This window comes from Abyssisolibacter sp. ZYX002, from assembly GCF_056892235.1.
This window is the reverse complement of sequence record NZ_JARMXH010000001.1, coordinates 1-57,671: the sequence shown is the minus strand read 5'-3', so window position 1 is coordinate 57,671 and position 57,671 is coordinate 1. Positions and strand designations below refer to the sequence as shown.

48 protein-coding genes, 1 pseudogene, 1 riboswitch and 1 other annotated feature (1 of these 51 running past the window's edge) are annotated in these 57,671 nt (G+C 31.3%); of the genes and pseudogenes, 9 read left to right on the top strand and 40 right to left on the bottom strand.

Annotation, left to right across the window (positions count from 1 at the left end):
- The 22 genes from P3X86_RS00245 to P3X86_RS00140 all read right to left on the bottom strand — a co-directional run.
- A protein-coding gene (locus tag P3X86_RS00245; RefSeq protein ID WP_483290612.1) for a phosphopentomutase crosses the window boundary here: on the bottom strand, positions 1-192 show its beginning. Its footprint begins 1,005 nt before the window's first position; the window shows 192 of its 1,197 coding nt (coding positions 1-192); it begins with the start codon at positions 190-192; the stop codon falls past the left edge of the window.
- Between the two features lie 5 nt (positions 193-197).
- Positions 198-1,382, bottom strand: a complete 1,185-nt coding sequence (locus P3X86_RS00240) for a YhfX family PLP-dependent enzyme (RefSeq protein ID WP_483290611.1) — start codon at positions 1,380-1,382, stop codon at positions 198-200.
- Positions 1,382-2,488 carry an aminotransferase class I/II-fold pyridoxal phosphate-dependent enzyme gene (locus tag P3X86_RS00235; protein ID WP_483290610.1) on the bottom strand — a complete coding sequence of 369 codons (1,107 nt, stop codon included), beginning with the start codon at positions 2,486-2,488 and terminating at the stop codon, positions 1,382-1,384. Before P3X86_RS00235 ends, P3X86_RS00240 begins: the two co-directional genes overlap by 1 nt.
- 31 nt (positions 2,489-2,519) lie before the next feature.
- Positions 2,520-3,419: a phosphotriesterase family protein gene (locus tag P3X86_RS00230; RefSeq protein WP_483290609.1), complete on the bottom strand. Its 900-nt coding sequence runs from the start codon at positions 3,417-3,419 to the stop codon at positions 2,520-2,522.
- A 22-nt stretch (positions 3,420-3,441) separates the two neighbouring features.
- Positions 3,442-4,548 carry an amidase family protein gene (locus P3X86_RS00225; protein WP_483290608.1) on the bottom strand — a complete coding sequence of 369 codons (1,107 nt, stop codon included), beginning with the start codon at positions 4,546-4,548 and terminating at the stop codon, positions 3,442-3,444.
- A 108-nt stretch (positions 4,549-4,656) separates the two neighbouring features.
- Positions 4,657-5,937: a YhfT family protein gene (locus P3X86_RS00220; RefSeq protein ID WP_483290607.1), complete on the bottom strand. Its 1,281-nt coding sequence runs from the start codon at positions 5,935-5,937 to the stop codon at positions 4,657-4,659.
- A gap of 110 nt (positions 5,938-6,047) precedes the next feature.
- Complete coding sequence (locus P3X86_RS00215; protein ID WP_483290606.1) at positions 6,048-6,407, bottom strand: DUF2620 domain-containing protein; 360 nt, start codon at positions 6,405-6,407, stop codon at positions 6,048-6,050.
- 35 nt (positions 6,408-6,442) lie between these two features.
- Entirely contained in the window at positions 6,443-6,814 is a 372-nt protein-coding gene (locus tag P3X86_RS00210; protein WP_483290605.1) for a PRD domain-containing protein, read from the bottom strand.
- Between the two features lie 86 nt (positions 6,815-6,900).
- Positions 6,901-7,839, bottom strand: coding sequence for a GntR family transcriptional regulator YhfZ (gene yhfZ / locus P3X86_RS00205; RefSeq protein ID WP_483290604.1), 939 nt, complete (start codon positions 7,837-7,839; stop codon positions 6,901-6,903).
- A gap of 192 nt (positions 7,840-8,031) precedes the next feature.
- Complete coding sequence (locus P3X86_RS00200; RefSeq protein ID WP_483290603.1) at positions 8,032-9,129, bottom strand: M24 family metallopeptidase; 1,098 nt, start codon at positions 9,127-9,129, stop codon at positions 8,032-8,034.
- Positions 9,130-9,228: 99 nt separating this feature from the next.
- Entirely contained in the window at positions 9,229-10,251 is a 1,023-nt protein-coding gene (locus tag P3X86_RS00195) for a proline racemase family protein (protein ID WP_483290602.1), read from the bottom strand.
- 13 nt (positions 10,252-10,264) lie between these two features.
- A complete protein-coding gene (locus P3X86_RS00190) occupies positions 10,265-11,224 on the bottom strand; it encodes an ornithine cyclodeaminase family protein (protein WP_483290601.1) in 960 nt (319 codons plus the stop codon).
- Positions 11,225-11,314: 90 nt separating this feature from the next.
- On the bottom strand, positions 11,315-13,495 hold the full coding sequence (locus P3X86_RS00185; RefSeq protein WP_483290600.1) for an aldehyde ferredoxin oxidoreductase family protein: 2,181 nt from the start codon (positions 13,493-13,495) through the stop codon (positions 11,315-11,317).
- A gap of 16 nt (positions 13,496-13,511) precedes the next feature.
- A complete protein-coding gene (locus P3X86_RS00180; RefSeq protein ID WP_483290599.1) occupies positions 13,512-13,913 on the bottom strand; it encodes a 4Fe-4S binding protein in 402 nt (133 codons plus the stop codon).
- Positions 13,914-13,933: 20 nt separating this feature from the next.
- Positions 13,934-15,082, bottom strand: coding sequence for an NAD(P)/FAD-dependent oxidoreductase (locus P3X86_RS00175; protein ID WP_483290598.1), 1,149 nt, complete (start codon positions 15,080-15,082; stop codon positions 13,934-13,936).
- Positions 15,075-15,353 (bottom strand): (2Fe-2S)-binding protein, encoded by a 279-nt coding sequence (locus P3X86_RS00170; RefSeq protein ID WP_483290597.1) that lies wholly within the window; start codon positions 15,351-15,353, stop codon positions 15,075-15,077. The genes P3X86_RS00175 and P3X86_RS00170 overlap by 8 nt, the downstream gene beginning before the upstream one ends.
- A 2-nt stretch (positions 15,354-15,355) precedes the next feature.
- A complete protein-coding gene (locus tag P3X86_RS00165; RefSeq protein ID WP_483290596.1) occupies positions 15,356-15,844 on the bottom strand; it encodes a 4Fe-4S dicluster domain-containing protein in 489 nt (162 codons plus the stop codon).
- Complete coding sequence (locus tag P3X86_RS00160; protein ID WP_483290595.1) at positions 15,838-16,932, bottom strand: NAD(P)/FAD-dependent oxidoreductase; 1,095 nt, start codon at positions 16,930-16,932, stop codon at positions 15,838-15,840. Before P3X86_RS00160 ends, P3X86_RS00165 begins: the two co-directional genes overlap by 7 nt.
- Entirely contained in the window at positions 16,929-17,234 is a 306-nt protein-coding gene (locus tag P3X86_RS00155) for a (2Fe-2S)-binding protein (protein WP_483290594.1), read from the bottom strand. The genes P3X86_RS00160 and P3X86_RS00155 overlap by 4 nt, the downstream gene beginning before the upstream one ends.
- A gap of 309 nt (positions 17,235-17,543) precedes the next feature.
- On the bottom strand, positions 17,544-19,253 hold the full coding sequence (locus P3X86_RS00150; RefSeq protein ID WP_483290593.1) for a sigma 54-interacting transcriptional regulator: 1,710 nt from the start codon (positions 19,251-19,253) through the stop codon (positions 17,544-17,546).
- Positions 19,254-19,665: 412 nt separating this feature from the next.
- On the bottom strand, positions 19,666-21,150 hold the full coding sequence (gene putP, locus P3X86_RS00145) for a sodium/proline symporter PutP (protein ID WP_483290592.1): 1,485 nt from the start codon (positions 21,148-21,150) through the stop codon (positions 19,666-19,668).
- Between the two features lie 245 nt (positions 21,151-21,395).
- Complete coding sequence (locus P3X86_RS00140) at positions 21,396-23,165, bottom strand: sigma 54-interacting transcriptional regulator (protein WP_483290591.1); 1,770 nt, start codon at positions 23,163-23,165, stop codon at positions 21,396-21,398.
- Positions 23,166-23,440: 275 nt separating this feature from the next.
- Here P3X86_RS00140 and P3X86_RS00135 point away from each other — a divergent pair, with 275 nt between their 5' ends.
- From P3X86_RS00135 to P3X86_RS00125, 3 genes are all read left to right on the top strand, one after another.
- Complete coding sequence (locus P3X86_RS00135; protein ID WP_483290590.1) at positions 23,441-24,916, top strand: alkaline phosphatase; 1,476 nt, start codon at positions 23,441-23,443, stop codon at positions 24,914-24,916.
- Between the two features lie 34 nt (positions 24,917-24,950).
- Complete coding sequence (locus P3X86_RS00130; RefSeq protein WP_483290589.1) at positions 24,951-26,084, top strand: YibE/F family protein; 1,134 nt, start codon at positions 24,951-24,953, stop codon at positions 26,082-26,084.
- A gap of 137 nt (positions 26,085-26,221) precedes the next feature.
- Entirely contained in the window at positions 26,222-26,713 is a 492-nt protein-coding gene (locus tag P3X86_RS00125; RefSeq protein WP_483290588.1) for a peptide deformylase, read from the top strand.
- Positions 26,714-26,948: 235 nt separating this feature from the next.
- Here the strand turns inward: P3X86_RS00125 and P3X86_RS00120 are convergent, their stop codons facing one another.
- The 7 genes from P3X86_RS00120 to P3X86_RS00090 all read right to left on the bottom strand — a co-directional run bounded on the left by P3X86_RS00120 (position 26,949) and on the right by P3X86_RS00090 (position 34,092).
- Complete coding sequence (locus P3X86_RS00120; protein WP_483290587.1) at positions 26,949-27,731, bottom strand: ABC transporter ATP-binding protein; 783 nt, start codon at positions 27,729-27,731, stop codon at positions 26,949-26,951.
- A gap of 13 nt (positions 27,732-27,744) precedes the next feature.
- Positions 27,745-28,794, bottom strand: coding sequence for a FecCD family ABC transporter permease (locus tag P3X86_RS00115; RefSeq protein ID WP_483290586.1), 1,050 nt, complete (start codon positions 28,792-28,794; stop codon positions 27,745-27,747).
- A gap of 17 nt (positions 28,795-28,811) precedes the next feature.
- Positions 28,812-30,047, bottom strand: a complete 1,236-nt coding sequence (locus tag P3X86_RS00110; RefSeq protein WP_483290585.1) for a helical backbone metal receptor — start codon at positions 30,045-30,047, stop codon at positions 28,812-28,814.
- 100 nt (positions 30,048-30,147) lie between these two features.
- Positions 30,148-30,353, bottom strand: a riboswitch (cobalamin riboswitch).
- Positions 30,354-30,527: 174 nt separating this feature from the next.
- On the bottom strand, positions 30,528-31,391 hold the full coding sequence (locus tag P3X86_RS00105; RefSeq protein WP_483290584.1) for a hypothetical protein: 864 nt from the start codon (positions 31,389-31,391) through the stop codon (positions 30,528-30,530).
- Positions 31,392-31,548: 157 nt separating this feature from the next.
- The gene (locus P3X86_RS00100) at positions 31,549-32,658 is read right to left on the bottom strand and encodes an aminopeptidase (protein ID WP_483290583.1); all 1,110 of its coding nucleotides are present in this window, start codon (positions 32,656-32,658) and stop codon (positions 31,549-31,551) included.
- 98 nt (positions 32,659-32,756) lie between these two features.
- Complete coding sequence (locus P3X86_RS00095; protein WP_483290582.1) at positions 32,757-33,371, bottom strand: NUDIX hydrolase; 615 nt, start codon at positions 33,369-33,371, stop codon at positions 32,757-32,759.
- 13 nt (positions 33,372-33,384) lie between these two features.
- Positions 33,385-34,092 carry a 16S rRNA (uracil(1498)-N(3))-methyltransferase gene (locus P3X86_RS00090; protein WP_483290581.1) on the bottom strand — a complete coding sequence of 236 codons (708 nt, stop codon included), beginning with the start codon at positions 34,090-34,092 and terminating at the stop codon, positions 33,385-33,387.
- Between the two features lie 275 nt (positions 34,093-34,367).
- Here P3X86_RS00090 and P3X86_RS00085 point away from each other — a divergent pair, with 275 nt between their 5' ends.
- Positions 34,368-34,979: a hypothetical protein gene (locus P3X86_RS00085; protein WP_483290580.1), complete on the top strand. Its 612-nt coding sequence runs from the start codon at positions 34,368-34,370 to the stop codon at positions 34,977-34,979.
- A 114-nt stretch (positions 34,980-35,093) separates the two neighbouring features.
- Here the strand turns inward: P3X86_RS00085 and thrS are convergent, their stop codons facing one another.
- Both thrS and P3X86_RS00075 read right to left on the bottom strand, forming a co-directional pair.
- On the bottom strand, positions 35,094-36,998 hold the full coding sequence (thrS, locus tag P3X86_RS00080) for a threonine--tRNA ligase (RefSeq protein WP_483290579.1): 1,905 nt from the start codon (positions 36,996-36,998) through the stop codon (positions 35,094-35,096).
- Positions 36,999-37,058: 60 nt separating this feature from the next.
- Positions 37,059-37,285: a binding site (T-box leader), on the bottom strand.
- Between the two features lie 97 nt (positions 37,286-37,382).
- Positions 37,383-38,813 (bottom strand): DEAD/DEAH box helicase, encoded by a 1,431-nt coding sequence (locus P3X86_RS00075; protein WP_483290578.1) that lies wholly within the window; start codon positions 38,811-38,813, stop codon positions 37,383-37,385.
- A gap of 173 nt (positions 38,814-38,986) precedes the next feature.
- Here P3X86_RS00075 and P3X86_RS00070 point away from each other — a divergent pair, with 173 nt between their 5' ends.
- The 3 genes from P3X86_RS00070 (at position 38,987) to P3X86_RS00060 (ending at position 40,583) form a co-directional block, all read left to right on the top strand.
- On the top strand, positions 38,987-39,526 hold the full coding sequence (locus P3X86_RS00070; protein ID WP_483290577.1) for a ribonuclease H-like YkuK family protein: 540 nt from the start codon (positions 38,987-38,989) through the stop codon (positions 39,524-39,526).
- Between the two features lie 290 nt (positions 39,527-39,816).
- Entirely contained in the window at positions 39,817-39,960 is a 144-nt protein-coding gene (locus P3X86_RS00065) for a matrixin family metalloprotease (RefSeq protein ID WP_483290576.1), read from the top strand.
- A gap of 17 nt (positions 39,961-39,977) precedes the next feature.
- A complete protein-coding gene (locus P3X86_RS00060) occupies positions 39,978-40,583 on the top strand; it encodes a hypothetical protein (protein WP_483290575.1) in 606 nt (201 codons plus the stop codon).
- 373 nt (positions 40,584-40,956) lie between these two features.
- Here P3X86_RS00060 and P3X86_RS00055 read toward each other — a convergent pair whose 3' ends face one another.
- The 9 genes and pseudogenes from P3X86_RS00055 to addB all read right to left on the bottom strand — a co-directional run bounded on the left by P3X86_RS00055 (position 40,957) and on the right by addB (position 55,199).
- Positions 40,957-41,097 carry a RepB family plasmid replication initiator protein gene (locus tag P3X86_RS00055; RefSeq protein WP_483291716.1) on the bottom strand — a complete coding sequence of 47 codons (141 nt, stop codon included), beginning with the start codon at positions 41,095-41,097 and terminating at the stop codon, positions 40,957-40,959.
- Positions 41,087-41,359: pseudogene (locus P3X86_RS00050) on the bottom strand (replication initiation protein); the annotation flags it as partial. The pseudogene P3X86_RS00050 and the gene P3X86_RS00055, both read right to left, overlap by 11 nt.
- Positions 41,360-41,493: 134 nt before the next feature.
- Complete coding sequence (locus P3X86_RS00045; protein ID WP_483290574.1) at positions 41,494-42,396, bottom strand: DMT family transporter; 903 nt, start codon at positions 42,394-42,396, stop codon at positions 41,494-41,496.
- Positions 42,397-42,678: 282 nt separating this feature from the next.
- On the bottom strand, positions 42,679-42,831 hold the full coding sequence (locus P3X86_RS00040; protein ID WP_483291715.1) for a PTS sugar transporter subunit IIA: 153 nt from the start codon (positions 42,829-42,831) through the stop codon (positions 42,679-42,681).
- Between the two features lie 129 nt (positions 42,832-42,960).
- Complete coding sequence (locus P3X86_RS00035) at positions 42,961-43,392, bottom strand: phage holin family protein (protein ID WP_483290573.1); 432 nt, start codon at positions 43,390-43,392, stop codon at positions 42,961-42,963.
- Positions 43,393-43,483: 91 nt separating this feature from the next.
- Positions 43,484-47,017: an AAA family ATPase gene (locus P3X86_RS00030; protein ID WP_483290572.1), complete on the bottom strand. Its 3,534-nt coding sequence runs from the start codon at positions 47,015-47,017 to the stop codon at positions 43,484-43,486.
- Positions 47,007-48,221, bottom strand: coding sequence for a metallophosphoesterase family protein (locus P3X86_RS00025; RefSeq protein WP_483290571.1), 1,215 nt, complete (start codon positions 48,219-48,221; stop codon positions 47,007-47,009). Before P3X86_RS00025 ends, P3X86_RS00030 begins: the two co-directional genes overlap by 11 nt.
- A gap of 11 nt (positions 48,222-48,232) precedes the next feature.
- Positions 48,233-51,811, bottom strand: coding sequence for a helicase-exonuclease AddAB subunit AddA (gene addA / locus P3X86_RS00020; RefSeq protein WP_483290570.1), 3,579 nt, complete (start codon positions 51,809-51,811; stop codon positions 48,233-48,235).
- Positions 51,804-55,199: a helicase-exonuclease AddAB subunit AddB gene (gene addB / locus P3X86_RS00015; protein ID WP_483290569.1), complete on the bottom strand. Its 3,396-nt coding sequence runs from the start codon at positions 55,197-55,199 to the stop codon at positions 51,804-51,806. The genes addA and addB overlap by 8 nt, the downstream gene beginning before the upstream one ends.
- Before the next feature lie 209 nt (positions 55,200-55,408).
- Here addB and P3X86_RS00010 point away from each other — a divergent pair, with 209 nt between their 5' ends.
- Together P3X86_RS00010 and P3X86_RS00005 are read left to right on the top strand one after the other, a co-directional pair.
- On the top strand, positions 55,409-56,074 hold the full coding sequence (locus P3X86_RS00010; RefSeq protein WP_483290568.1) for a hypothetical protein: 666 nt from the start codon (positions 55,409-55,411) through the stop codon (positions 56,072-56,074).
- Between the two features lie 138 nt (positions 56,075-56,212).
- Positions 56,213-57,613, top strand: a complete 1,401-nt coding sequence (locus tag P3X86_RS00005; protein WP_483290567.1) for an aminopeptidase — start codon at positions 56,213-56,215, stop codon at positions 57,611-57,613.
- Positions 57,614-57,671: the final 58 nt, after the last annotated feature.

The window sequence follows — 57,671 nt, the reverse complement described above, 5'->3', positions numbered from 1 at the left end:
GTTTAATCTATTATGATTTATAATATTTTTTAATCCTAATTTTTCGAGATTGGGTAATTCAATGTATTCTGCTTTATCTAATATATGTTTTAGTGTATTAGCTCCATTATCTTGTGGTCTTACTTTTGTCACATCATCCATTTGCCCTACCCCTAAGCTATCAATCACTAATAAAACTACTTTTTTTGCCATATCTATCACGACCTATCTAATTTTTTCCCTAAGCTATCAAACGCTCCGATTATTTTAGGTTTGTTTTTTTGAATTCCTTCCACTAATACTACTTCACTTCTAGTAACAAAAATTTGTGTTCTGTATGAATAGATTGCCGCGTCTCCTACTCTAACTTTTTTATCTCCTATTTGCAAAGTTCCATAATAATCAATAGATTCTGGAAGCAATTCAACTGTTTTCAGGTCATTTTCTTTCAGCTGGTCGAAATCTCTTCCTACTAATGCTTTTTTCATTTTCGACCTTCTATAATAACCTCCTCCAAAAACATATGCCTTATCATCAAACATATGAGATATCTCAGTAACATAAATCATAGCAGGTATTTCTGGTAATTCCTCATTGTATGCATGTAATGGCGTAGTTCCTGTCAAAGCATGCCCAGGTTCAGCATGTGTAGCCCCTAATTTTTTTAATAAATGCATAGACGTTGATGTATTTGCACTAGGAGTGTTAATCTGTTTTAACTTTATATTTAATTCCCGTTCTAAAATTTCTTTACACCTTAAAGCTGTCATAGCATTAGGTGTTTCCTTTATATCATTTGCCTTTTCATCATACAAAAAACATGGAAATGCTACTACTCCAGCAATATTAACACCTTTTAAGTTCATTATTTCTTTTGCTTTTTCTATTAACTCTGTTTCTTTAAATCCACCTACTTGTCCATCGTAAATATTATCGCTTTTCCCTACAACTCTTAACATAATATCTTGAACTCTATTTAACTTAGTAGCTATCTCAGATATTTGTTTAGCCTTTTCTACTGAAAAAACAGTAACAATTTCTGGCTCATAGGACAATATATCTTTGATTAGAAATTTAGGGATTTGAACTAAATGTCCTACATTCCCAAGTTTTATACCCTCTTTTGCAAGGGTTAATGCTTCCCATGGATCTACTGCTACTGCTTTTTCTATTCCGCACTCACGTATTATTTTAGCTAGCATGGGATTTCTACCTATCTGTTTTGTCATCATGTACAAATTTATATTGTTTTCTTTAGCACTCTTAACTAGACACCTTGCATTATGCCTAACTGCATCAACATCTATTAAATAAGTATTAGGCATTATTTCACCATTTTGATGCATATTTACTCCTGCTTTAATCAAGGAAGGGTTTTTCTTTAACATCAAATCTACAAACATTACTTCCTCTCCTTTTCAATAGCTTTCTTTACAGACTCTTTAAGTATTCTTAGAACTGTATCTGACCCAGCTCTCATAGGGTTAATCCTAATCATATAATCTTCTAGTTTTGCATTTGCTTTCAAAAACGTTCCTGACACTCTATAAAACATAGCTGTAATCTCATATCTTGATTCTGCTCCTACTGGATATGGTGCAGCCCCTAAAGTGCTACTACATTTTAAAACTTCTTTTGCTATTGGTCTATCAAACTCTACTAATATTACTCTAGATTGTGCATTTGCTATAAATGCTGACTTGATATGTGGTATTTCTTTATTATTAATTTTTTTTATTATTTTGTTGCCTTCTTCTGCTTGTATTGCTAATGCTACAGGTGCATATACTAATGACCTGAGTGCATCCATTGCCTCAAAACCTTGTACTTGACTTCCTCCTGAATAATTAATGTTCCTCACTAAATCAATTACTTTTTTAGTTCCTACTATACACCCTACCCCTTCAGGCCCAAGTAGTTTAAACAGCGAAAAAGCACTTGCTTCAGCACCAAGTTCAACACCTATCTTATCTGATTTCATGACAACATAATTATCATCAACTAATATTTCAATATCCTTGTTTACTTTCTTAACTGTTGCTATTACTTCACTTAAATCATATTTGTCTTCTATTTTTTGTCTTGAGTGTTGAATCAAAGCAAATCTAATATTTGATAAATCTGTTTTTTCTATAGCTTCTAAGTCATTGAAATCAACAAATACACATTCAAGTCCCATTGAATCAATAATCACCTTAGTTGTAGGATATATAGGAGCATCATGGAGTAATATTTTCTGATTTGCCTTTAAAGATGTATTCATTACATTCCTGATTGCTCCTGTTCCAGACCCTCTCACTAGTATTGATGCTTCTGCGTTAAAAAATTGGGCTATTGTTTTTTCAACTTTTTCTGTATACGTTGGATGACCTATTCCTTTTACCACACCTAAATCACCATTATTTAATATTTCATATCCGTTGAAATTTTGATGGATAATATCTACTAACTTAAACTGCTTATTTTTTGCTTCTTCTAAATTAATTGTGTCTATTGGATATGTCTTCATTTTTTCCTCCTATAAAATCGTTCTATTCCACTTATATAAATAATCTTTTTGGATTATTTTTTAGCATACAATCTATTTGAGTTTGGCTTATTCCTGCTTTTAACATTTGGGGAATAAATGTATCGACAAGATAGCTGTATCCTATCCCACCATTAGCTTTAAGATGAGATTTTCTTGTTAGATCCTGTGACAATACTATCTGATTTAAATGCCCTCTTTTTATAAGTTGAATTATAGCCTTTATTCTATATTCATCTGGCTGGTATTTTATTTTACCTATTGTATCAAACCCTAAGAAACAACCTGTATCAGCTACTTTTGAAAGATACTCTATGCTAGGATTGAGATCCATATGTCCTATTACAACTTTTTGTAAATTTACTCCTGTATTTTTAAGTAGCTTTAATTGTTCTAGTGCTAATGTACCTAATGTAGTATGAGTATATATTGGTATTCCTGTCTCAACATGTGCTAATGCACATGATTTCATTATTTTCATCTCTATTTCTGACATTTGACCTTTACCAGTACCTACTTCTCCTATCATGCCAGCTTTTATGTTAGTGTTATCTATCCCCTTAACAATCTCTTTTACTAATATTTTGCTGATATCTTCTTCCTTCATACTATACACATAAGTTGGTAAAAAAGGTTCTTTGTAAAATCCAGTACTCACTACCACGTTTATTCCTGATTCATTACATATATATCTTATAGCTTCTATGTCTCTTCCCATTCCCATATTAGTTACTTCAACAATAGTATCTATCCCTTTTGATACTAGTTCTTTCATTTCACTTATTACTAGCTCTGACTGGTCAAACTTGGCATCTTCATCTTTTTTTTGAGCTGACAAATCTATTTTCAAATGCTCATGAATATATACGGCTTTAATTCCTTCAATATCTATATTTCCTCTAACTGTTTCCATATAAATTCTCCTTTATCATAATCTATATAAATCCTTTTACTTCTTGACTATTACTATTTATAAAATACCTTTCGTATAAATCATTTGATTTATATATTTCTTTGAGTTTTGATGCTAAAAATAGTGCTTTTTTTGCTCCACTAATACCATTTTTAGCTGTTATAACTACACCCATAGCCAGTTCTCCATAAGGTAGTGTAATAGTTGTTGCTTCTACCATATTTGCTACTTTTATAATGTACTTTCCTCCTAATCTCTGCTCCCTTTTGCCTATCAACCCATTTGTCCCTATTACTGAATCCCCTAGACCATATAAATCAATAGGCCCTTCTACTGTCAAAATAATGTCTATATCTTTGCTAAAAATTTCATTACACATTCTTATAGCTTCGTTTCTATCATCAAAATCAATAAAAGGCAGTTCTTCTACTTCTACATAATCTTTTAAATTCTCAGCTACCGTCTTAGCTAGCATATTCATATCTTGTTTGTTTGGTAACTGTATATCTCCTTTTCTAGGTATTGCTATTTTGATCTTTTCATTAAAGCAATATTTAAAATCATAATCTACTATAGAAATTAATGCTCTTTTGCATAGATCAAAATTATGTGATATTATTCCTAGTGCTGGTGTAAAGCTAATATTATCTGTTGATTGTTTCTCTATACAACCTTTTAACCCCACACCTTTTGCCATTATAGAATAAAGCCCTGTACTTATCGCGGGTGCTAAAACTGACCCTCCACCATCTGTACCAATTGCCAAATCATTGATTCCTCTTAAAATATTAATACATCCACAACTAGATGAACCTGTCATCACTCTACCTGTAAGTGGGTTTATATTATCTATATCTATAGCCCTTCCTCTATCTGACATTTTGTCAATCGTATGAAATAAGAAACCATTATTTCCTTTTAATTTACTAACTATTTCATTATTTATTTGATTTGTATCTTTTACTCCAAATAAAATAGGCTCGATAGAAGGGTCTTTACTTAGAGCAAAAACAGCTTCATCTAATATCTCTCTTCTTGAATATGTGACAGTTTTTCCTATCATATCATTTGCTTTAATTATTGATTTGCTTACTTTTTTCATCTTATATAGTAATTGCTGATAATCCATAGCTATTCTCCTTTGACGAGGATTGTATTAATAAATTAGGGATGTCTTATCATTTTAGACATCCCTAACCTGCATATCATATATTATCTCAGGAATCCTAAAATACTATTAAGCTGGAATATTGAACATTCCGATTAATGAAAGTATATTTACAAGTACTCCTACCAATATAGCTGACATAGGCCCTACTGCCATTCTAACAACAGGTTTTCCAGCTATTTCATTTAATATATATAGTCCTACCACAGCAAAAAATCCAATTCCCGGTGCTATAGCATTTGCAGCATTCATACCGCCAACTAACAATGCTATTTCTAAAAGTTTAGACATCGCTGTTCTTATGTTATCTCCTGACTTTCTAATTCCAGGGAATTTGTCTAAAAATACTGCTATTCTATCTATTAATAGAACTTCTATTCCAATTGTTGCAGCTCCTAATACAGCAGATAAGATTGGGTTGTGCACAAATAATCCCACAGCAAATACAAACGTCATACCTATTGGACCATACACACCTGTTGCAATAGCTGTCGAAGCTATCAGCGGTATAAATCCAATACCCCTTGCCAATGCTGCAAATGCTGCATCAAGTACTTTACCTTCTTTTAATAGGTTAAGTGAAATAGGATCTCCAGCCATGATTTTGTAAGTAGTTGCTGCTGCAACTAGCCCACCCATTACCATCAGTATTGGTGCATTTTTCTTTATTCTCTTTACTCTTTCTGCAAACAAAGATACTAAATCCACTGATTCTTCTTCAGATTTTTCTCTCATAGCAAATATTATTAATATCGTCATACCAACTATTAATGCTAATCCTTCTGGATTTATTTTAATACTTGCAGAACCAATCTTTATTGGACCAATAACTACAGCCAATTGCCTAGCTAATAATGACAATACTAAGTTAAGTACACCTTTCTTGGCTCCATATTGATATCCTGTAGCTAAAGCTGGAAAAGCTGCAAATGCAACAACTACTGGCTCTCCTACTTTTCCTAAGCTTGGCATAAAGTTTACAGGCAATTTTGCGAATGCATCAACTATAACATCCAATCCTGTCATTATACCTATACCATATAATGCTCCTACCACACCTGCTATAGCTATACCCTTTTTTCCATCTGGTGAAGAACAACCTATAATATCAGTCCCTAATAAAATACAATGTATCAAAAGAATACTAGCTGTAAGTGAAAATGGTATACCAAAACCTATAACTAATCCAAAGCTCATTGCAAATGATGTAGCGGCAACTTCTTTCCTAGACATTCTACCTTCTATTTTTTCTGGTATAATAGGTCTAAGTCCATCATTGAATACTGCTATTCCAGTATTAGCCATAACTGCTGCTAATGCACCAATTAGTGCTATAAGTACTATCTCCATATTATGCCTCCGTTCTCTTAGTCAAATTTGTTATAATAAACTAATAAAAAACAATCCAAGCGTTTACATATCGTTTGTATTTAATAACCCCTCCTCTCACTATTAGCTTGTTATTTTTTTAGTATTTCTTCCATCAACATTGGTACTGCTAATTCGTAGTGATCTCCTGTAAAACCGAAAGCTATCTTTCCTTGTTCTATTGCTTTTACTACATTTTCTTTTTTAGGAGCTTTACCTGGCATAGAAACTGTCTCGCATTTAGCTCTTGTCAAGAGTGCCATAGCCATACTTAAAGCACCACCTCCACCTGTGTGACAAGCTCCAAAGTAATAATCGGCTTTTCCCATTTTCACATCACTAGCCGCCTGTAAATCTGTCTTTATATCAACTTGTACACTGTCACCTCCAATTTCTTTTATCAAATCAGCTATCTTTTGTTTTTCCACTTGCCCACCAACAACTATTTTCACGTCAATTCCTCCTTAATCTAATTTAAAATTATTGACTATAGCTTACTGTCATTCATAATGATAGTACATGCATGTAATGCAATATAGTCTTTTTCACTTTCTGGTAATATTAACTTTAGTTTATCCTCAAGTAACTCAAATAACTCTTTGAGTTGCTCAAAATGTTCATTATTTCTTACTTCATCAGAAACCATTTTATCTACTTCATTTATTGGCTCACCCTTTTGCACTCTTGCTAAAGCCATAGCTAAATGAGTGATTAACATAGAAGAATTTGCTTCTACTAACTCTATCTTAAATATTTCTTTAAATTTTTGTGAAAAATCTTTAATAGCTTCTGTAATATCTTCAGTCGTTTCTCCTGCTATTTGTAAAATATTAAGTCTTTCTATCAATGCGCTATCCAAGTGTATCCCTCCAATTTAAGCTTAATTCATAAGATTAAGAATGCTCAATATACTGTTTTTTGTATATTGATTTTAAAAATTAACTCCTAATATATAGGAATTGTTTTTTTATTCATTACGTCTCTTTGTATTTCTTCAATTTTATCCATGTTAATAAATTTATTTAATATGTTACCAAACTGCATATTATCTTTATTTACAACTACTGTAGCTATAGTATCTTCTGAGTCCACTTTTTTTGTTTTTGGATTTCTTAGTGAACTAGTTTTATATTTTAAATTCTTCTCTAATATCTCATCTATATTCCATATAGCAGCATCTATTTCATTGTTTTCAAGTCTTTGTATTATTTGATTGTATGGAGTCTCTATATATTCAACATCTAACCCCTCACACTCATATGTAGTAAGTATTATTAAATCTGGAGAAGTTGGGTCTATAGCTACTCTCATACCATGTGTAATTTGATTGTATGCATCATCTTTGTATATTATAACATGATTACCTACGTAACTCTCTAAACCAAATTCATGGATTATTTCTATACTATCTGTGCTTCTCTTTTCCAAGTTAGCTGCTAATTTAGATACTATTGCAAAATTATACTTTCCTAAATTCAGTGCTTCTATTCTTTTATTAGCACCTCTCATAAAAGCTAAACTAAATGGGATATTGCACTTTTCAAACTCTTTGTAAAAGCCTGTAGCTAGTCCTTCATATCTTGTTGAATAAGGAAGTGGCATTACTCCCATAATTATCCCAAATCCAGATATATTCCAAAGCTTGTGGTTGTCCATTTTTGTAATAGAAGTCCCTAAATGTCCTCTTGATTCAAGCTTTACTGCACCAGAGTCCTGCAAATATTTAAAAGCAGCTTGTACAGTACCTCTCCCAAAACCAAAATCTTTTGCAAACTGACCTATGGTTTTTATTCTATCGCCTACATTATGAGTTAATAGCTCTCTAGCCAACATTACTGTTGTCTTTCCATTCTTAGACATTAGTTCTTTTTTTATATTCTCCATATCATCCAACCTTTAATGTACAAAATACCGTATATTGTAATCATATTATATATCACCTTACTTTTTATTGCAAGTATAATTTTAGTTTAGTTAATAAATCCCACTATTTGTACCTCTGAAAAAATAAAAAATCAACTAAAGCGCACTGTTTAGTTGATTTTTTATTGTATAGTACAATAGCTATTTTTGACACTATTTAATAACAACTGGTTTCTTCTCTGATTTATTCAATACCTCTACCCCATCTTCTGTAACTACTACTATATCCTCTATTCTCACTCCAAATTCGTTAGGTATATATATACCAGGCTCTACACTAAATGCCATACCTTTTTCTAGTATCTGCTCATTACCTGATTTTATATAAGGAGCTTCGTGTACGCTGTATCCTATTCCGTGTCCTGTTCTTGTGATGAAATACTCCCCATATCCTGCCTCTTTTATAACTTCTCTTGCTGATTTATCTACTGTCTGTGCCTGTACTCCTGGTTTTGCCTGTTCTTCCCCTGCTAGATTTGCTCTCATTACTGCATTATAAACTATTTCTTCTTTTTCTGAGATTCCTCCAACAAATACTGTCCTTGTCATATCTGAACATAAGCCTTCACACTTACAGCCAAAATCTAATATTATGATGTCTTTTTCCTGTATTACTCTACTATAATCATTATAATGTGGCTTTGAGCTGTTTGCACCAGATGCTATTATAGGGCTAAATGACAGTCCATCAGCTCCTTTTTCTATAAAAAGCTCTTTCATCTTTTCACATATATCTTTTTCTGTAATACCCGGTTTTATAAACTTAACTATGTCAGCAAATACATCGTCTGCTAATCTAGCAGCTTTTCTAAGTTTGTTTACTTCTTCATTATTTTTAACTAATCTAAGCTCTTCTAGAATTTGATTTCCATTTATAAATTCTATTTCTAACTTCTCTTTAATATCTATTATACTTACTGCTGTAGCGCTTTTATTGACCCCTATAGTTTTCCCTATCAAATCATGCTCATCAAATGCCATATTTACAGCACTCATGAATCCTTCACCATCGTCCCATTGATATATTTTCCCCTGATTTCCTATTACTTTTTCTATTTCTTCAAAATTTAGTTTAGGAACTATGTAAAAACATCTACTGTCATTTAATATAAATAATGATTGAAATCTTTCATCCATGTGAGGTGAGAAACCAAGTAAAAACTCCATGTCTTCTGATGGTGCAATAAGCATAGCATCTATATTTTTGTTGTTCATTATACTAACTAACTTGTCTAAATATTTTTTATTCATTTTAACTTGCACTCCTTTGTTCATACATATGACTTGTTGTTAAATTTATCTTTGTAGTCTAATGTTTCCTATAAAGAGTTTTAAAATATATTATTTAAGCTAGCCTCCTATTATTCTAAAACCCTCTGGTAACGGATCTCCTGGATCTAATACTAACTGATTAAAACCTGTAATATATGCATTTCCTGATACTATAGGTACGACTCCGTTATATTCTCCTACTTTTGCAACATCTTCTATTACTCCTTTAAATGTAGTATCTATTATACTGTTATTAACTAGTGTCATTCCTTTTCTCATTATCCCTTTTTTATACAGAAGTGCCACTCTTCCTGCTGTTCCTGTTCCAGTAGGCGATCTATCTATTTGTCCATCTGCAAATATACATACATTGTTAGACTTTATTTTATCATCTTTTACATTCATTAGTCCAGTAATAATAGTCCCATATATTCCTTTTATACCTCTTTCTAGTGGATGTACAACTTCTAGTTCCTCCATGACTTTGTATTTTATTTCCATGCCTACCTCTACTAATTTGTTAATATTTTTTGGCTCAACAGTAAGTCCGAGTTTACGAGCATCTACATATACATAAAATGCTCCTCCATATGCTATATCTACAGATATAACACCTATACCTTTTACATCAACTTTCACGTTTTCTGCAAATACAAACGATGGTACATTTTTAAAACTAATATTTGTAATGTTATCCCCTTGTACATCAGCATACGCAGTTATTCGTCCTGCTGGTGAATCTATCTTAACTTTATTGATACCGTCTTTAGCTGTGATCAACCCTGTTTGTAATGCAACTTTAGTAACAGCAATTATTCCATGTCCACACATTGTACTTAATCCCTCATTGTGAGTAAATAGCACCCCAAAATCACCGTCTGGTGTAACTGGTGGAGTAATAATGCATCCGTACATTCCACTATGACCTCGTGGCTCTAACATCAATAATTTTCTTATATCATCATATCTTTTAAGCATATTTAGTCTTTTTTTCAATATGGTATCTCCAGGTATTGTAGGCATACCTGCTGTTATTATTCTAAGTGGTTCCCCTGCGGTGTGAGCATCTATTGCTGTTATCATTCTAGCAAATCTCATCATACGGCAAACTCCTTTATAGTTTTATTTTTGTTCCAACCCCTTTTTCTAGAGCCTTTTTATAAATAGCATTAGCTGTATAAATATCAAATAATGCCATTCCTACCGATTTGAAAAGCATAGTCTTTTTGGTTATTTGTTTTTTGTCCTTAATTATTGTGCTAATAGATTTTATTTGACTCTCTTTTAACCATCCTTTGCTTAATGGTGTTATCAAGTCACCTGTTTCTTCTTTTGCAAATGCTGTATCTACATAAACTTCTTCTACAACTTCAAATAATTTCTCTGGAAACTCTCTCATATCAGGTTTATATGATCCAATGCCTATGAAATACTTATTTTCTAATAAACTTTTATCATCTGGTAATACTGGTTTATTTGTCGTTGTACAAGTGTAAACAGCTTCACTATTTTCTAAAAGCTCTGAACTACTTTTTGAAATATTAATTACTATGTTATCTATACTCTCTTGTAGCTTCGTTTTTAATATCTGTGCACTTTGTAATGACAAATCAAAAATATTAATGGTTTCGATGTTTCTTACTTTACATGCATACAAAGCTTGATAATATCCTTGGACTCCAGCACCTATTACACCTATACTTTTTATATGTTTTGGTGTTATATATTTTAATCCTACACCTCCGACTGCTCCTGTTCTATAAGCTGTTAAACTAGCTCCGTTAATCATACATACTGGTGTACCTGTCACTGAATCATTGAGCATCATTACACCTTGAATAACTGGCTCATTTAGGTTTTTATTATCTGGAAATACTGTTATCATCTTAGTTCCAAATACTTTTTCTGTAATACATGGCATGTATAATAGTGTATTACTCTTATTATTGATATGGATTCTATCAGGCATTATGAAACTATTATTTTCATATGCTATATACGCCTCTTCTATTGCTTCCATCAATTCTTCCAACCTTACTATTTCTCTAATATTTTCTTCATTTATATATATCATGTCATCAACTCCTCTATAATAGATTCAAAAAGCTGTAACAAAACTCCTTCTTGACATATTGTTTTGTTACAGCTTTTATTAATTATAGTGCTATATAGTAGTTGATGTTTCTGCTGTTATGTGTTTTTCTACTACCTCTATCAACTCTGGTAAATCCATTTCTATATCTCTTAGTTTTTCTATTGTTGGTACTCCATCATTTGTCCATCCTCTTCTTTTATATACTGCATCTATCAATTTTTGATATTGATCTTCTCTATATTCTCTCATTACCTTTATCTTTTCTTTGACTGTTTTACCTACTGGATCATAGTGGACTAATTCTTTTAATTGCTTATCAAATCTATCTACTCTAGACTCGTATTCTTCTACAGTTACTGGTCCCATAGCTCTATATGGTATTGCGTCGTTAGCTCTCTTTCCATAACCTCTTCTTATATTAAATATCCTTTGGAAGTTATACACTCTTTCTGACTGTCTAATTAATTCATCCAAATCTATATCTTGACCTGTAACACCATTGAATATCTCTATATAGTTTTGAACATGCTCTATAACCTTGGCAGGCTCTTTTGATTTAGCATTACTTGCTGGCGTGATATCATTCCATGGGAGTTTACACAGACCATTTAATCCAAACCACGTTCTAAACATAGGGAAATAATGTAGTGCTTCTGCTTTATCTTCAAATGTTGGTATTTGGTTGTGTACCATATCCATAAATATTAACCAAGCTTCATCATGTTGAGGTCCTTTGTTTGTTAATCCATAGCCACCTTGCTGAGCTAATGATTCTTTGCATAGGTATTCAGAGAATTCAAGTCCCTTTTGTTCCATAGCTATGTCATTGATAAAATCAGGGTCAGCTCCATATTCTTCTATGAAAATCTTCTTCATTCTTCTAACACCTTGCCCTGCTATAAGTCCGAATCCTTCACCTCTAGACATCTGATGTAATAACTCTATAGCGGCTTCTGCGTTTCCAAATCTAAGATCTAATCCTCCTGTTATTTCTTTATTTATAATACCATTTTCATAGCATTCCATTACAAACGCTGTCAATGTGCCGAAGGAGATAGTGTCTACACCATAAGTATCACAATAGAAATTACACTCCAATATATACTCTGGGTCAAATATACCACAGTTAGAGCCTACGCCTGCTGCTGTCTCATATTCTGGCCCATCTATCGTCACTTTGTGACCCTTATATGGCCCTGATTTTAACTCAAAATTATCTGCTGCTTTTGCACATGACATTGAACATCCATACCAGCATCCATCCGCCAAGCCTTGAGTGATGTATTTATCTCTAAATACATATGAAGCTATATTGAGAACATCCTCATGTGTACCAAACTTGAAGTTATGTGTAGGTAATAAATCGTACTCTCCCATTACTTCTATTATATTTGCTGTACCTATCTTTCTCATTGTGTTTTGCTCATCGTCAAATCTACACATTTCTTTGTGGAATCTTATACCTGCTCTATTTATCTTAGATTGATCTACTGCATTGTTTAGATTACCTTTTACACTACTATATTTAACTACGAGTGCTTTTATCTTTTTGTCTCTGAATACTCTTCCTATTCCGCCTCTACCTGCTTGCTTTAATCTTGCTACTTTTCTTCTTAGATCATAGAAACTAAAGTTAAGTAAACCTATAAATGTATTCTCTGCGGCTGTTCCTGCCGATACTACTGAAATATTTCGTTTATCTTCCTCTGTTTCAGCGTACATTTCGGTAAGTTGTTCTGCTAGCACATGGCTATCTACTGCTTCTAGTGGTGCTTCCTCTATTTTTATTACTCCTTTGTCTCCATCTATAAATATGATTACATCATTTTTAGCTTTTCCCTGTATCTCTAGTGCATCCCATCCAGAAAATTTTAATAATGGCCCAAAATATCCACCAACATTGCTATCTATTACTATATCGGTAAGTGGTGATATGGTTACTACTAGGGATTTTCCTGCTCCTGGATATTGTGTTATGCCTGCTATCGGCCCTCCTGCTATTACTATTTCGTTTTCTTCGTCATCCCATTTGGTATCTGGAGTTGTAGCATCCCATAGTTTCCTTAGTCCAAATCCTTTTCCTCCTATGAATTTGTCCTTCATCTGTTGCGTCACTGGTCTAGATTCTACTGTATTATCCGATACATTTATATATAATGTCCTATTGGTATAACCCTTGTCTATAGTACCTAGCTTGTAATCAAACTGCTTCAAAAGTTTTCTAGAGTTCTTTAACTGCTCTATGTTCAAATATAACGCCCCCTTTTTATATATTCGCTTCTTGTGCTATCTCTATTGATAATGCTCCTGTTGGGCATTTTTTAGTACATAAGCCACAAGCTATACACTTAAATGGTTCTAAGTAATCATCATGTTGCATCATAGCTGCTTCTGGACAATATCCTACACACATAAAACAGCCTACACATTTTTTCTTGTTAATTCTTACGATTCCGTTTTTATCTCTGTAAATTGCTTGAACTGGACATATATCAATACATGTGCCACATTGATTACAATGATTGATTTTATTAGCTCCATCTACAATTTCTGTGACTTTTATTGAAGATTTATTGAGATTTTTTTCTTTGAAAAAGGCCTTTGAACACACCTCTTGACAATCATGACAGCCAATACATAAATCTTTGTTTATAATTAATTTTTTCAATTCTAACACCTCCTATATTCCTATACAACTGATGGCTCAAATATAAGTTCTCCTCTTTTAAATCTATCTCTATCAAGTGATGATACGTCGATAGTATTTTCCTCACCTATTATTTGCTGCGCTATAAGAAGACCTGTAACAGGTGCAAGCATAAATCCATGACCACTGAATCCAATAGCTAAATAAAATCCTTCTAGTTCGTCTACTGTACCTAGTATTGGATGATGATCAGGCGTTATGTTATATAAACCAGCCCATTGTCTTACTACTCTAAGCTTACCTATAGGAGGCAAAAGGTTAGTTACGGTCTTAGCCATCTCCTCCATGAACTTCCAGCTTGATGTTATTCTAAGATCTCTAGGTTCTGTATTATCACCTCTACCCATTATGAATGAACCATGTGGAGTTTGCTGACAATAAATGTTTAATGAAAACGACATAACCATAGGCTCTTGGGTCGGCTCAACTGGCTCTGTAACAAGTATTTGGTGTCTTTCTGAGAATACTGGTATGTCCACTGATACCATATCTCCTATGTGCTTTGAATATCCACCTGCAGCATTTACCACTATATTGGTAGCTATCTCTCCTTTGTTTGTTATTACGGATTTAATTTTGCCATTTTCTTTTTTGATACCAATTACTTCTGTATATAGATAAAACTTAACTCCCAATCGCTTAGCTGCTTTCGCATATGCATCTGTTGTAAGAAATGGGTTAAGATGTCCATCACTCTGACAGAACGTTGCACTAGTCATTATATCTGTGTTTAAATATGGCACTATTTTAGTCGCTTCTTTTGGAGTTAATCTGTCAACCTTTATTCCTAAGCTTCTTTGAAGTTCTATATTCTTCTTAAATTGTTCATCTTCTTTCTCTGTAGTAGCTACCATTAAGTATCCACCTTGCTTAAACTCTATATCTCCATCATACTCCAGCTCTTCGTTAGCTGTTTGGAAAAACTTGATACTCTCCATTGCTAATTTGCAATTCATTTCCATACCAAACTGTTGTCTGATTCCAGCTCCGCATCTTCCTGTTGAACCACTAGCAAGATAACTTTTTTCAATTACTACTATATTTTTAACTCCCTTTTTAGCTAAATTATATGCTATTGAACAACCAGAAATTCCACCACCTATAATCACTACTTCTGCTGTTTTAATCATCTTCACAACCTCCCTTAACAAATTGAGCTATTTTTAAACCTTTAACAGGAGGTCTGCTATTACAGGGAGGTATATCTGCTATGTTTTCCCCTGTGTATTTTGCGATTTCTCTTTGTATTAGTTGTCCACATGTTCTTCCTTGACACGGCCCCATTCCTGCTCTTGAGATTCTCTTTATTTCTTCTAAACTTGTATAACCTTGTTTTATTAAATCCCTTATTTCCTTTAATGTTACGTCTGAGCATCTACAAATAATAGTATTGTCATCCATTCTTATCCCTCCACTCTGATATTTCTGAATTTGTACATATACTCTCTTGGAACAGATACATGTATCACTGGTGTTCTGTCAAAGGATTTTGGATTTTGAACCTTGATAACGCTTGCATCACATATGTGCTCTCCAGCTCTATCTAATCCCTTTACTATTTCACCTTCACTTGGCAATGGTAATAGCTCATACGGTAGTTTGTATATAAGTTCTTTTTTTGATTTGCTACCATCAACAATCATGATTGCAAGTCCAGGGCATCTACTTATACAAAGTCCACATCCATTGCACTGGTCCTCATTTATTTTTGGTCTATCATTTATATCATTAAAATTTTCTATTGCATTTCGTTTGCAGGCTGTAGAGCAAGGATTACAGGGTATTCTTTGAAAACATTCTATTACTGCTACTGGCCCTCTATTTATTCTCTCCTCGCTAGGAAATACTTCTTTTATCATCGCTGGTGTAGCTATCCCTGTACTCTCTAACATGTTGCCTCACTCCTAACTATTTTTTGTATACCTGCTAATATTCTTTCACCTACATGTCCTGAGCGTAATGATTCTAGCTGATCTATATAATCTTTTCTAAGCTCATCAAAATTTGGGTGTACATACCCTATACTTTTTGCTGCACATAAACCTGCCATATATCCTTCAACCATAGCACTACTTGCCTCTTCAACTCCTGTTACATCTCCTGCGACAAATATTTTCTCTACTGTGGTTTCATAATTGTTATCTCTAATAGGCACTCTTCCACTTAGCTCTGGAACGTATTTCATTTCGCATCCTGCTTGTGCTAATAACTCTGTAAGTGGTGTTAATCCTACTGATAAACACATTACGTCAACCTCTAACTCTTTTTCTGTCCCTTCTATAGGTTGCCATTTTTCATCTAACTCACATATTATTACTTTTTCTAAGCACTCTTTTCCTATTGCTTCTTTTACTGTATGTCTAGTAAGAATTGGTACTCCCATTCTTCTAACTTTAGATGCATGTACTAAATAACCGCCAATATTAGGTGCTGCATCTATTATAGCCTCTACTTTAACTCCTGCTTGCATTAGCTGATAACTAACTATTAGACCTATGTTTCCAGCTCCAACCATCAATACCTTGTTACCCGGCTTTACTCCATAAACATTCATCAACGTTTGTACTGCTCCTGCTCCATAAATACCTGGCAAATCATTTTGTGGAAATGCCAATACTTTTTCACTAGCTCCTGTTGCCACTACCATTGCATCAGGCTTAACTTTAATATATTGATCTTTGTTTTCTATTGTTAATATACCATCTTCAAATATTCCTAAAGCTGTTGTTTGCTCCATAATTTCTATATTTTCTTTGTATTTATCTAATTCTTTTAATAATATATCTGTGATATCTATACCTCTTGTAGCTGCGTATTGTTTTTCCGAGCCAAAAAACATATGAGTTTGTTTTATGAGCTGTCCTCCTATTTTATTGTTTCTATCTAATATGAGTACTTTAGCTCCACTAGCTGCTGCACTGATAGCAGCACAAAGACCTGCTGGACCTCCGCCTATTACCACCAGTTCTACTTTTTTCATAGAATTTCCCCCTTACCATTTTGCGTCTCAACTACCATACCTTCTTCCAAATCAGTAATACATGTTCTCACATTTGGCTCTCCATTAACTTTCATTAAGCAAGATGAACAGTTGCCTATAGCACAATAAAAACCTCTAGGCCTGTGCTTAAATAAACTCTCTCCTAAAACTTTTACTCCTGCTGCATGTAAAGCAGCAGCAACTGTTTCACCCTTATACCCCACTATCTCTTGACCATTGAATATGAATTTTATTTCTTCACCTCTTTTAAAGTCTAGTATGGGATGTTCTTTTATTCTCATGCAAATCCCTCCTCAGATATTTGATATGCAATTTTTGCTATAGTTATAAAATAGCAATTTTTGTGCCATGTTTTGAATGCTATTGACCCTAGCTATAATCACATTTTAAAATTATCAAATTCTTTGGTGTTAGTATTCTGACGTTTTTTATTATGGGTTAATTTTCTTCATTTTAAATTATATGGTTTAATATAGGCTTGTTACTGAATTTTCTGAAGATTCTATGTATTTTTAGCACTCTATTTAAGCAATAACTGTTACAACACTAAACGTCAATATCTCGACGTTTAGTGCCAGATTATTGACGTTTTATTCTAGGTTATGTTTTTTCATTTTAAAATAAAGTGTACTTCTAGGTATATTTAATAATTTTGAAGTTCTCATCTTATTATAGTTTGTTATTTTTAATGCTTGTTTGATTGCTTTTAATTCAGCTTTTTCTAATATTTTGGTTAAATCAAGTGTCTTACTATTATAACTATCCTCTTCTTCTTTTTGCAATATTCCATTAATGTAAGACCTATCTATGTTATTGCCTTGTGAGCTAATAACTATTCTCTCTATTGTGTTTCTTAGCTCTCTTATATTACCAATATACTCGTGCTCTTTAAGCTTATCCATTATTTCGCTTGGTATATCTACGATATTTTTCCTATATGTTATACAGAATTCTCTTACAAATTTGTTCACTAGCATTGGTATATCTTCTTTTCGCTCTTTTAGTGATGGCAGATAAACATTAACACTGCTCAATCTATGAAATAGCTCTTCTCTAAATAAGCCTTTATTTACTTTCTTCCTTAAGTCATCACTAGTGGCCGCTATAACTCTTATATCTATATTCATTATTTTATTATCTATTATTTTTAATATATCATCCTGAAGTGATAATGGTAATTCTCCAACTTCATCTAGAAACAACGTCCCTTTATCTGCTAACTGGAGTTTGCCGAGTACACTTGATTTCATATTGTTACTTCCAAAAAGCTCTTTTTTTAAATCTTCCTGTGAGCTCTTATCACATTCGACAGATACAAAATGTCCTTTCATACTGCTTTCTATATGAATAGCTCTTGATAATACTTCTTTTCCTGTACCACTTTCACCTGATATTAGTATGTTCACTTTTGATTTTGATATATTCTTACACAACTTTATTGTGCTCTTTAATCTCGTGTTTTTTGTTTTTATTTGTGATAATGTTAGCCTACTTTCGTTTAGCTTTGATACTTCATTTTCGAGCATTGATATATTTGACATTGCATCATTGAGAAGCTTTGATATTCGAAATAGCTCTGATATATCCATATCGCAACTCACCGCTCCTATGCACTTGTGCCCATCATAAAGAGGTGTCGCACTTATTATGTCATAGCAATTTTCTCTAGGATTGTTATATATATTTCTGTATTCTTTTTTCTGTGCTATAACTTTGGGTAGCAATGCTGTAGGAAATTTATCTGTTATAAGTTTATCAACTATTTCGTCTTCAGCAATTTTGTATAACTTTTGTGCACTTTGATTCCATAAAAGCACTCGACTATCCTCATCAACTACACATATTGCATCATGTAGATTATCTATTATATTATTAAATAATACGTAGCTTTTATCTATGAGTAATGAATATAGCCTTCTAATCTGTGTTTCATCAATTAAACCTATTGGTCTTTTATCTCTATCTAATATAGGTATAGCCTCTATTTCACTCTCTTTCTGTAGTATGTTTATTAAATCGATTGAGCTATTTTCTTTATATAGAGCAAATTTTAAATACTTATTATTGTTTTTTATATAATCTCTTATTTTTATACCTGATTTGTGTGCTTTTAGTATATCCATCAATGAAAGCATAGCGAATATTTTATCACTATCCGTTATTATTACGTTTTGCTTATCTTCAGCCACCATGCGTTCTAACATATCATTCGTTTTAGTATTTATACTGGAAGTAAATATGTCATCTTGCATTAGGTCAATAAGTTTAATATTTTTTAATATTAAATTTTTTATCTTCATATTTAGCACCTACCTTGCACTTTATCTTATCAAAGTATTTTATATGTAGCAATGTTAATATTGGATATTTACTATAGTTTATCTTTGTGGGTCTTGTGTTATACTTGCTAGTAGTAATCTGTATTTTTGTAAATCGTTCATGTTAATTTATAGTTCCCAAAGTCTAAACATTTTCAGCTTAAGGTTTATTTTCTGGTATCTCCATTGAATAATCAAACTTTATCCAGATAGTAACTTAAAGTCTTGATGATTCATACTTATTAGGGGAAATATACCTATATTTTCAATAGATATCTTGTTCTTTTTTATTGTTTAGAAACATTGCAAAGACAATTCTTTACTTCTTTAGAAAAAGTACATGCTTATTTTTAAAATAAGGGAAGTGTATATGAAACTCCCCTTACACTGCTAGCTATACCTTTGCCTTTATAGCATTTTCAAATTCTTCTTGTATCTTTTTAGATGGTTTTTTGCCAAGTATGCTGACTATGAATATTGCAATAGAGGCAAATATAAATGCTGGCAGTATTTCATATACATCGAAAAGTCCTCCTTCTAGATGTTTCCATATGATTACTGTTAATCCTCCTACAACCATGCCGGCTATTGCACTATTTCTAGTCATACGCTTCCAATAAATTGATATCAACACTACTGGCCCAAACGATGCTCCTAGTCCTGCCCATGCATAAGATACTAACCCCAATACACTACTATCTGGATTTGTTGCTATTAAAAATGCTATAAATGCTATTATAACTACTGCTATACGACTTATTAATACAAGCTCTTTTTCAGTAGCTTTCTTTCTAAATACAACTTGATAAAAATCCTTTGTAAATGATGATGATGTAACTAATAGCTGTGAATCTGCTGTGCTCATCACTGCTGCCAATATAGCTGCTAAGAAAATACCTGCTACTAATGGATGAAACAACGCATTTACCATTACCATAAAAACTGTTTCACTACCTGCTCCCTCAAGTGGTGTTTTTAGGTATACTATACCTATCATCCCTATTAATACAGCTGCCCCTAAACTTATTACTGACCATGTTGTAGCTATTATCCTAGCTTTTTTTACTTTCTCAGATGATTTTATAGCCATAAATCTCACTAATATGTGTGGCTGACCAAAATACCCTATACCCCAAGCTGCTAGTGATATTATTGATAAAAATGTCAACTTAGTTCCATCTGTCTTTGTAAATAAATTTAATAGTTCTGGATTTACCTCCTTGACCGAACTAATCGTATCTGTGAATCCTCCTAGAGTAATAATAGCTACTAATGGCACTGCTATTATTGCTATAAACATCAATATACCTTGTATAAAGTCTGTAAAGCTTACTGCCATAAAACCTCCTAAGAAAGTATATCCTATTATTACTACTATACCTATTACTAGAGCCCACATATAAGGTAAATTAAATACTGCATTGAATAATTTTGCTCCTGCTACAAAACCAGAAGCTGTATACACTAAGAAAAATACTACTATAAAAAATGCCGACACCATTCTAAGTATTCTTGTATTGTCCTTAAATCTGTTTTCAAAATAATCTGGTAAGGTAATAGAATTATTTGATATCTCTGTATACTTTCTAAGCCTTTTAGCAACAAATCGCCAGTTCAAATATGTACCTATTGCTAAGCCTATAGCTATCCAACTTGCTTCTAGACCACTCAAATATGCAGCTCCAGGTAAACCCATTAGTAGCCATCCACTCATATCTGATGCTGATGCACTCATTGCTGCTACCCAGCTATTAAGCCCTCTACCCCCTAATATGTATTCTGATAAACTGGTAGTTTTTTTGTAAAAATGCATGCCTATAGCAAGCATTCCAAGTAAATATAATGTAAATGTAAAAATTATGCTTCCACTTACCGCCATAAAAATCCTCCTTTTTAGTACTTTAGTTTGATAAACAATATAGCACAGTTCTTCAGCACCATCAATATATAAATATATCTACTATAATCTATATATATTAAAGCACGTATATTTTTATGCTGTCATGAAATTGTAAAGCAAGCATTTCAAGCCATCTATAACACTATGCTAATAATTAAAAGTTGTTATCTGATGCAAATAAAAAACATGTGTCAATTTTCAGACACATGTCAATATACTACCACTTATTCTAATCTATATTTATCAAGTTTAAAGTATAAAGTACTTCTAGGCACTTTTAACAGCTTAGCCGCTTTTGTTTTATTGTTATTTGATATTCGCATTGCTTTTTTGAGTGCGTTTATTTCTGCCTTTATTAGTATTTTGTTCAGATTTAAATCGTCTTTATTTGCTTTATTTTTTATATCTTTATCTTTCGTGATTTTCTCTGGCAGTAAGCTTATATCTATGCTATTATTTTTTGCTAATATAACTATTCTTTCTACTATATTTTTTAATTCTCTTATATTACCTTCCCATTGATAGTTTTCTAAAATGTCCATAATGTGCGAAGGTATATTTCTCTCTAGCATATTGTATTGCCTACAAAATTTCTTAACAAAATTATCTACTAGTATTGGTATATCATCTTTTCTCTCCCTTAATGGAGGTAACTCTATAGTAATGGAGTTTAGACGATAAAATAGATCTTTTCTAAACTCACCTTTATCAACCATTTCTTTTATGTCTTTGTTAGTTGCAGCTATAACTCTTACATCTATTTTTGTAGACTTTTCACTTCCGACTCTAGTTATTATACCATCTTCTAAAAATCTGAGTATTTTAGGTTGCATCTCTAATGGCATATCCCCTATTTCATCAAGAAATATTGTGCCATTATTAGCTAATTCAAGTTTTCCTATCTTTCCATTTTTATTTGCACCAGTGAATGCACCTTTTTCATATCCAAACAGCTCACTTTCTAGTAAATCCTTTGGTATAGCACTACAATTGATAGGTATAAAGTTTCCTCGTCTCTTACTTTCACAGTGTATTGCCTCTGCAAAAACCTCTTTTCCTGTGCCACTCTCTCCCATTAGTAAAATATTTATATTAGCTCCAGCTATTTTTTTACTGAACCTCACTTTTTCTTTAAATCCAAGATCATTTCCAATAATTTTGTCAAATGTCATTTTGTCTTTATTGATGTTACCTAATTCTTCTTTTAATGCTTCTAGGTTTGACTTAGTTTGATTTAATAATCGTGATATATTTGTAATCTCTGTTATATCTCTATCACAGCTTATTGCCCCTATAAGCCTTCCATCTTTATATAGAGGTCTAGCACTTATTATATTGAAACAACTTTCTCTTGCTTCGTTATATATATTTTCAAAAGTTTTTTGTTCTTTTAACACTCTAGGTAATAATGCATTTGGGAAAACTTCATGTAAAGGTTTATTTAATATATCTTTTTTCTTAATACCATGCATTATCTCTGCACTACCATTCCAATACCTTACTATTCCTTCTGTATCTATAACACAAACTGCATCGTTTACTACATCTACTATTTTGTTTAGTAATGTATATGAATACATAAGACTTTCGTCATACAGTTTTTGTATCTCTTTTTGAGTGAGTATACCTATAACCTTCTTATCGTCGTATACTAACACATATTCAGGATTGAATTTAGATATTGTATTTATTACATCACTCGTTTGCATTCTACTATTTACACAGCAAAAAAAAGAATTTGTCTTTTCCCACTTTTTTATATATTTTTCAAATGGTATTTTATTTATTGTTAGTTTTAGTATATCTTTAGCTGTCAATACTGCTTTTGGTATATCTTTATCATGCTTTTTATCGACTATCACAGCTATGTTTATATCTTCTTTTACGAATTTATTAATAATATTGGAGGTATTGTTACTGTATATTTTTAAAAACGATGTACTCATAATACTCGATATGTCTGTATGGTTTAAATTTATCTGATTTAGTCCCATTCGTATCTCCTCCTAATAGCATTATTACAATATTCGTTACCATTGTATTTTTTTCCTGCTTTATATTGTCTAATTATGTATTTAGTTAAAGGTAATTTTAACATATATCATTGTGTGTAAAATCTAACATTGCAAATATTGATTAATAACGCAATAAATCAATTTATATAATTGTTTTACAGAAAGTTAACATGGATTTTATATGCATATAACATAAAGAGCTTATACTTAGACTGTATTAAAAATTCTAAAAATTTAAGGGAGGCTAAAGATCTATGAAAAAAAAATCTATTTGTATTGTTTTGTTATTAACTATTATGGTTACTTTATCGTTGTTTAATGGTCCACTTACTACTATTGCTTCAACTAATAACTCTATCAAACCAATCGCTAAAACTCCAAAATACGTTTTTTACTTTATTGGTGATGGTATGGGCTCTTCTCAAAGACAAATATCAGAGTATTATCTACAAAAACTCACTAAAGATGATACTCGCAAACTTATAATGAATACTTTCCCTTGTTCTGCAATCAATACTACACACTCCATGGATACGGTTGTTACAGATTCAGCAGCTGCAGGTACTGCACTTGCAACTGGATTCAAAGCTAACAACGGTGTTATTTCTAAAGATGCTGATGGTAATAATCTTGTAACTCTTATAGAAGCTGCGAAAGATAGAGGTATGGCGACTGGTATAGCTACTACTACACGTGTTACTCATGCCACACCAGCTGTTTTTATTTCTCACAATGAGAACAGAGGTAATGAAAACGACATAGCTTTTGACATGCTAGATAGTAGTATAGACTATTTGGTAGGTGGTGGAGCAAGACATTTCATACCTAAAAATTTTACAACCATAAAAGACTGTTTTGGCAAAGATATCAAATCAAAAAGAACAGATTATAAAAATATCCTAAACGAATTTAGTAAAAAAGGTTATTCTGTGGATATTGGATTAACAGGTTCTAAGAATTTTAAGAATACTAACTTCAAATATACAAAAAAATATATCGGATTATTTTCAAACTCTCATCTACCATATACTTTGGATGATTACAACAATAACACTTATGATGCTCCAACACTTGCAGAAATGACTAAAAACGGAATAGATTTATTGTCTAAAGATAAAGATGGTTTCTTTTTTATGATAGAAGGTGGTAGAATCGACCATGCTTGTCATCCAAATGATGCTCCATCAGCGATAATGGATACTTTAGCTTTTGATAATGCTATAAAAAAAGCATATGATTTTTATTTAAAACACCCAGAAGATACACTTATACTTGTAATGGGGGACCATGAAACTGGAGGTCTTGGAATGGGAGTTAATACTGATTATTTCTTAACACTAGAAAAATTATTTAATGCAAAAATGTCAATTGAATCTCTTGAAGGTAGCTATAATGGAAATAGAAATGAATTTTATAAATTAATTGAGAAAAACTTTGGTCTATGTAATCTAACTAAAACTGAAAAAGAGCTATTAGAAAAAAGCATGGCTATGTCTGATGAGTCTAAGTTTTCAGAGGGTAATAGATACAAATATGATGAAACTGCTATGGCTGTAACTCATATTCTATCTAAAAGAGCAGGGATTTATTGGACTTCATATGCCCATACTGCTACTCAAATACCAATGAGTGCTATAGGTGCTGGTTCTGAACTCTATAATGGATTTTTAGATAACACTGAAATAGCCAAATTAACTGCTAAGATACTTAAACTTGAACTCTCTAAATAATTTTAATTACTTATAAAGAGAAAAGAGGTCTTTCATGAAAATAAGAGTATCTTTTATATATACGATTTTATGTCTTGTCATAATCTTAATTTTTATAAAATCTATAGACAATAATAAACAATATAATAAAAAAATCCAAGAAGTTAAAGGCATAGTAATGGAAATTGATGATTCTAATGTTGTTAAGGCAGGATTATCTTCTATAGGGAATCAAATATTACGTGTTAAAATTATAACTGCAAATTACGATGGGATTGTTACTAATGTTATTAATTCTCTTTTAGGTAAACTTGACTTTGATAATTATTACAAAGTTGGTGATAAACTAATCGTTGCATTAAAATATGATGATAACAACAACATAGTATCTGCCAAAGCTGTTGATCTTTACAGACAAAATTATATATTATATGTATTTCTGATATTTGTGATATTGCTTGTATGGTACTCAAGGGTTATTGGTTTAAAAGCACTCTTTTCATTTATTGCTACTGTTTTTATTTTGTGGAAAATTCTAATCCCCCTTTTAATTGCAAATAAAAACCCTTTGTTAGTCACTACATTTATACTAATTATATTGACAGCTATTATACTTTTTTCTGTCGCTGGCTTTACAAAAAAAGGGCTTGTCGCATTTTTAGGTACTATCTTTGGTCTGGCTATAACACTATTTCTTACTGTTATAATAGGAAACAAGCTGGGTTTAGGGGGGATGACATCTCCATATGCTGAAACTATTGTTTTTTCTGGATATTTTAATCTAGATATGAAAAGTATATTTTATGCGACCATCATTATAGGCTCTTCTGGAGCAGCTATGGATATAGCTATGGACATATCATCTGCTTGCTGGGAAATAAAAGTGAAAAAGCCGGATATCTGTAGAAAAGAACTCCTTAAATCTGGTTTTAATGTAGGAAGAGATGTTATTGGCACAATGACTACCACTTTATTACTTGCTTACTCTGGAGGATATTTGACACTATTTATGTTATTTCAAATTAGGGAATCAAGCTTTATAAGAATTATTAACATGAAGATTATTTCAGCTGAAATAATGCGTACTTTGATTGGTAGTATAGGTCTTGTGATAGTTGCTCCTCTTACTGGAATTATTGCAAGCTGGTTATTTATCAATAGCAATTCTAAACATAATTTAATTAAATAATATGAGGCTTTTTATTTAATGCATCGATATTATATTTGATTCCTCCTTATTTATCTCATATCTTGTTGATGCATTTTTTTGTTTATTATTTATGGTATAATTGAAACAAATTGATTAATGTCAAAGGAGATTATCACATGATAAAAGATGTATTAATTTTAGGAAATAATAAACTTTATGAAAGAAGTGAAGAAATTGACACCCATAACCTTGATTCAATAAAGGATATTATCTCTGATTTACATGATACTCTAATGGAATACAGACGTATACATAATGCAGGAAGAGCAATAGCCGCTCCTCAAATTGGCGAGATGAAAAAGCTTATATACATGCATATTGATAAACCTGTTGTCATGATTAACCCTATTCTTACTTTCGAAGATGATGAAATGATAGAGGTGCTTGATGACTGTATGTCATTACCCAATTTATATGTAAAAGTTATGCGCCATAAACGATGTAGACTTGAATACACGGATATGAACAATGTAAAGCAGGTACTTCATCTTGAAGGTGATTTATCTGAACTTATTCAACATGAGTATGATCATTTGGAAGGGATACTCGCTACTATGCGTGCTATTGACAATAAATCATTTGTTATGAAGAAAGGTTGTTTTTCTTAGATTATGTTACTAAAAAAAGAATTACTAATAAATTCACTAGAAGCTAAAGAACACTATTCGTAAACGACATTGAAGCATCTATTTTATCCTTATTACAATCAAATAAACAGATGCTTCTCCAAGTTAGAATAATGTTTTTTAATGCTTCCACAAATAAAGTAACGAGTACCACTACAAAGCATTACCCTTGGTTTTCTATTCAAAACAAAAAACAGTCTATCTAAGGACTGCTTTTTTACTCTGTCTTTGGTACTATATAAGTTATATTCTTATCTTTATTTCTTATTATATCTACACCTATATCATATATGTTACTGATATTTTCTTTTGTAAGGACTATCTCTGGCTTATCGTATGCTTCTATCTGTCCATTATTCATCATTATTATCTTTTTACAGTACTTTAGAGCCATATTAATATCATGTATCGTTATTATTATTGTTAGATTATCTTCTTTGTTTAACTTCTTACATAGATTCAATATATTTATTTGATGCTTAATATCTAAATGTGAAATTGGTTCATCTAAAAGCAATATCTCAGGTTCTTGAGCTAAAGCTCTGGCTAGCATAACTCTTTGTCTTTCTCCACCACTTATCTGAAGTATCTTTTTATCTCTTAGATCCCATGAATCTGTGACCTTCATACATCTTTCTACTACTTCATAATCCTTCTTAGTTTCCCCTGAGAATCTTCTTTGGTGAGGCATTCTTCCCATTAGCACTATATCATGCACTGAGAAATCAAAGCTAATATTATCAAATTGATGTACTACTGCAATTTTTTTTGCTAATTCTTTATGAGATGTTTTTGAAATATTCTCATTCCCAACTGATATATTTCCTGATAGTGGCTTTAATAAGTTACACATATTTTTAAGTAATGTAGTTTTTCCACAGCCATTTGGTCCTAATATCCCCAAAAACTCTCCTTTGTCAACTGTAAAGTTTAAATCTCTTAATATTAAGTTGTCTGTATATTTGAATGATATATTTTCTATTTTCATAGCACTGCTCATAACGGTTACCTCTCTATATGCTATTCTTTGATTTTCTGAGTAAATAAAGGAAAAATGGTCCACCAAATATTGATGTTATTATACCTACAGGTATTTCTACGCCATTTAGTACTGTTCTAGCTAAAGTATCACAAATCAGCATAAATATAGCTCCTCCTACAATTGATACTGGCATCAATACCCTATGATCCGAACCAAAAATCAATCTCAAAAGATGTGGAACTATCAATCCTACAAATCCTATTATGCCACTTACAGATACTGCACAAGCTGCTAGTAAGGATGCTACTACTAACACTATTTTTTTAGTAGTCTCTACATTTACCCCTAAACTTTGCGCACTATCTTCTCCTATAGATAATGCATTAAGTTCCTTGGTTAAGGATATCAATATAACTAACCCTATTATTGCAGGTACAATTACTATTAATATCTGTCTATAATTAGTTCCATTAAAACTACCCATAGTCCACCCTATTATTTTACCGAGATCTCTTTGATTAAAAATCATCATTAATGATATTGCTGAAGAAAGTAACGAGCTCATAACTATACCGGCTAATAATATTGAAGTGGTTGATATTTTACTACCTCTTCTAGCTAAACCATAAACAATTATGGTAGTGGCTAGCGCTCCAGCAAAAGCTAGTATACTTATTATTCCTAGCCCCATAAAACTATTACTCACTCCTAGCACTATACCTACCGTAGCACCAAATGCTGCTCCTGATGATGATCCCATTATGTACGGATCTGCCATTGGATTCTTAAATATAGCCTGATATGCTACTCCTACTATTGCAAGTATTCCTCCACATATAACTGACATTAGTACTCGAGGTAATCTTACCTCAGATACTATAAATATGGCTGATTTTTTTATACTAGACATATCCATGTTTATATTTAAGAATTCAAGTTTGTTAATGGTTATCTTCACAACATCTTTTATTGGTATTTTTACAGTTCCTAAAGATACTGCGCTAAACATAAGCAATACTAATACTGCTGACAGCATTAGTATCACTATATGGTTTTTCCTTTTATTTTTATTATATGACATCAAATCACCGCTTCATCTTAGAATCCTAATTCATTTACTAAATCACCATGTACCATTTTAAATAACATCTTCAAACCTATATTAATTGCTCTTGGTGCTGATAGTTCCAATATATTCGAATCAATTTTTTCGTAGGATTTATTTTTTATAGCTGATAATATACTAAAATTGCTACTGTTTATCATGCTATCTATATTAGTCTTATTACCTACTAGTATGTCTGGATCATTATCTATTATCTTTTCAACGCTATACTTCCAGCCTTTTACATCATCTGCAGCATTTGTTGCTCCTACTGTTCTTATCATATCTGCTATAAATGTATCACTTCCTGCTGTATATTCGCCGTGTTGCCCTGTTCCAACAACATAGTATATGCTTTTTTTATTGCTGTTATTATTTAAAACGTATTTTATCTTTTGAACTTTTGATCTCATGCTTGAAACCAACGCTCTTGCTTCGTAATTTTTATTTACTATTTTCCCCATTAACAGCATTTGATCATATATACCTTCTATGCTCACTGGTGTCTTAGCTGATGCTGAAGCTATACCAGCTTGACTCAATTTATCTAATATCTCTTTTTTAAAGTGTGTTTCTGCCAATGCTAAATCAGGTTCTAAGTCTATTATAGTTTCAATGTTTGGTTCAAACAAAGTCCCTACGTTTTTGATATCTTTAACTTTTGATGGATACTTACAATATTGTGTTCTACCTACTAATTTTTCAAAAGCACCTAGTTCATATAGCTTTTCTGTTACTCCTGGCGCTAATGATACTATTTTCTGTGGCTCTTTATCTATTACAATCTTGTTCTCTCCATTTTTTATTGTCAATGGATATTTTGTTGTATCTCCTGATTGCTTACTAAAAGATACTGATTTTGTGGTAGATAACCACGTTAATTTATAATTGAGTGTCTCTAGTAACATTCTATAAGGTACGTATACTTTACCTTTTTCTTCGAATGTTTTGCAATCTAAAGTTACATTGATATTATTAATACTCACTTTGTTTGAGTCTATATTAAACTCCATAGTCACGTAACTATTATAAACTTTTACTTTGTTACCTTCTTTTTTTGCTTTTACACCATAGTTACTAACATCATCTGTTGATATGTAAGCTCTACAGCCTTTAATAATATAATCTTTTTGTTTCTCACTACTCGCAAAAACATCTGGTGATGCTATGTTTAAGCATAAAAATGTTATCGCTAAAAACAGTGTAAATAGTTTTGTAAATCTTTTCAATTTAAAACTCCTCTCTTATTTAGCTTGGAGGTTATTTGCAAAAAAATAACACATTAGAAATATGTGTTTTCTTTAACAACATACTTCCTCCCGAAGCACTAGTTTTATTATCCATAAGGCAGGTTTCCTGGCTTGTAGGTCATCTTTGATTCTATCCTTCCCACTCATATTTTGAGTAGTGGTTATTAAGAATCTCATCTCTACATACAGTAGCGGGGGCTGCAAAGGCTTCTAACCTTTTTCCCTTTTACCTATGGGGCTGTTTCTATTTACATCCCTCATAGCACCTTTTAGATTATTTGATTATATATATAGTATAGTTTAACTTTTATCCTTTTGTCAATGCAAAGATGAATTACATCTGTGTATATTAAGTATTATATACTGGTTTTATGTTAGTTCTTTGTGTATCTTATTCTCTACCATAAGGTATCAAAATATCACCATAGTAATTATATATGGATAAAATAAAATTTATTATTAACTCACCTCAACTAAACCATCAGCATCAGTATGAAACTCAAATTCAATCTTATATCCAGATTTTATCCTATAGAACTTCATGTCATTTATCAATGTCAATATCAATCTAGTGTTTTTACCTTCTTCAACTATCTGTATGTCACTTATACGATCGTTATAATTCATTAGATTATATATTTTTTGTTTATCTGAAACCTTTGTATCATGTAATTCTATGATAAATTTATCGTTATTAAAACCAGTAACTATACGTGGTCTAAAATCTAAATATGCGTTATTATCCCTGTCAAATTCTAACTGTAATCCATAACTTGATATACGTATGTCTTTCAAATCATAATTAACAAATTTCCCGCCTTCACCAAAATCTATAGACTCCTCTAATGGAATCCATATATCTTTATTGTAGCCTATTACCTCATAGTTTCCTTCTTCATCAAGTGCTATTCTATAATGCTTTTTATAAGGAGCGTAACTACAATAGAATTCAGAACTATAACCAGTCATTTTAAGTTCAAAACAATAATCATTAATAAATTTACACGAATCCACAAACATCGTACCAGACGGCACCCAGCATACTATATTTGTTTTAAGATTATAATACATAAATAACTGTCTATTACTATCTAGTATTACTTCAATTAACGCTGTGTAATTTTTATAGCGCTTAAATATACTTACGTTTTTTATATTATCACATTCTTCTTTAGCATCTTTATTTGCTATTTGCAGTATTTCTTCATCAGTAATTTTAATTTCTTCTTTTACACTTACCTCTTTGTTACTCTGGGTTGTGCATCCTGTAACTATTAATATTATCGCAGTAAGCAAAATATAAATCAATAACTTTCTTAGCATAAGCTATACTCATCTCCTTATTATTTAAGCAAATAATCTTTTGAGTATAAATGTAATTGATTTGGTTAATATTGTCAAGTTTGTATCAATATAATTATTCTAAATAAAAAAAGCCCATAGATAAAATTGCATCTTGGACTTTTCTGTATTTATAGCTTTATTTAAGGTTTTCTGGATTCAAGCATTCAAGCTCAGGTATAACAAATTTACCATCTTTTCTGATTAATACATCATCAAAATAGATTTCTCCTCCGCCGTACTTAGGAGTTTGTATACATACTAAATCCCAATGTATTGCTGATGTGTTTCCGTTAGGTGCTTCATCATATGCTTTACCAGGTGTAAAGTGGAAGCTTCCCATAATCTTCTCATCAAATAGTGTATCTTTCATAGGCTCTATTATATATGGATTAACTCCTATTGCAAACTCTCCTACGTATCTTGCTCCTTCATCTGTATCAAATACCTTATTTATCTTCTCAGTATCATTTGCCGTAGCTTCTATGATTTTACCATCTTTAAACTTCAATCTAATATTATCATATGTAAACCCTTGATAGACTGCTGGACAATTATAAGTAAGAGTACCATTTACAGAATCTTTAACTGGCGCTGTAAATACTTCCCCATCTGGTATATTATAATTTCCTGCACATTTTATTGTAGGAATATCTTTGATAGAAAATGTTAAATCTGTTCCTTCGCCCTTGATATGAACTCTATCTGTTTTGTTCATCAACTCTACTAAACTATCCATAGCTTTTGACATTTTATCGTAGTCTAATGTACAAACATCAAAATAGAAATCTTCAAAACTCTCTAAACTTGTGTTAGCATCTTGAGCCATACTGTTGTTTGGATATCTTAAAACTACCCATCTTGTATGATTAACTCTTTGATCTAATGCTGGTCTAGCATATTTAAACATCAATTGCTTTTTTTCACTTGGAACATCTGCTGTTTCATTCTTGTTATCTCCTGCTCCTATTCCGATATACACATCCATCTCTTTCATTCTTGCGAGATCTAAATCAGATTTAAGCTTTAATTGTTCTTCGCTTGCACCCAGCATCAATTCTCTACTTATAGCGCTATTGGCTAATTGTACAAATGGATATGCTCCAACTTTGTAAACTTCCTTGATTATAGCTCTTATAAGTGGATAAGCGCTTGTCCCGCCTGTTGATATTAATACTTTTTCACCCTTCTTCACTTTAGTTGAAAAATTAACTAAGTTCTGTGCTAATTTTACAATTCTACTATCCATTTTCATCTCCTCCAATACATAGTTATTACGGTATTATATCATATTTTCAATATAATTGATAATATCTAACAAAAAAATAATATCTTATAATAATATCTTTATAAACCCTTTTTTATAGAATTGATGAAGTTATCAATAAATCTAGCTGTAAATCCCCATATTATGTACTCATTATATTCATAAAAATGTACTGGAAATACTCCTTTTCTCCATTTATAATGTTTTCCATTTGGAATCAAATCATACGGAAATTTATCTTGCAACTCTATCTTTACGTATGAATCATACTCTCTTGGTTTATTCTCTATAAAAAACTCAAGTGGTACTAAAAAGCAATGATCTACCTCACTATTACTGTAGTTTTCTATATTCTCAACCTTTATCAGTCCCACATAGCCAAATACCTGTATATTATATGGACCTGCAATATAATCTAACTCTCCAATAACATCTATATCTTCACTTCTTATTCCTAACTCTTCGCAAGTCTCTCTAACACTTGCCTCTTTCTTAGTTTCGCCCTCTTCTATACGCCCTCCAGGAAATCCTATTTCCCCTGGCTCTTCACTTAGTTTATTTGATCTTACCTCAAATAAGATATGTAGTATGCCATCAACTTCAACCAAGGGCATTAATACTGAATATCTTCTATCAACATTCATTTGCTTTGCTTTTTTATTTTTGTATGCTTTACATATATCATTTAGTTTCATAACCCACTCCTATCTAATACAATTTACCATATATATATGGAATCGCAGTCTCTACTTTTAATATCCTATCACCAAAGCTTACTGGAATAAAACCATACTTTATAAGCATATCAATTTCGTATTCTATAAATCCACCTTCTGGACCAATAGCCACAGTAGTTGGCTTATTTATGTTGTATGGACACTGCTTATCAGCTATTGGATGTGCCACAAATGGTATAGTATCTTTTATGATTTCGCTTATTTCATCTTCTACAAAAGGTTTAAACAACTTTACTATTCTAACTTCCGGTAAAATCGTATCCTTTGCTTGCTCTAGTCCAAGTATCATATTATCTCGAAGTTTTTCTTCGCTGAGTACTGGACTATTCCAATAGCTTTTTTGAACCCTCCATGTCTTTATCACAAATATTTTCTTAACTCCTAATGCAGTGACTGTTTGTAATATTCTTGCAAATACCTTTGGTCGAGGCATTGCTAATATCAGCTGGGATTCTAATGGTTTTGGTGGTTCTTTTAACAGTTCAATTTTCATACATAGCATATCTTTACTAAGATGTGTTATCAAGCCAATACCTATCTTACCGTTTAACAATCCTACCTTTAACGTCTGACCAACCTCTGCTTTATGTACTGATAAAACATGCTCAAGTCGCCTTCCCTCTAATTTAACTGTATCATCTTGTGTAAAATCTTGCTCAAATAATATTATTAGGTTCATTCTTTATCATCCAATCTTAAAGTCTTTGCTAGTCTATTATAATGTACAAATTATTGTAAATCAATAAAGTCTCATTAATTATTGTAATAAAATTGCTCGTTGTTATCCATAAAAAACACTTAATCGTAAAAAACAAAATTTTATTTTGATTTTCAGAACATTTTGTAGTTTTATAGTGTCATAGTACTATTTACAAAGTATAATGAGGTCATGATATAATATGGTTGTCGACAAAAATATTATACTAATTTTATAATTTTTAGGAGGTATTTGATATGCACAAAATGAAGAAAAAAATCGCACTAGCAGTAGTTTTAGTATCTACAGTATTAGCAACAAGTTTATTCCCTGTTACAGCATCAAAAATGAGCTTTGATGACTATTTGAATGGTCTATCTATCGGAAGTACTTACGGACAGCCAACAACAAGCTCTAACTCCAAAAAAATGTCATATGAAGAGTTCGCAGAAAGAACAAGACTAGATTTCCCAGGGATGTCTGAAGAAGCAATCAAAAAGTTTTACAAAAAATTTCTAGAAGATATAGAGAAAGGCTATTATGGTCTTCCCGTGGAACCTGCAAATCCTACAGTAAACTCTAAAGAAAACCCCAAAGAGAACCCTTTTGAGAAGTTTTTAGGTGGTGGATACGTAGATCCTATTAGTGGTCAACCTGATACGCCTTATGTTAAACCCAACCCAGTTCCATTTGACGAATTCATGAGTAAAACAAGTGCTAAATTTACAGCTAAAGAATTAGGTAATTTAAGAAAGCTTTACGAGAAAGCAACTGCTTTAGTTAAAGTAAACAAAATTAAAGATGCTGATAAGATTTGGGCTCAGATTGATGAAATAATCCGTGAGCGCGATCCAAATTATAATAGCTAAGACATAAAATAAAATCATTATTATACAAAATGGGCTGTATTGAAGATTTAAAATACAGCCCATTAGCTTATTATATTTAATTCTTATCTTTGACTTTCCAGTTTATTTTATGGATTACTTCTTTTCTTCATTTTGCTTTACAACCATATCCATAAATTCAGCTACTTTCATAGCTCCTATATCTCCCTTTTCTCTATCTCTGATAGCTACATTTCCTGCCTCTGCTTCTTTTTCACCTACTATTAGCATGTACGGTATTTTCTGTAGCTGTGCTTCTCTTATTTTATAACCTATCTTTTCAGCTCTGTCATCAACTTCTACTCTTACTTCTTTTTCCATTAATTTTTTCTTTATGTCATACGCATAGTCATTGTATTTATCTGATATAGGAAGAACTTTTACTTGTACTGGTGCAAGCCACAATGGAAACTTCCCTGCATAATGCTCTATCAATATCCCAATAAATCTTTCTATAGCACCAAATATAACTCTATGAATCATTACTGGTCTATGCTTTTCACCGTCTTTACCAGTATAAGTTAAATCAAACCTTTGTGGCATTTGCATATCAAGCTGTATAGTTGCACATTGCCAAGTCCTACCTATTGCATCTTCAAGATGAATATCTATCTTTGGCCCGTAGAATGCTCCATCTCCTTCATTCATAGCATATTCTAGCTTAGCAGCTTCTAATGCTTCTTTTAGCGCATTTTCTGCCATCTCCCACTCTTCATCTGTTCCCATAGATTTTTCTGGTCTTGTTGAAAGCTCTACGTTATATTTAAATCCAAATAAGTTATAGAAATCATCTACAAACTTTAATACTCCGAGTACTTCATCTTTGATTTGTTCTGGTAACATAAATATATGAGCATCATCTTGTGTAAACGATCTAACTCTCATTAACCCGTGAAGTGTTCCTGAAAGCTCATGTCTATGAACTAATCCAAGCTCAGCCAATCTTAGTGGAAAATCTCTATAGCTGTATCTGTTATTCTTATATACCAACATAGCACCAGGACAGTTCATTGGCTTAATAGCATGATCCATATCATCTATTTTAGTAAAGTACATATTTTCTTGGTAATGATCCCAATGCCCTGATGTATGCCATAGCTCTTCGTTTAGTATTATTGGACTTTTTATCTCTCCATATCCTCTAAGAACATGCTCTTTTCTCCATAAATCTTCTAATACATTTCTAAGAGCCATTCCTTTTGGATGGAAGAATGGAAAACCTGTTCCAGCCTCATTTAAACTAAATAAATCAAGTTCCTGACCTAGCTTTCTGTGGTCTCTCTTTTTTGCTTCTTCTAGTCTTTCAATATACAAATCCAAATCTTTCTTTTTCTCAAAAGATGTTCCATATAGTCTTTGTAACATCTTATTGTTTTCATTACCTCTCCAATACGCTCCTGCTATATTCAATAGCTTTATTGCTTTTACTTTCTTTGTTGATTGTAGATGTGGCCCCGCACAAAGATCTACAAAATCTCCTTGTTTATAGAAAGATATTATTTCTCCCTCTGGTAAGTCTTCTATCAACTCTACTTTATAGTCTTCGCCCATTTCTTTCATTTTTTTGATAGCTTCATCCTTTGGTAGTATAAATTTCTCTATCTTCAAGTCTTCTTTAACTATCTTCTTCATCTCTGCTTCAATTTTTACAAAATCATCTGGCGTAAATTTATGCTCTGTATCAAAATCATAATAGAAGCCATCCTTGATTGCTGGTCCTATTGCAAGTTTAGTATCTGGATATAACCTTTTAACTGCTTGAGCTAATATATGAGAACTTGTATGTCTAAATATATCTTTTGCATCATCGTTGTCAAATTTTAATAGTTCTAAACTAGCATCTTCATTTATCTCTTCATTTACTCCAACGGTTTTACCATTTACCTTAGCTCCTAAAATAACTCTAGCTAAACCTTGGCTTATGTCATTTGCGATATCAATAACTTTTATTCCTGATTCATACTGACGTACACTGCCATCTGGTAATGTAATATTAATCATTTTAACTCCTCCTAATATTATTTATTTCTAAATATAAAAACTCCCGTTCCTAGAATCTCTTCTAGGGACGAGAGTATAATTCACGCGGTACCACCCTAATTAAATATCAAACTGATATTTCACTCACTTTAATAACGCTTTCGCGGAAAATCCTTACGTCACAAAATCATGACCTCAGATACAGCTCTGGGTTAGTTTTCAACTAGCAAGTAATAGGGTACTTACAGCCACGGTACTCCCTCTCTTTATTACTCTCTCTAATTTACTCGTCCCTTCATAGCTTTTTAACTATTAACTTTGTAAACATTATAATTATATTATACAATATTGTCAAGGGTAATTTTCAAAATAACAATATATGTTTACATAATTACCCAGGAAATGCTACTTCTTATATCTCACACGATAACTCTTTCCTTTTATTTTTTTATCTTGCAATCCTTTATATACTAGTCTTTCTTTTTCATTTAGTATCTCAATATTGGTCACTTTACCTTTAATCTCTATTTTACCTATATCATTATTGCTGATTCCGCCTATTTTTCTAATCGCTTGCATTAAGTCTTTTTTAGTAAATGAACTATTCACTACACCAGCGTTTATCTGTAACTGTACCCCTCTTTTGCTTCCTGCGACATAACGATTCTTTTTGGACATTCTCTTTTGTTCCTTCTTGCCTATTCGTCTTTGTACATGTCCACCTTTACAAGGTATTTCGTAGCCCAAGAATTTTTCCAATTCTTCAAACCTACTCTCCTCACGCTCTGTCACAAATGTTATAGCGACTCCGTTTTGATCTACTCTTCCTGTTCTTCCTATCCTGTGAATATAGTTTTCGTTATCAAACGGCACAAAGAAATTGATAACATGTGTAACTCTCTCTACATGGATACCTCTAGCTGCTACATCTGTGGCTATCAAACAGTTGTAATGTCCTCTTTTAAACGCTGCCATTGTGCTCATTCTGTCTATTTGTTTCATACCTCCATGAACACGACAAATAAGATAGCTCCACTTTTTCATGATATCATAGAGCCTTTCTACTTGCTCTTGTGTATTACAAAATATTATGGTTTTTCTAGGAGCTTCTCTCCTTAACATCATTTTTAAGAAATCAACCTTTTTGAGTGCTTCTACTTTATAATATATCTGCTCTATCTTATTTAGTGCAGAGTTATCTGGCTTAACTTCTATTCTTTCTGGTTTTTTTAGATATCTTTCACTTAGATAAATTGCTTCTTGTGGCATTGTTGCAGAAAATAACAATGTAGTTCTGCTATCTGGTGTCTTTTCTATAATCTTTTGTAGTTGTTCACCAAAACCCATAATTAACATTTCGTCCGCTTCGTCTAAAACTAAATATTTTAAATTATTCAATTTTAAGTTCTTTTTTAATAAATGGTCCATCGTTCTACCTGGTGTACCTACTACTACATGAGGCTTTTTTCTCAATTCTTTTCTTTGAATTTCTATAGGTTGTTTACCATAAACTGATACGCATTTTATTCCTTTGTATTTTCCTATTCCTGATATATCATACTTTACTTGCTCTGCAAGCTCTCTAGTTGGAACCAATACTACCATTTGCACTGATTCATCTTCTACATCAATCTTTTGACATATAGGGATTGCAAAGGCTGCTGTTTTTCCGCTTCCTGTTTGTGACTGAACTATTAAATCAACATCGTTTTCTAATAACTTTGGTATAACTATTGACTGGACTTCTAGTGGTTTCTTAAATCCAAGCTCACTAAGCCCTCTTTTTATCTCATTGCTGAGTGGATAATCTTTTATTTTTATATCATTTGTATGCATATTCTTTCCTTCCTTACAACATATTTCATTTGTTTAATTTGCCTAATGAACATAGTATATCATATTTATCTGTTTTATATTTTATTTTTTTATTTTATAATTACATTTTCATATATAACTAAGTTTTTTAATATAAATAGAGTATGATTTCATTCTATCTAAGGGGTGAATATATGGAGTTTAATATCAGAAATCTTCTTTATGAATCTAGGTTTTATAATAGTTCTCAGAGAAATATGGATTTAGAAGCAGTTTTTGAACATGTAATAAATTTTATAAAAAAAGATTGTAACTCTAGCTATAGGTTATCTATCGGCAGTGATTCTCAGGTAAAAAATGACCACACTGTATTTGTGACAGCTATAGTCATTCACAGGATAGGAACTGGCGCATGGGGCTGTGTAAACAAAATAATCATACCATATGCTATTAATGACCTTAAAGAAAAATTAGTTCTTGAAGCAAATCTAACTCTACAAATAGTAACTGAAATATCAAATAATTACCTTGAAAAGCTACTTAGCTCTGTTATTTATTATCTAGATGATAGTACATATTTTTATAATGAAATTCACATAGACATAGGTAAAAAAGGTAAATCAAAAACTATGATTAAAGAAATAATAAAGTACTTTTCTGGCTTAGGATTTGAGACGAGGATTAAGCCAGATTCTTATGCTGCATCTTCGTATGCTAATAAGTATACGAAGTAGTTATTTGGTTATTTATTATGTTTAGTTATCTTTGTGGGTCAACGGCTACTCTTTTCAACTTTTCAAGCCTGACCCCAATCTCACCAGGAGCGAAGCGACTGACATCTTTATATATAAAGTATAACACAGGATACTTTACATTCGTAAAGCCTGTGTTCTGCGAAGCTAAGAAGCTAAAATGTATTTAGTTTTTTCTATTTATTCTTGATAGTAATATGAAGAATAAATATACTTAAATATATATAATACAATTAGTAATATTAATCAAAACACAAAGAGTAGAAACAGTCGTGCATGAAGTTGGTCATGAACTTGGTTTAGCACATACGCAAAAAGAAAATAATTCAATTTCTGTAATGCGTAAATTAGGGTTCAATAATAAAGCTTATCCGTTATCTGATGATTATGCTGCTGGTATTAAAAAAATATATTAACAAAGGAGGTAAAAATAATGAAAAAAAATATATTATTAGGAGTGCTGGGTTTTGTAATTTTGTTTAGTTTTGTTTGGTTTTTTTATCAACCATTTGAAAAAAATGATAAATCCACAGCGGAAATTGTTTCCTTAGAAGGGAAAACGGATGGTGCTGATTCTTTAACTGATTTAGAGCAAAAAGCTTCAATTATTATTAGAGGTGTTAAAATAGATGAAGTTGAGGTTAAACGTCATTACTCTAAAATTGATGGCATGTTTTTAGGAGGACATACAATATCTAGTTTTAAAATTACTGATATATATAAAAACAAATCAAATAATCCTAAAATAAAGGCTGACAATAACATATTAATTTTAGAATACGCTCTGTATGACAATAAAACAAACAAAATTTATACTACTAACGGTTACGAAAATATGAAAAACAATAATGAATACTTATTGTTTTTAAACGAAGAAACAGAAGAAGGTATTTTTGTACCTTATGGAGCAACATTAGGGAAAGTTTCTTTAGATGAAAAAGGTAGTAAAGATATGTCTTTAAAAAGTCTTGAGCATGATTCAATTGAAAAGGAAATTGCTGATGAAGCTAGAAAAAAATATTTAAGACTAAGAAACTAATTAATTTTACAACAAACTATTCTTATTCCTTTACTTTGAGTTAAATGATAATAGTGTATATAAACAGCTATCATATAAAAATTTTTATATGATAGCTGTTTTGTTCTCTAGAATTCCAAATTATTTTAGTTAAGTACTTTTATGCTTTATTATATACGCCCAATTTCTTTCATTAAACTTTTCTATCAACTCACCAATTGTCATTTTATAATCTCCTTTTTACTAAATAATTATTATTAAATCTAATGGATCAGTTACTTCTAATTATAAAAAATAAATGGTTCCCGAATTGGTTCCCAACTTTTTTTATATCCTTCCCTTTCAAAATTATCAAATCTATTATAACTAGTTTCATTAGATCTTAGTTACTTCTTTAGTTCACTAATACTAAAATCTCTTTTTTCATTTTTTCACATTGTTTTAGAATTTCATATAATCTTATAGCATAGCTACTATTCAACTTCAAAATATTTTTTATCCTATATTTAGTAAAAGGGGTTTCTTTACCGCTTATAGCTAATAGTTAATAAATATGGTTTTAAATCTGGATATATACGTACAGTTAAACACCCTTTTCCTTCTTTGTATTTCGCTGAAGATAATAGACCCGTTACTAGAAAGGATTTACCTCCTTTTTCGTCTATAGTTTCTATAATAAGTTCTTTGTTTCTCAAGTTTCTTGAAGCTACTTTTATTTGTTCATAAACTGCTTTTGAATTTAAATTTAGAAATTCTGATATTTCTGTTATATTCAAATTATATTCTTTAAAATCTTTATCTGATGATTTTTTTCTGAAATTACAGTTGCTAGAAGCTTTTGTTCTATTACACTAAGCCGACCCTTAGCTTCAATCAATTTATTTGCCTTTATTTTGTACAACTCTTTATACTTATACCCCACCATTGCTCATTATTTCTTATCTTTATTAAACCTTGTAACCATATACACGGACAATATTATCAACAATGAACTAATTATATTTAGTTTGTAGAACTCCTCTTTTAGTATTGCTATTGAAAGTATTATTGAAAACACTGGTACTAGATTTATGAATATCGCTGTTCTTGATGCTCCTATCTGCTGAATTGATTTTTGTTGTATTAGATAACCTATTATCGTAGGAAATATAGACATATATAATACTCCTGCCCATGATTTCGTTGATGCCGTTGATATCATACTTATTAATCCCTCGTTGATTGAAAATGGTAATAATATAACCATGCATACTAAAAAACTATAGGCTGTCAAAAATAACGGTGTATTCTGCTTTACAAATTTTCTAACTAATATTGAATAAATCGCCCAACTTGTAACTGCACACATCATTATGATATCACCTTTATTAAACTTCATCGCTAGAAGATTGTTTATATCCCACTTCGTCACTGTAAGCACCACTCCTAACAGTGCTAAAGCTAACATGGCTAACTTTTTGGTGTCTATTTTTTCTTGACCTATAATACATGCAATAAGCATTGTTATCATTGGATTAGTTCCAGCTAATATTGATGTACTTGATGCATTAGAGTATTTGAGTGCTGTGAAAAACAATATGTGATATCCTACCATACCAATTAGTCCTAAAGTTAATATTGCAGGTAAATCTTTTATTTTTAGCTTCCAAGAATCCTTTTGCTTATATATCAATATTACAAATATCCCTATACTTGCAAAGAAAAATCTCATAAAGGTAAGTGAAACCGGTTTAAAATCTACTACTGCTACTTTTCCTCCTATAAATGCTCCCGCCCAAAATAACGCTGCTAACACCATCATCATGTATATTTTTTTGTTTTCTTTTGTTCTCATTCTCAGTCTCCTCTTCTTGTAGTTTTATAAGGTAAATCGCTAAATCATATGTGCAAGTTTAAAAAACATTTTCTATCATTCTAACCATATCTGCTTTATTTGTTGCCATCTATATTTTTTTGATAAACTCTTTACACAGTAACTTTCTAGATAATTTAGACAATAGTTTTAAATGAAGGTTGTCCTTGTTTTCTAAAAGTATAGCTAATAAAAATACTCGCTTTTTGTTAGTATTCATATCCTATGTAAAGGTTCATCTAACCTTGCAATAACAATAAATTCTTATTCTACTACAATAGTCTTAGCATGTAGGATAGCCATTTCTTCACCTATGAAAGTGTTATATATATTTTCTCTATCATATACATCTCTTAAAAACTTATATATCTGTGTAATTTTATTATTTTCATATCCAATCTCAGCTAATTTGGCTATTACTCAATATTTATCATCTGCTGTTAGATTTAACTCTATTAAATTTTTATCTATAATCATACGTCTTCTCCTGAATATTATTGATATATTATATCAGTAATATTATAAAGGGGCAACTCTTATATGAAGTTACCCCTCGTTATTAACATCTTTTTCTTCTTTATCTATATCGTCATCTATCGCTCTAAGCCATTTCATTATGAATTCTGGTATTCTTACTCCCATGGTATTACAGTTTTCTATTATACTGCCAAATTCTTTAAGACACAATGCACATATAAATATCTCAAGTAATGGCAGATCAAAACAATTTATTGCTAGTATCCTTTGGGCTGTAATTATTGCACATAATAGTATAATCTCTGCTACTTTTTTTGATAAACCAAGTCTCATGCTCTGGCTTGAAAAATGTCTAGTCTTAAATGCTTTTAATAACCCTGAAAAAATATCTAGCACTAAAAAGACAAACCAAAGAAGTATTAGTTCAAAGTTAAGCCCAGCAATATAGACAATTAACCCTGATAGTGATCCTAATAAAAATTTAAAGGCATTTACTTGCATATCTACACCTCTTTCATTTTCATTAGTTACCTTTTTTATGCATGTCTCTTGTTATATAATATTTTAGCACATGATAATTTGTTCCTTCTTATTAGTACTCAATCCTTAGTTTAGTTCCACTTATTCCTGCTTTTGCTTTCTCTACTATAACCTTTATAGGAATTCTGCTTTTTAATTCTTCTACATGACTTATTATCCCTATACATAGGTTCTGCTGTCTTAGTTTTTCTAAAGCAGTGATAACTAAATCAAGCGAATGTGCATCAAGAGAACCAAAACCTTCATCCAAAAAGAAAAATTCTAAACTTGTACTTCCTTTTAATTGTATATGGCTTGATAGTGCTAATGATAAACACAAGGAAGTTATAAATGTTTCTCCTCCTGATAATGTCTTACAGCTTCTTCTTACCCCACCATTATAGTTATCACATATTATAAATCCACTATCACTGTCAAGCTCTAAGCTATATCTACTATTTGTAATATCCATTATATTGCTAGACGCTTCTCTTACAATATAGTCAAGATGGCTTTTGGATATGTATTTAACAAAATTTTTCCCTTTTATCAGTGATGTAAGCTCTCTTATCATGTCCTTTGTATGCTCTTTAACCTCTATTTTTTTATTGAGTTCTTCTACCACAATTAGATCTTTTTTAATAGTATTAATACTTTGCAATTTTGAGCCTTGCTGCTCGTTTAGCTTTTTGTATTGCTCAGTTCTTACTTTTATTGATTCGTCAAAATTTAATAATTCTTCTTCATCTACTTTTTTACCCTTTAGTAATATATTGATTCTTCGTATGTTATTTTCTACTATCTTTAAATCATCATCATATTTTGTAACCATATCGTTTAAAACTTGTATATCCGATTTTGTTTTGAGACTATTCTCTACTTGCGTGAAATCAACAAATCCATGTTCTTTCATTAGTGTATTCACTGTTTCTCTTTTATCTTTGCTTTCTTCATGTTTTTCTCTTGATAGCTCACTGTATCTAACATTCTTCTCATACAAGTTATCTACTGTTTTTTGTTTGTCTTCACATTTACATTTTAATTCTTTCTCTGCAGTTATTATGCTCTCTTTTCTATTTATGATTTTCATTAAATAATCATTTGGATTAATATCTTTACAGACACTATTTATCTTTTTTTTGTTCTGATTTATCAATTCATTTTTCTGCTTTATTTGTTCTGAGTATTTTGTGATTTCCATACTTAAATCTGTTTTGTTTTTCCTAAGTAAGTCTATTGATATATTGAGCTCTTTATATACTGATTCTTTTTGCTTTATCTGGTCATATACTACTTTTAGTTTTTCTTCGCTTTTGTAGATATTCAATATCTCTTTTTTGAAAGAGTCAATATCAAACTCTAATCTGAGTTTTGATAACCTTCTAGATAGCCATTTATATTGGTTATTATGCTTTACTAACTTTTCTTTGTGTTCTGCTATGATTAGCTTATATTGCTCTAGCTTTGTTGATATTTCCTTCGCTTTTTTGTCGTATTCATTAATACTATCACTATACTCTTTCTCTCTTTCTTTATGTTCTAACATTTGATTATTGTATAGTTTAGAATAATCTAAGTTACTTGATAGCTGTGAGGCTTTATTTTCAATGTTTTTTGATAAATTCTCTAAATCGTCTTGAGGCAGAAGAGATTCTTTATTCTCTATTTCTTTTGAAATCTCTGATATTTGCTTGTTTAAGCTGTTTATTTCAATTTCAAGCTTTATCTTTTGGTTTTTTGATTTTTCTAACTCCATTTTACACTCGTCTATGTCTTCTTCTAAAGTGATATTGTCTATTATGATTTTCTCTTCTATCTCTCTATATATTTCAGGATGCTCTATAGAACCACATACAGGACATGGCTCTCCTTTTATGAGGCTATGTGCTAATTCCTTAGAGTATCTCTTTTTTACTTGTATCCTTTGTTCTTCTTCTAACTTTATATATAAAAGCTCTAGTCTCTTTACTTTTTCAAGTATGGGCGCTATTAATTCTTCGCTTTCTCTTACTTGTTTTTCCAATTCTTTTATTTTGTTTTTGTCTGAATTTATATCAAGTAACAACTTTTTAGCATTATCATATTCATTTTTTAATGTTTGTATATCATTTTGGCATTTTAAAAGTTCCTCTTGTTCTAGTGGTTTGTTTTTTTGTAATAGTGTGATTTCACCTTGCAAACTGTCTAATTTTTCTTTTTCATTATTGATATTTTCTCTTATTTCGCTTAAAGTTCTTTCGTCACTTTTGACGTATGCTTCGTATTTATTTAAATCATCATTTATATCTTGGATTTTGCTTTGGATTGCTTCTGCTTCATTTTCTATATTTACACCATCATCTATTTTTCTCCTATATTCAGGCTGAACTAATAAACTCTCTTTTTGATTGTTTAACATCACCAAGCTATTTTCTATTGTTTCTTTTTCTTGTGTTTTTTTATATATACTTTCGTCAGCCTTTATCATACTGTAATTTGCTTTTTCGTATGCTTCGTCTAAGAATTTAAGCTGATTACTCAATGTCTCTAATTGTTTATTTAACTCTATAGATTCTTTTACTTCATGCTCTACTACAAGTAGACTACCAAGTTCATTGTTTTTTATTGAAAGTGCTTTTTCATAGCTTTTCTTTATCTCATCAAGTTCAAGCTTTGCTTTCTCTAACTCTGCTTTTACATGTTCTAATAGTCCACTATATTTTAATGCATCACACTCTAATTGAGTAAGCTCTCTTATCACTGGCCATACAATATTAGCTTTATTTGCTTTTAACAATACCTCTTTGTTTTTATCTATTTCATAAGACATTTTTTCTAGATTTTCTTTTGTGGATACATATTTGTTTAACTCTATGTTTAAATCATACGATTTCTTATAAGCTTGATACTTTGTGTTTAACTCTTTTATCTCAATCTCAAGTTTTTCTCCAGTTTTTATAAGCTCTTTATATTCTTTTTCTAAAGTATCTAACTGTTCCTTTGACACATCTTGATATCTGCTTCTTTCCCCTTGTAATGAGTCTAATTCTGCTTTATTGTTGTTACTTTTAGTCTTGAGTGCTTCTGATAGGTTCTTTCCATATTTGCTAAGACTGAGCATCCTCTCCATCATATTATTTCTATCACTATCTTGTAATTTTAAGAACTCACTAAATTTACCTTGAGGTAGTATAACCGATCTTGTAAAATCATCCCTTTGTAGACCTATGATATTTATGATATTATTTTCAACTTGAGAAGCTCCTTCTGCTATAACTTCACTTTTATCTCCTAGAGAATTTAATCTAGAAAAATCCATTTTTGTCTTGCCATGCTTGTCTCTACGAAACGCTCTATCTACTCTATAAACATTTCTATTCTCTGAGCTTTTTGTATCAAATTCAAAACTTACATAAAGTTTATCTGTTGAAGTATTTACAAACTCTCTTGTTCCTCTAGGGATTTTGCCATAAAGGGCTAGTATTATACCATCTAATATACTTGATTTACCGCTCCCTGTTGGTCCAAATACTCCAAATAGACCTCTTTGATTGAGTTTCATAAAATCTATCTCCTGCATCTGCAAGAAGCTGTTCAATCCCTGAATTTTTAATTTTCTAGGCCTCATTTATATCACCCGCTTCTCTTACTACTTCATCAAATAACTCCAGTAAATCTTCCTTTGGATTTACTCCTCTTTCACTTAGATAAAACTCTTTAAACAGCTGTGAGATATTTTTTTTAGTAATATCTACTGGTTCATTTTGTAGTTCTTCTTCTATGTCATATATAGGCATTATTGATAGTAAATCAGGCTTTAGTTCTTTGAGTTTCTTAATTTCTGACTGCATTAACACTTGATTTAACTTAATCTTTAGATATGCCCAAGTTTGTCTATCTTCGTTATCTATACATCTTCTTATTGACTGCTCTAATGTATCACACTTCCATATCTCTATTGGTTTTATGTTCTCTAAAAAGACTTCCGAAATCTTTGGTGCTTCATTGTTTTGTGCTTCTATGATATATACTCCTTTGCTATAACCTATTTCGCTACTGCTATATTGAAGAAGTGAACCAGAATAAAAAGCTGTTTCTGATTTTTTCACTCTCTGAGGTCTATGCAGATGCCCTAGCGCTATATATTGCGCTTTGTTTGGTAGTTTGCTACCTTCTACTACAAGTCCACCTCCTATTTGTATAGGTCTTTCTGAATCCGTCGTTATTGATCCTTCAACAAACAAATGACTCATCGCTAAATTGATAGTATCTTCTCTATATTTCTGATTTATCTCATCAAATATTTTGCCTACCATTTCGCTATAAGATATCTGCATTGATTCTAAATCTGTAACATCCTTAAATACTTCTTTTATTCTCTGTTCACTTGGATAAGGCAACAGACCAATTATAGCTTTTTCTGTGTTTATATTTACTTCAATATATCCTCTTCCACTATCAATGATTTCATGACTACCTAGTTTTCCTACACTAGGTATATCATCCAGAGTTCCTAGAAGCACTATTCCATGATCATATGCCAATACTCTAGAAGCTGATAATCTATCTGGGCTATCATGATTACCCGCTATTGCTATTACTACTCTTTTACCATCTTCTGAGATATCTTTGATGGTATTGTAAAACAATTTTTCAGCCTTTGCTGGTGGGTTACTAGTATCGTAAATATCTCCAGCTATCAAAACCAAATCTATATCATTTTCCTTTATTGTTTTTGTAAGTGATTTTAGTATATACTCTTGTTCCTCTAACCTACTATGTCCTTCTAGATGCTTTCCTAAATGCCAGTCAGAGGTGTGCAATATCCTCATTTATTCACCTCCTAGTAAATACTTATAGCTTTGTTCATTGTCAATAAATATATATAACTTTCTTTTACTTTTACTTCTCTAATTTTTTCAAACGCTTCTTTATATAGTTCAATCTGTTTCTTGTATCTATTTTTTATTTCTTCTATATTTTCATCTTCTACGTAATCTGTCTTGTAATCTATCAATACAAACTCTGAATCTTCTTCAAAGCAACAGTCTATTATCCCTTGAATATATAGTTGATCTTTGCATTTCTCTAAATCTCCTATAATCTCAGTTGATTCTTTTTTCATAACAAATGGTGTCTCTCTTAGTATGTTACTTGATTTTTTCATTCTTTTACCTATATCACTGTTAAAAAAGCTTAATATAGGCTTTATATTTATTACCTGAGCTTCCTCTCTGGTAATCATTTCTTTTGTAATCATTGCATCTAACTGAGCTGATATACTATCTTTATCTTGTACGTTGTGTATATCCAAGTGCTGCATTACATAGTGCATTAGCGTTCCTTTTTGAGTTGCTGTAAACTTACCAGTATCAGATGCAAACCTAGGTATATTGCTAAGTGATGGTATCCTATGGTTCATTAATTTGATGTCATTGTATGTTGCTTTACTTGTATCCGTAACAGTTATCTTTGCTGGGATAAATATGGATTCTTTGTTAGGATACTCAAAGTTAAACCTTTTTTCTAGAGCTTTTGCTGCTTTACCCTCTTCATGATTGAATTTTAGTAACTTCTCTTTGACTTTATCTTTGGCTAATGTTTTTTCTTCATTTAAGATTAAATCATCTAACGAGATTATATTGATTTTGAAACTAGAAGCATCCTCTTCTACCATCCCGTGTTTATTTGCTAATTCACGGATAAGAGTTCCGTTTTGATGCTTAGTTAAAGTCATCATAATCCAGTCTATATACGAGGTGCTATTCATCAAGTTGTATGTAGTAATATTTCTACACCATTTTACACTTGATTTGTTTATATTATCTACTGAGCCAAAGAGTATGAGTTTATCTACTGCTCTTGTTAACCCTACGTAAAGAATTCTCATCTCTTCTGCTAAACTCTCTAGTTTTATTTTCTTCTTTATTGCAGCTTGTGATAAAGATGTGTGGTGTATTCTTTTATCTATGTCAACAAATTTAGGGCCTATCCCTAATTCCTTGTGTAGCAAGACTTCTTCTCTTGTATCCATCATGTTGAATTTTTTTCCTAGCCCTGCACATATCACTACTGGAAACTCTAACCCTTTGCTTTTATGAATACTCATTATTCTAACTACGTTTTCATTTTCTCCCAGTGTTTTAGCTTCGCTCATATCACTACCACTTTTTTTCATCTTATCTATAAACCTTATGAAGTTAAAAAGTCCTTTTATTGAAGATTGCTCAAACTGATTTGCCCTAGATATCAACACTCTTAGATTGGCTTGTTTTTGAGCTCCGTTCTTCATCGCACCTACATAATAATAGTAACCCGTATTTATTAGCATGTCCCATATAAACTCATCAAGTTTTTGGTATCTTACCTTGTTAGACCATTCATCTAGTTTACCTAAAAAATGTTTTATTTTAATCTGTAAATCTATATCACTTGTAAAATCAACTAAAGATTCATAGAAAGTTTTTTCATGGCTGTTTATCCTTATCTGTATTAATTCATCTATACTAAAACCACCTATAGGTGATTTCATAACGCTTATTAATGGTAAATCATTTCTTTTATTGTCTATAAGACTAAGCACATCTAAAACAAGGCGTATTTCTACCGTCTGAAAATACCTTTGATTATCATCTGCATAAACTGGTATTCCTTCCTCTATAAAGCTTTCTACAAAAACATCTGCTACATTTCTTGTGGCTCTAAGTAACACTACTATATCTTTATAGTCTATTGATTTATAGCCGTTTTCTTTTGGCTTATACGTTTTCTTACCTATTAACTTCTTTATTCTATTTGCTACTGCTTTTGCTTCTAGCTCTATGCTCTTTAAATCAGCTAGTTCTGAGTCTATTTCACTATACTGAGCTATTATATCTTTTTTTGGTAATATGTTTATTTCTACGCTTTCATCATCTATTGGTTTGAAATCCATACCTTTATAAAGATATGCTTCTTTGTTATACTCAATATCGCCGATTTCTTTTCTCATGATGTTTTTAAATATATAGTTAACCCCTAATAGCACTTCTTCTCTACTTCTAAAGTTTTGTGATAGTATTATCCTTTTGTTTTTTAGAGTATCTTGCTCATAAGTATTATATTTGTCTATAAATATTGATGGATCTGCCATTCTAAATCTATATATACTCTGTTTTACATCTCCCACTAAAAACAGATTGTCATCTCTTTTTATTCTATTGATTATTGTCTCTTGAACTATATTGCTATCTTGATATTCATCTACAAATATGTACTCATATTTATCTCTTATTGCTTCTTTTATATATTCATTTTCTAATATTTTTAATGTATAATGCTCTAAATCGTTAAAATCCAGTATGTTTTTGTCTAGTTTTTTTTCATTAAACCTGTCTGCAAATTTATTTACTACACTGTTTAAATACTCCACTATAGGCATTAGTGTTTTCATTTCTTCTATTTGTTTATCCATACCTTTTTTTAGTATGTTTTCTTTGAGATTGCCTATTATATTCTTTTTAAATATATTCCTTATTTCTTTTACTTCATCTATCTTCGCCTGATCTATTTCTTCTTTTCTTGCTCCTCTAATAGATTTAAATTTTTCAAACTCTATATCTCTAACACCAGTAAAAAATTCATCTAATCCTATACATAACCTATGTGCTAAATCATCTACCATATCAATATCATCACATATTGCTTCTTGGTATTCTGTAGGCCCATCGTCTGCTCTACATGTTTGTAATGCTTCTAGTAGTAAATCATAAGCTCCTTCTAGCTCTATTTTTATACTCTCAATTATTGTTTTCACCCAAATATTATCATAAAAACTATCTTCCTCTATATTAAAATACTGTGCTATTTCCTCTAGCCATTGTTTTGGATCCGGCTTACTTTGAATAAAGCTATATATCTTTAAAACTAAACTCTGTAGTTTTATATCGTTTTTAGCACCTGCATAGCCTTCTACTAGTTTTATGAAATTTTCATTTTCTTCTTTGTATTCTTCTTCAAACACTTCGTCTAGTGCTTCTTGAAGTAATATATTTCTCTCTGTAATATCAGCTACTCTAAAGCTATGGTCAAGTCCTACTACATGAAAGTTTCTCCTTATAACATCTATACAAAATGAATGTAGTGTTGTTATACTAGCTCTATTTAATAGTGTAAGTTGTTTCTTTAAATGCTCTTTGTGCATATTGTCTTCTTCGATTTTCCTAGATATTGCCTCTAATATCCTATCTCTCATTTCTCCTGCTGCTGCTTTAGTAAATGTTACTATCAAAAGCTTGTCTATATCTAGCAAATCCTCTGTTATAAGCCTTATAATTCTCTCTACTAATACCGCCGTCTTACCAGAGCCAGCAGCTGCACTAACTAGTAAGTTATGCTTTCTAGCTGTTATTGCATCTAGCTGATCTTTAGTCCATTTAGGCATCTGCTTCACTCTCCTCGCGCTTAAGTTTCTCTATTACTTCTTTGTTTGACAACTTAGGTATCTTATTGTACTTGTTTTCATTTGATGCTATATCAAATCTACATATAGATTTATATTCACAAAAATCACATGCAGTTTGAGTACTTGTTTTTGTAGGATTGATATTTATATTTCCAACTAATATATTCTTACCTAAGTCTTTAATGAGATTTCTAACATGCTCAAGTAGTGCATCAAGCTCCTCTTTTGATATTACAGATGAAGTCTTAGATACTGATCCTGATTTTGTTACTGCAACAGGCAAAACAGAAGATTTTTGGTCTAATTCTATATCTCTATCCATCGCCTTTATAATCTTTATATCGTTTAATACTAAACCTTTAAGTTTTAGTGCCTTTAGTATCTCTTTTTCTATAACCTCACTATCCATTTCTTCTATGTTTATTAGTGGATCATGTAGTCTAAAATAGAATATTCCACCTGGCATCAAATCTTTGTCTGTAAATAGATGCTTGTTTTGCAAAACTGCATCAAGATAAACCATCAGCTGTAGCTGTAGTCCATAATATACATCTGACAATGTAAAATCTTTACTACCTGATTTATAATCTATAATTTTTATATAATCCTGTGTATCTCCTTCTAATACATCTAATCTATCAATTCTACCCTCTAATTTTAAAATATCACCATTATCAAGCTCTATTAATATTGGAGGTGCTTTGTACCCTTCGGACTCTCCAAAGCTAAACTCAAACTCTTTAGGTATAAACTCACCCTGCTTTAACTGCTCTATCATTGTCCAGACTGATCTTTTTGTTATTCTTTTTAATCTCTTAACCAAATATTTATATTTAAATGAGCTAAATAGTATTTTATTGCCGAAATTGTTAGTCACATCTTCTACTATATCTTCTACCATAATATCACTTTGCTCTTTGTCTATACTAACCCAATCCTTGTATCTACTAGTAACATCATTTGAAAATACTTCTAGAGAATCATGGAAAAGCTTACCCATGTCAGGTGGATCTATTTTGTATTCTTTTCTTCTTTGTGGTCTTAAACCATACTTAACAAAATGTGAAAACGGACAATTAATGTATTTTTCAAATCTTGATATACTTGATACTAGCGGTATACCATATAACCTTTTTGCGTTATCATAACCTAGCTGTCTATGCGCATTTGTATAAAATAGCCCTTCTAGCATATGGTTTAGCTTTTGTTTGTATATTTCACTATTGTAATACCAGTTATACACATCCCACCAAGAGTCACTTATTTCTTTACCGTCTACATAATCTCTAAGAATCTGCACCATGTATTTAAACGTAGATTTTGCAGAGGTTATCTGTCTGTTTATTAATACTTCTTTGGGGTCTGAAATATCGCTTTTTATTACAAGACTAGAAAATACGCTTTTTAATTTACTTATATATATTGATGGTCTAGTAGTTTTACCTTCGCTATCAGCTAAGACATAGCTCATCCATATATATTCACTAGGTTTAGATATTGCACTGTACATCAATAGCTTTTCTTCATAAGCTTTGGTTAAGCTATCAGATACTATATTCATCCCTTTTTCTTTTAATATTTCTTTTTCTTCATCTGATATCAAACCTGATATACTAGCTGGAGAAGGTAACACCCCATCGTTAACCCCTACTACAAATAATGCTTTTATTGGATGTGTTCTTGACCTTTCTACATTACCCACTATTACTTGGTCTAAAGTTGTTGGTATTAGCCCAAGCTTATACTCTTTGAATCCTGTCTCTAATAAATCTATATACTCTTTTAGCTTTATTTTTGTATCTCCTAATATATCAACGACCTGCTGTAAAACTTCCATTATTATATTCCAAATTTGTGTTGTTTCATTAGCATATTCTAGATTTCCACAATCTTTAAGTTCCTCAACCCAACTATTTATCTTACTTTCTAAAGCCATAGCCTCAAAAAAGTCAACCAAATTCTTTGTTATATCTATAACAGTATTCTTGCTTGTTATGCTTTTCTTAAGTGCATCTATTGGCGTTATTATTTTTGCTCTGATTTTGTTAATGTGACTCAAATTTTTATCTTTGAACTCAAAATCATTAAGCCATGTCTCTCCTTTTATCCCATACTCTAGACAATAGTTTTCTAGTAATTCGTAGTCATCTTTTTCTACATCACAAAGCCCCGTTTTTACATAACTAAAAACATCATCATACCTATAATTTCTATCAATAATATTTAACAGTGATACTATGTACTTAACTATAGTATTGCTTGTTATATTCCTCTTTTCATCTATAAAATATGGTATATCGTATTCTTTGAATACTTGTTTTATGATTATTCCATATTCGTTCATTGAACCTGTAACTATTGCAATATCCCTAAATCTATAACCTCTTTTCCGTACCAAAGACATAATCTTAGATGCTACATACTCTATCTCTATATACGGACTAGATAAACTATACACATCAATATCACCCAATTTGTGATTATATTTGGCATATGGATATGCAAAGAAATTTTTCTCTAGGTGATTTAGGGTGCTTGATTTTCTATAGCTTATATCTTCTAAATCTGTCTTCGTCTCTTTAAAGTTATTGTTATTAGCTATCTCTCTAAGTTTAGTTAATGTGTTATAGGATGTATTAAATAAGTCAGTATCATTTGCATCTTTATTCATATCAATTGTCAAACTTATATTGACCTTCTCTGCTTTTTGTACCAGCTTTTCTATGATTCTATATTGCTGTCTAGTAAATCTATTGTATCCATCAAGCCATATCTCTGTATTAGAAAAAATACCAGCTTCTTCTATCTTCTCAATAAATAGATTTGCTCTATCCTCTTTGTCTGTATAGTTCTCTGACATATATTCTTGAAGCTGTGAGTATACTAAATGAACATCATGAAGTTTTTTTGTTAGTATATTGTTTTCACCTAAACCTTCTTGTTTTTGTATTAGCTCATCAGGCATTATATCGTTTCTCTTAAATTCGTCTATCAAATCATTTATACTTGACAAAAAACCTGTTTGATTTGAAACTCTCTGATAAACCTTGAGATTATGCTTATTTGATTCAAATAATCTTCTTAGAATCATCACTTTTCCGAGTTCATTTATTTCATTGTTTCTAAGTCCTCCAAGCTCTCCCAAAACTTTATATATAAGTCTTTCAAAACTCAGCACTTCAACCATCATTATACCTTCTAAACCCATTTTAGATATTAAATCTATCTCAGCTTCTAGTGTAAATTGCTCTGGTACCAATAATATCAATCTCTTTTTTTTATCTTGCTTTAATTTATGAAGTATTTCTTTGTATATATGTGTAGTTTTGCCACTACCTGCTCTACCTAATATATATCTTAAATTCATCTATCTCACCCTCTTAAAGTACATATATTATATATTTTATCATACTTTATCACCTTTGAATTATGATTTTATTCAACCTTTTTCTTTCATTTTACTATTCTACATTTTAATTCATATTACTCCTATTTATTCCGCAGTATTGCAATTTTTGGCATCTGATTATATAATCAAATTAAATAGAACATACTATAAATGAGGATGTGATCTTGATGCAAAATAATACATCATCTATTAATGATAAGGTTATAGTTGACATTCAAGAGATTTTTAATTGTATTAAGAATTACAAATATGAGGAAGCTTTTTTACTCTCTTCTATGATAATAGAGAGAAGCGACAGCGGTGATCAGTTATTTCATGAATGGGTAAAATCTTTAGCTGAATTTTATTCATGTAATAAAAAAGATACCGCCATACAGTTATTAGAGAAGATTAAGCCAGAAAAAATAGAAAATATAATTCATTTTAGAATAATCAATACTCTATTGAGCTTTTCTATTGAGATTGGCAACAAAACTAATTTTCTCAAATATTATAAGTTATTGAAAGCAAATATGAATAAGCTACATGATGACGATGAATTACACGTAAGTATAACTAGTAATTTTGCTAATGGGTTTTATGAATTTGAGTGTTACGAAAAATCACTTGAATATTGTGATATCGCTATATCTATAGCCCAAAAGAATAGATATTTTGGCAGACCTTTCTCTATTTCTATCATGATAAAGATAGTCAATTTATTTAAAATAAGAAAAACTATTGAAGCTAAAAATTTGAAAAACGATTTTGAAGTTTTTTTAAAAATTACTAATAATAAAAAAGACATCTTCATCCTTAATAACGTATTGAAAAATATGGACATTATAGATTGAAAGAAATTTCACTTTACGTGAAATTTCTTTTTTGTCATATAATTCTCCTTTTGTTGTTATATTTTTCATATAGTTGTATAATATATCTTAGATAGTTTTACATACAAATAGCCAATACTAAATAGGGAGGTATGATAAATGGATAAAAACAAAAAGAAAACTGTTTTATGGGACACTTACAGTGAACAACTCACTAACGAAACGTTCAGTTTTGGAGAAAAGTATAGAAAATTCATGTCCAAATGTAAAACCGAAAGAGAATGTGTTAAAAATCTTATAGTAGAAGCAAAAGAATATGGTTATAGGGATTTAGAAACTATAATTAAAAACAAAGAAAATCTTAAACCAGGTGACAAAGTATATTGTAACAATAGAGATAAATCTCTAGCGTTATTCCATATTGGTTCTAGACCATTTGAAGATGGTCTTAGAATACTTGGTGCACATGTAGATTCTCCAAGAATAGACTTAAAGCAAAATCCACTATATGAAGAGTCCGGATTCGCTATGTTTAAAACTCACTATTACGGTGGAATCAAAAAATTTCAATGGGTTACGTTACCTTTAGCTTTACATGGAGTAGTTGCTAAAAAAGATGGCACTTTAGTTGATGTAGTTATTGGTGAAGATAGTACTGATCCAGTTATAGGTATTTCTGATGTACTACCTCATTTATCTAAGAATCAAAATAGTAAAAAAATAAGTGAAGCTTTTACTGGTGAAAATCTAAATATCTGCGTTGGAAGCATCCCTTTAAAATCTGACGACGATAAAGAGGAAAACAAAGTTAAGAAAAACATACTCAAGATTCTTAAGGACAAATATGACATTGAAGAAGACGACTTTTTATCTTCAGAATTTGAAGCTGTACCTGCTGGAGAAGCTAGAGACTACGGTCTTGATAATAGCATGATTTTAGCATATGGTCATGATGATAGAATTTGTTCATATACATCATTTGAAGCTATGATGAGATTAGATAGTTGTGACAAGACATGTGTAACTTTACTTGTTGATAAGGAAGAAATAGGTAGTGTTGGTGCTAGTGGAATGTGCTCAAAATTCTTTGAAAACAAGCTAGCTGAAATCATGGAGTTATGTGGAGAATACAGTGAGTTAAGATTACGTAGATCTCTAGCAAATTCTAAGATGTTATCTTCTGATGTAAACGCTGGTTTTGATCCAAATTTCCCTGATGTTTATGAAAAAAATAATTCATCATACTTTGGTAAAGGTCTAGTACTTTGCAAATACACAGGTGCCCGTGGTAAATCTGGTTCTAATGACGCTTCTCCTGAGTACATTGCAGAGCTAAGAAAACTATATGATAAACATGATATCAAGTTCCAGATGGCAGAGTTAGGTAAAGTTGATCAAGGCGGTGGTGGAACTATAGCTTATATACTTGCTGAATATGATATGGACGTTATAGACGCTGGTATTGCTGTCCACAACATGCATGCGCCTTATGAAGTAGCTAGTAAAATTGATATCTACGAAGCCGTAAGAGCATATCATGCTTTCTTGAAAGAGATATAAACAATAAATGAATAACAAGGCTATCGTTTGATGGCATATAAAAAGACCTTTGACTTGG

Coding starts and splice junctions, on each gene's coding strand:
- P3X86_RS00240 (WP_483290611.1), bottom strand. CDS start 1,382: ATGTTTGTAGATTTGATGTTAAAGAAAAACCCTTCCTTGATTAAAGCA.
- P3X86_RS00235 (WP_483290610.1), bottom strand. CDS start 2,488: ATGAAGACATATCCAATAGACACAATTAATTTAGAAGAAGCAAAAAAT.
- P3X86_RS00230 (WP_483290609.1), bottom strand. CDS start 3,419: ATGGAAACAGTTAGAGGAAATATAGATATTGAAGGAATTAAAGCCGTA.
- P3X86_RS00225 (WP_483290608.1), bottom strand. CDS start 4,548: ATGGATTATCAGCAATTACTATATAAGATGAAAAAAGTAAGCAAATCA.
- P3X86_RS00220 (WP_483290607.1), bottom strand. CDS start 5,937: ATGGAGATAGTACTTATAGCACTAATTGGTGCATTAGCAGCAGTTATG.
- yhfZ (WP_483290604.1), bottom strand. CDS start 7,839: ATGGAGAATATAAAAAAAGAACTAATGTCTAAGAATGGAAAGACAACA.
- P3X86_RS00200 (WP_483290603.1), bottom strand. CDS start 9,129: ATGAATAAAAAATATTTAGACAAGTTAGTTAGTATAATGAACAACAAA.
- P3X86_RS00195 (WP_483290602.1), bottom strand. CDS start 10,251: ATGATGAGATTTGCTAGAATGATAACAGCAATAGATGCTCACACCGCA.
- P3X86_RS00190 (WP_483290601.1), bottom strand. CDS start 11,224: ATGATATATATAAATGAAGAAAATATTAGAGAAATAGTAAGGTTGGAA.
- P3X86_RS00175 (WP_483290598.1), bottom strand. CDS start 15,082: ATGATTAAAACAGCAGAAGTAGTGATTATAGGTGGTGGAATTTCTGGT.
- P3X86_RS00170 (WP_483290597.1), bottom strand. CDS start 15,353: ATGGATGACAATACTATTATTTGTAGATGCTCAGACGTAACATTAAAG.
- P3X86_RS00165 (WP_483290596.1), bottom strand. CDS start 15,844: ATGTTAGAGAGTACAGGGATAGCTACACCAGCGATGATAAAAGAAGTA.
- P3X86_RS00160 (WP_483290595.1), bottom strand. CDS start 16,932: ATGAAAAAAGTAGAACTGGTGGTAATAGGCGGAGGTCCAGCAGGTCTT.
- P3X86_RS00155 (WP_483290594.1), bottom strand. CDS start 17,234: ATGAGAATAAAAGAACATCCCATACTAGACTTTAAAAGAGGTGAAGAA.
- P3X86_RS00150 (WP_483290593.1), bottom strand. CDS start 19,253: ATGAAGATAAAAAATTTAATATTAAAAAATATTAAACTTATTGACCTA.
- putP (WP_483290592.1), bottom strand. CDS start 21,150: ATGGCGGTAAGTGGAAGCATAATTTTTACATTTACATTATATTTACTT.
- P3X86_RS00140 (WP_483290591.1), bottom strand. CDS start 23,165: ATGGGACTAAATCAGATAAATTTAAACCATACAGACATATCGAGTATT.
- P3X86_RS00135 (WP_483290590.1), top strand. CDS start 23,441: ATGAAAAAAAAATCTATTTGTATTGTTTTGTTATTAACTATTATGGTT.
- P3X86_RS00130 (WP_483290589.1), top strand. CDS start 24,951: ATGAAAATAAGAGTATCTTTTATATATACGATTTTATGTCTTGTCATA.
- P3X86_RS00125 (WP_483290588.1), top strand. CDS start 26,222: ATGATAAAAGATGTATTAATTTTAGGAAATAATAAACTTTATGAAAGA.
- P3X86_RS00120 (WP_483290587.1), bottom strand. CDS start 27,731: ATGAGCAGTGCTATGAAAATAGAAAATATATCATTCAAATATACAGAC.
- P3X86_RS00115 (WP_483290586.1), bottom strand. CDS start 28,794: ATGTCATATAATAAAAATAAAAGGAAAAACCATATAGTGATACTAATG.
- P3X86_RS00105 (WP_483290584.1), bottom strand. CDS start 31,391: ATGCTAAGAAAGTTATTGATTTATATTTTGCTTACTGCGATAATATTA.
- P3X86_RS00100 (WP_483290583.1), bottom strand. CDS start 32,658: ATGGATAGTAGAATTGTAAAATTAGCACAGAACTTAGTTAATTTTTCA.
- P3X86_RS00095 (WP_483290582.1), bottom strand. CDS start 33,371: ATGAAACTAAATGATATATGTAAAGCATACAAAAATAAAAAAGCAAAG.
- P3X86_RS00090 (WP_483290581.1), bottom strand. CDS start 34,092: ATGAACCTAATAATATTATTTGAGCAAGATTTTACACAAGATGATACA.
- P3X86_RS00085 (WP_483290580.1), top strand. CDS start 34,368: ATGCACAAAATGAAGAAAAAAATCGCACTAGCAGTAGTTTTAGTATCT.
- thrS (WP_483290579.1), bottom strand. CDS start 36,998: ATGATTAATATTACATTACCAGATGGCAGTGTACGTCAGTATGAATCA.
- P3X86_RS00075 (WP_483290578.1), bottom strand. CDS start 38,813: ATGCATACAAATGATATAAAAATAAAAGATTATCCACTCAGCAATGAG.
- P3X86_RS00070 (WP_483290577.1), top strand. CDS start 38,987: ATGGAGTTTAATATCAGAAATCTTCTTTATGAATCTAGGTTTTATAAT.
- P3X86_RS00060 (WP_483290575.1), top strand. CDS start 39,978: ATGAAAAAAAATATATTATTAGGAGTGCTGGGTTTTGTAATTTTGTTT.
- P3X86_RS00045 (WP_483290574.1), bottom strand. CDS start 42,396: ATGAGAACAAAAGAAAACAAAAAAATATACATGATGATGGTGTTAGCA.
- P3X86_RS00035 (WP_483290573.1), bottom strand. CDS start 43,392: ATGCAAGTAAATGCCTTTAAATTTTTATTAGGATCACTATCAGGGTTA.
- P3X86_RS00030 (WP_483290572.1), bottom strand. CDS start 47,017: ATGAGGCCTAGAAAATTAAAAATTCAGGGATTGAACAGCTTCTTGCAG.
- P3X86_RS00025 (WP_483290571.1), bottom strand. CDS start 48,221: ATGAGGATATTGCACACCTCTGACTGGCATTTAGGAAAGCATCTAGAA.
- addA (WP_483290570.1), bottom strand. CDS start 51,811: ATGCCTAAATGGACTAAAGATCAGCTAGATGCAATAACAGCTAGAAAG.
- addB (WP_483290569.1), bottom strand. CDS start 55,199: ATGAATTTAAGATATATATTAGGTAGAGCAGGTAGTGGCAAAACTACA.
- P3X86_RS00010 (WP_483290568.1), top strand. CDS start 55,409: ATGCAAAATAATACATCATCTATTAATGATAAGGTTATAGTTGACATT.
- P3X86_RS00005 (WP_483290567.1), top strand. CDS start 56,213: ATGGATAAAAACAAAAAGAAAACTGTTTTATGGGACACTTACAGTGAA.